At 46.5% G+C, this 57,671-nt stretch carries 46 protein-coding genes and 1 pseudogene (1 of these 47 cut by a window edge); 34 read left to right on the top strand and 13 right to left on the bottom strand.

The features are described 5' to 3' along the window. A protein-coding gene (locus ACESLK_RS13625) for an efflux RND transporter permease subunit (protein ID WP_373230038.1) crosses the window boundary here: on the top strand, positions 1-1,589 show its 3' portion. The gene continues 1,540 nt to the left of window position 1, outside the view; only the last 1,589 of its 3,129 coding nucleotides appear in the window; its start codon lies beyond the left edge, outside the window; it ends in the stop codon at positions 1,587-1,589. Positions 1,590-2,198: 609 nt separating this feature from the next. On the opposite strand, the gene ACESLK_RS13620 is transcribed toward ACESLK_RS13625, so the two are convergent. Genes ACESLK_RS13620 through ACESLK_RS13605 form a run of 4 tightly spaced genes read right to left on the bottom strand, consistent with a single transcriptional unit; the run spans position 2,199 to position 5,462 of the window. Then, entirely contained in the window at positions 2,199-3,053 is an 855-nt protein-coding gene (locus ACESLK_RS13620) for an SDR family oxidoreductase (protein ID WP_373230037.1), read from the bottom strand. Between the two features lie 3 nt (positions 3,054-3,056). Then, positions 3,057-4,037, bottom strand: a complete 981-nt coding sequence (locus ACESLK_RS13615) for an electron transfer flavoprotein subunit alpha/FixB family protein (RefSeq protein WP_373230036.1) — start codon at positions 4,035-4,037, stop codon at positions 3,057-3,059. 32 nt (positions 4,038-4,069) lie between these two features. Beyond that, complete coding sequence (locus tag ACESLK_RS13610) at positions 4,070-4,837, bottom strand: electron transfer flavoprotein subunit beta/FixA family protein (protein WP_373230035.1); 768 nt, start codon at positions 4,835-4,837, stop codon at positions 4,070-4,072. Positions 4,838-4,877: 40 nt separating this feature from the next. Continuing rightward, entirely contained in the window at positions 4,878-5,462 is a 585-nt protein-coding gene (locus tag ACESLK_RS13605; RefSeq protein ID WP_373230034.1) for a fatty acid metabolism transcriptional regulator FadR, read from the bottom strand. A 159-nt stretch (positions 5,463-5,621) separates the two neighbouring features. On the opposite strand from ACESLK_RS13605, the gene ACESLK_RS13600 reads away from it, so the two are divergent. From ACESLK_RS13600 to ACESLK_RS13570, 7 genes are all read left to right on the top strand, one after another. After that, positions 5,622-7,787 (top strand): heterodisulfide reductase-related iron-sulfur binding cluster, encoded by a 2,166-nt coding sequence (locus tag ACESLK_RS13600; RefSeq protein ID WP_373230033.1) that lies wholly within the window; start codon positions 5,622-5,624, stop codon positions 7,785-7,787. A 13-nt stretch (positions 7,788-7,800) separates the two neighbouring features. Beyond that, positions 7,801-10,209, top strand: a complete 2,409-nt coding sequence (locus ACESLK_RS13595) for a 3-hydroxyacyl-CoA dehydrogenase/enoyl-CoA hydratase family protein (protein WP_373230032.1) — start codon at positions 7,801-7,803, stop codon at positions 10,207-10,209. Positions 10,210-10,234: 25 nt separating this feature from the next. Then, positions 10,235-11,419, top strand: coding sequence for an acetyl-CoA C-acyltransferase (locus tag ACESLK_RS13590; RefSeq protein ID WP_373230031.1), 1,185 nt, complete (start codon positions 10,235-10,237; stop codon positions 11,417-11,419). 19 nt (positions 11,420-11,438) lie between these two features. Next, a complete protein-coding gene (locus tag ACESLK_RS13585; protein ID WP_373230030.1) occupies positions 11,439-13,220 on the top strand; it encodes an acyl-CoA dehydrogenase family protein in 1,782 nt (593 codons plus the stop codon). Between the two features lie 84 nt (positions 13,221-13,304). Beyond that, on the top strand, positions 13,305-13,727 hold the full coding sequence (locus tag ACESLK_RS13580; RefSeq protein WP_373230029.1) for a PaaI family thioesterase: 423 nt from the start codon (positions 13,305-13,307) through the stop codon (positions 13,725-13,727). A gap of 50 nt (positions 13,728-13,777) precedes the next feature. Then, complete coding sequence (locus ACESLK_RS13575; RefSeq protein WP_373230028.1) at positions 13,778-14,383, top strand: Uma2 family endonuclease; 606 nt, start codon at positions 13,778-13,780, stop codon at positions 14,381-14,383. 407 nt (positions 14,384-14,790) lie between these two features. Further along, complete coding sequence (locus tag ACESLK_RS13570; RefSeq protein ID WP_373230027.1) at positions 14,791-15,174, top strand: hypothetical protein; 384 nt, start codon at positions 14,791-14,793, stop codon at positions 15,172-15,174. 404 nt (positions 15,175-15,578) lie between these two features. On the opposite strand, the gene ACESLK_RS13565 is transcribed toward ACESLK_RS13570, so the two are convergent. The 3 genes from ACESLK_RS13565 to ACESLK_RS13555 all read right to left on the bottom strand — a co-directional run bounded on the left by ACESLK_RS13565 (position 15,579) and on the right by ACESLK_RS13555 (position 18,716). After that, positions 15,579-16,307 carry a C40 family peptidase gene (locus tag ACESLK_RS13565; protein ID WP_373230026.1) on the bottom strand — a complete coding sequence of 243 codons (729 nt, stop codon included), beginning with the start codon at positions 16,305-16,307 and terminating at the stop codon, positions 15,579-15,581. Between the two features lie 274 nt (positions 16,308-16,581). Then, positions 16,582-17,715, bottom strand: a complete 1,134-nt coding sequence (locus ACESLK_RS13560) for a THUMP domain-containing class I SAM-dependent RNA methyltransferase (RefSeq protein WP_373230025.1) — start codon at positions 17,713-17,715, stop codon at positions 16,582-16,584. A 71-nt stretch (positions 17,716-17,786) separates the two neighbouring features. Beyond that, positions 17,787-18,716: a DMT family transporter gene (locus ACESLK_RS13555; RefSeq protein ID WP_373230024.1), complete on the bottom strand. Its 930-nt coding sequence runs from the start codon at positions 18,714-18,716 to the stop codon at positions 17,787-17,789. Positions 18,717-18,825: 109 nt separating this feature from the next. Here ACESLK_RS13555 and ACESLK_RS13550 point away from each other — a divergent pair, with 109 nt between their 5' ends. Together ACESLK_RS13550 and ACESLK_RS13545 are read left to right on the top strand one after the other, a co-directional pair. Beyond that, entirely contained in the window at positions 18,826-20,265 is a 1,440-nt protein-coding gene (locus ACESLK_RS13550) for an aminotransferase-like domain-containing protein (RefSeq protein ID WP_373230023.1), read from the top strand. A 69-nt stretch (positions 20,266-20,334) separates the two neighbouring features. Next, the gene (locus tag ACESLK_RS13545; RefSeq protein ID WP_373230022.1) at positions 20,335-21,600 is read left to right on the top strand and encodes an erythromycin esterase family protein; all 1,266 of its coding nucleotides are present in this window, start codon (positions 20,335-20,337) and stop codon (positions 21,598-21,600) included. 50 nt (positions 21,601-21,650) lie between these two features. Here ACESLK_RS13545 and ACESLK_RS13540 read toward each other — a convergent pair whose 3' ends face one another. Beyond that, positions 21,651-22,505 (bottom strand): metal-dependent hydrolase, encoded by an 855-nt coding sequence (locus ACESLK_RS13540; protein WP_373230080.1) that lies wholly within the window; start codon positions 22,503-22,505, stop codon positions 21,651-21,653. 197 nt (positions 22,506-22,702) lie between these two features. On the opposite strand from ACESLK_RS13540, the pseudogene ACESLK_RS13535 reads away from it, so the two are divergent. The 8 genes and pseudogenes from ACESLK_RS13535 to ACESLK_RS13500 form a co-directional block, all read left to right on the top strand. Further along, positions 22,703-22,948, top strand: a pseudogene (locus ACESLK_RS13535) (YiaA/YiaB family inner membrane protein); the annotation flags it as partial. Then, a complete protein-coding gene (locus tag ACESLK_RS13530; protein ID WP_373230079.1) occupies positions 22,940-23,233 on the top strand; it encodes a YiaA/YiaB family inner membrane protein in 294 nt (97 codons plus the stop codon). The pseudogene ACESLK_RS13535 and the gene ACESLK_RS13530, both read left to right, overlap by 9 nt. A gap of 179 nt (positions 23,234-23,412) precedes the next feature. Beyond that, complete coding sequence (locus ACESLK_RS13525) at positions 23,413-25,140, top strand: cache domain-containing sensor histidine kinase (RefSeq protein ID WP_373230021.1); 1,728 nt, start codon at positions 23,413-23,415, stop codon at positions 25,138-25,140. After that, entirely contained in the window at positions 25,137-26,726 is a 1,590-nt protein-coding gene (locus ACESLK_RS13520) for a response regulator (protein WP_373230020.1), read from the top strand. Before ACESLK_RS13525 ends, ACESLK_RS13520 begins: the two co-directional genes overlap by 4 nt. Before the next feature lie 182 nt (positions 26,727-26,908). Further along, positions 26,909-28,231: an ABC transporter substrate-binding protein gene (locus ACESLK_RS13515; RefSeq protein ID WP_373230019.1), complete on the top strand. Its 1,323-nt coding sequence runs from the start codon at positions 26,909-26,911 to the stop codon at positions 28,229-28,231. A gap of 86 nt (positions 28,232-28,317) precedes the next feature. Continuing rightward, positions 28,318-29,235 (top strand): carbohydrate ABC transporter permease, encoded by a 918-nt coding sequence (locus tag ACESLK_RS13510; RefSeq protein ID WP_373230018.1) that lies wholly within the window; start codon positions 28,318-28,320, stop codon positions 29,233-29,235. 14 nt (positions 29,236-29,249) lie between these two features. Further along, positions 29,250-30,071: a carbohydrate ABC transporter permease gene (locus tag ACESLK_RS13505; protein ID WP_373230017.1), complete on the top strand. Its 822-nt coding sequence runs from the start codon at positions 29,250-29,252 to the stop codon at positions 30,069-30,071. A 174-nt stretch (positions 30,072-30,245) separates the two neighbouring features. After that, positions 30,246-32,618: an EAL domain-containing protein gene (locus ACESLK_RS13500; protein ID WP_373230015.1), complete on the top strand. Its 2,373-nt coding sequence runs from the start codon at positions 30,246-30,248 to the stop codon at positions 32,616-32,618. Positions 32,619-32,685: 67 nt separating this feature from the next. On the opposite strand, the gene ACESLK_RS13495 is transcribed toward ACESLK_RS13500, so the two are convergent. Genes ACESLK_RS13495 through ACESLK_RS13485 form a run of 3 tightly spaced genes read right to left on the bottom strand, consistent with a single transcriptional unit; the run spans position 32,686 to position 37,107 of the window. Then, entirely contained in the window at positions 32,686-33,678 is a 993-nt protein-coding gene (locus ACESLK_RS13495; protein ID WP_373230014.1) for a sugar ABC transporter substrate-binding protein, read from the bottom strand. Between the two features lies 1 nt (position 33,679). Further along, entirely contained in the window at positions 33,680-35,299 is a 1,620-nt protein-coding gene (locus ACESLK_RS13490) for a response regulator (protein ID WP_373230013.1), read from the bottom strand. Further along, entirely contained in the window at positions 35,296-37,107 is a 1,812-nt protein-coding gene (locus ACESLK_RS13485) for a cache domain-containing sensor histidine kinase (protein ID WP_373230012.1), read from the bottom strand. The genes ACESLK_RS13490 and ACESLK_RS13485 overlap by 4 nt, the downstream gene beginning before the upstream one ends. 285 nt (positions 37,108-37,392) lie before the next feature. Between ACESLK_RS13485 and ACESLK_RS13480 the strand changes: the two genes are divergently transcribed. The 5 genes from ACESLK_RS13480 (at position 37,393) to ACESLK_RS13460 (ending at position 43,163) form a co-directional block, all read left to right on the top strand. Then, positions 37,393-38,451 carry an ABC transporter substrate-binding protein gene (locus ACESLK_RS13480; RefSeq protein ID WP_373230011.1) on the top strand — a complete coding sequence of 353 codons (1,059 nt, stop codon included), beginning with the start codon at positions 37,393-37,395 and terminating at the stop codon, positions 38,449-38,451. Between the two features lie 89 nt (positions 38,452-38,540). Next, positions 38,541-40,052 carry a sugar ABC transporter ATP-binding protein gene (locus tag ACESLK_RS13475; RefSeq protein ID WP_373230010.1) on the top strand — a complete coding sequence of 504 codons (1,512 nt, stop codon included), beginning with the start codon at positions 38,541-38,543 and terminating at the stop codon, positions 40,050-40,052. Positions 40,053-40,057: 5 nt separating this feature from the next. After that, positions 40,058-41,095: an ABC transporter permease gene (locus ACESLK_RS13470; RefSeq protein ID WP_373230009.1), complete on the top strand. Its 1,038-nt coding sequence runs from the start codon at positions 40,058-40,060 to the stop codon at positions 41,093-41,095. Continuing rightward, positions 41,088-42,056: a galactofuranose ABC transporter, permease protein YjfF gene (yjfF, locus tag ACESLK_RS13465; protein WP_373230008.1), complete on the top strand. Its 969-nt coding sequence runs from the start codon at positions 41,088-41,090 to the stop codon at positions 42,054-42,056. The genes ACESLK_RS13470 and yjfF overlap by 8 nt, the downstream gene beginning before the upstream one ends. Before the next feature lie 54 nt (positions 42,057-42,110). After that, the gene (locus ACESLK_RS13460; RefSeq protein WP_373230007.1) at positions 42,111-43,163 is read left to right on the top strand and encodes an ABC transporter substrate-binding protein; all 1,053 of its coding nucleotides are present in this window, start codon (positions 42,111-42,113) and stop codon (positions 43,161-43,163) included. Positions 43,164-43,887: 724 nt separating this feature from the next. Here the strand turns inward: ACESLK_RS13460 and ACESLK_RS13455 are convergent. Both ACESLK_RS13455 and ACESLK_RS13450 read right to left on the bottom strand, forming a co-directional pair. Further along, the gene (locus ACESLK_RS13455) at positions 43,888-44,271 is read right to left on the bottom strand and encodes a c-type cytochrome (RefSeq protein ID WP_373230006.1); all 384 of its coding nucleotides are present in this window, start codon (positions 44,269-44,271) and stop codon (positions 43,888-43,890) included. A 102-nt stretch (positions 44,272-44,373) separates the two neighbouring features. Then, on the bottom strand, positions 44,374-46,173 hold the full coding sequence (locus ACESLK_RS13450) for an LTA synthase family protein (RefSeq protein WP_373230005.1): 1,800 nt from the start codon (positions 46,171-46,173) through the stop codon (positions 44,374-44,376). 210 nt (positions 46,174-46,383) lie between these two features. On the opposite strand from ACESLK_RS13450, the gene ACESLK_RS13445 reads away from it, so the two are divergent. From ACESLK_RS13445 to ACESLK_RS13395, 11 genes are all read left to right on the top strand, one after another. Further along, positions 46,384-48,081: a DUF6044 family protein gene (locus ACESLK_RS13445; RefSeq protein ID WP_373230004.1), complete on the top strand. Its 1,698-nt coding sequence runs from the start codon at positions 46,384-46,386 to the stop codon at positions 48,079-48,081. Between the two features lie 109 nt (positions 48,082-48,190). Next, positions 48,191-48,775: a thymidine kinase gene (locus ACESLK_RS13440; protein ID WP_373230003.1), complete on the top strand. Its 585-nt coding sequence runs from the start codon at positions 48,191-48,193 to the stop codon at positions 48,773-48,775. 41 nt (positions 48,776-48,816) lie between these two features. Beyond that, entirely contained in the window at positions 48,817-49,623 is an 807-nt protein-coding gene (locus tag ACESLK_RS13435) for an alpha/beta hydrolase (protein ID WP_373230078.1), read from the top strand. Positions 49,624-49,638: 15 nt separating this feature from the next. After that, positions 49,639-51,042, top strand: a complete 1,404-nt coding sequence (locus ACESLK_RS13430) for a sensor histidine kinase (protein WP_373230002.1) — start codon at positions 49,639-49,641, stop codon at positions 51,040-51,042. Beyond that, positions 51,035-51,694 carry a response regulator transcription factor gene (locus tag ACESLK_RS13425; protein ID WP_373230001.1) on the top strand — a complete coding sequence of 220 codons (660 nt, stop codon included), beginning with the start codon at positions 51,035-51,037 and terminating at the stop codon, positions 51,692-51,694. The genes ACESLK_RS13430 and ACESLK_RS13425 overlap by 8 nt, the downstream gene beginning before the upstream one ends. A gap of 116 nt (positions 51,695-51,810) precedes the next feature. Beyond that, on the top strand, positions 51,811-52,524 hold the full coding sequence (locus ACESLK_RS13420; protein ID WP_373230000.1) for a YwaF family protein: 714 nt from the start codon (positions 51,811-51,813) through the stop codon (positions 52,522-52,524). 218 nt (positions 52,525-52,742) lie between these two features. Continuing rightward, complete coding sequence (gene nikA / locus ACESLK_RS13415) at positions 52,743-54,275, top strand: nickel ABC transporter substrate-binding protein (RefSeq protein WP_373229999.1); 1,533 nt, start codon at positions 52,743-52,745, stop codon at positions 54,273-54,275. Next, a complete protein-coding gene (nikB, locus tag ACESLK_RS13410) occupies positions 54,276-55,220 on the top strand; it encodes a nickel ABC transporter permease (RefSeq protein WP_373229998.1) in 945 nt (314 codons plus the stop codon). Continuing rightward, positions 55,220-56,068 (top strand): nickel transporter permease, encoded by an 849-nt coding sequence (nikC, locus tag ACESLK_RS13405; RefSeq protein WP_373229997.1) that lies wholly within the window; start codon positions 55,220-55,222, stop codon positions 56,066-56,068. Before nikB ends, nikC begins: the two co-directional genes overlap by 1 nt. Continuing rightward, positions 56,065-56,865: an ABC transporter ATP-binding protein gene (locus tag ACESLK_RS13400; protein ID WP_373229996.1), complete on the top strand. Its 801-nt coding sequence runs from the start codon at positions 56,065-56,067 to the stop codon at positions 56,863-56,865. The genes nikC and ACESLK_RS13400 overlap by 4 nt, the downstream gene beginning before the upstream one ends. After that, complete coding sequence (locus tag ACESLK_RS13395; RefSeq protein WP_373229995.1) at positions 56,862-57,626, top strand: ABC transporter ATP-binding protein; 765 nt, start codon at positions 56,862-56,864, stop codon at positions 57,624-57,626. Before ACESLK_RS13400 ends, ACESLK_RS13395 begins: the two co-directional genes overlap by 4 nt. Positions 57,627-57,671 lie beyond the last annotated feature (45 nt).

Raw genomic sequence — 57,671 nt, 5'->3', positions numbered from 1 at the left:
TTTTCAAAAAGGTTAAGCATCATGAGAAGGAAAGCTCTCTTACACGCAGTTTTGAGAAGCTGCTTCGCGGAGCACTGAAAAGAAAAGTGCTATCGATCAGTATCGCAGTAGTTCTCTTGATTGGTTCACTTGCCACTATTCCATTGCTTGGCGTCACTTTCCTGCCAACGACAGCGGCTCCGACAGCTCAATTGAACCTTGCCTTGCCTGCAAAGAGTGGGTTGGATCAAACAGCCGAACTTAGTCAGGAAATAGAAAACTACGTCAAGGATCTGCCGGGAATCGTGGATTATAAGGTTTCTATCGGAGGAGCTAGTGCAGACAACCCATTCGACCAATCGTCTCACAGCAATAAAGCAACGTTCAGCCTTACTTTTACTGAAGAAACCGACATTGAGATCATGTTGAGTCAAATGAATGAAAAGCTGCAACCGATGGTTACTGCAGCAATGCCTGAGTCCACGATAGAGGTTAAAGAAGGTGTGCAGGATGCGGGGCCGCCGTCCGGTAACGGAATCGATGTGAGCTTATATTCGAGCAATCCTAACGATTTGGCAGCTGCCTCTAAACAAGTAGAACAGTTAATGAAGCAGAATACCGAACTGAAAGATATTACGAACAATCTCAATGACGTAACACCGAAGTGGGTACTAAGTCTTACTCAAGCAGGCTTGGACGCGAATTTATCCTCCTTTCAAGTGATGCAAGCCGTTAACGAACAATTGAGACCTATTCATGTAGGAACTTACACGCTGGATGGCAAAGAGCTAGCTATTAACATGTCCTACAAGCAGCAAATCGCATCCAAAGATCAGCTTGAGAACATTACAATTCCAACTGCTGCTGGGATGAAGAAGCTGAAGGAAATTGCTGACTTGACAGAATCTACAGCACCTAATAGCGTCAACCATGAAAATGGCAAAGCTTACGCGCAAATAAGCGCACAGGTTAAAGGGTCGAATACCGCCGTGGTTTCGGGAGAAGTCCAGACGGATATCGAGAGCTTGGCGCTTCCAAGCGGTGTCGAAGTGAAATTCGGCGGCGGACTTGAGATGATTAATGAGGGATTTGCAAGCATTGGAATAGCTATTGGTGCAGCAATTGGGTTGGTTTTCCTCGTCATGAGCATGACGTTCGGGGGCCTTCTAACACCGCTAATTATTTTATCCTCACTGCTGTTTGTACCCGTAGGAGCTTTAGGCGGTCTGCTCATTACAGGTCAATCCTTGTCCATGAGTGTGATGATCGGTGTGTTGATGCTGGTTGGAATCGTTGTGACTAATGCGGTCGTGCTTCTAGATCGTGTTGAGAAAAATCGTAAAACCGGAATCGATCTAACCGAAGCGATTGTGGAAGCTTCCAAAACAAGGCTGAGACCGATTCTGATGACGGCATGCGCAACTATTCTAGCGCTTGTTCCTCTAGCCTTATCTGAGTCTGCTTCATCAAGCTTGATCTCAAGCGGATTAGCCATAACGGTTATCGGTGGATTGACAACATCAACGCTGCTCACATTGGTGGTGCTGCCTGTTATTTATCTCATTACGGGTAAGTTCCGGAAGGTAAAGGAAGTAGAAGTATTCGAATAATGGAAAGATTAAGATTCCTATTTGCTTCTCTTGACGGGTTATAAGCAACTTGAGGTAAATGTGCTACTAATTTCATGGGTCCAACCGATAATTCTTATTTACTTGCTTTCTTACCACTATTATGTCTTCAAACCCCTGTTTCGTTGAAAATGGAGGTTGATAGCAGTACTATTGTTATTAGTTGACCCACAATGAGATATTAGAGATGATATAGTAGTAGTTTTGCCGCTATTTTCATAACGGTGGTAGCCTGAAGCAATAAGGGACTGTCCCATAAGAGTAATCTTATGGGACAGTCCCTATTTTTGATTGAAATGGGATTTGCTTTGCTTTCCCGCCAGCAACACGCTCCCAGCGTCTTAATCCACCTAAACAAGCTGCTTTCGCTCCTGCAACACGCTCCCAGCGTCTTAATCCACCTAAACAAGCTGCTTTCGCTCCTGCAACACGCTCCCAGCGTCTTAATCCACCCAACCAATCTAGCTACTTATGCGCCTGTATTAGACCACCTGAACTACCTACTTTCCCACCTGTAGCACGTTCCTTGCGTATTAACCCAACTCAACTAGCACTTTCATACCTCTAACACGCCCGCTAGGGTGGTTTTACTCATTTCCCTTTCCGAGTGATCTCCGCCAACGCATCCCATTGTTGCCCGGTCACCTCGGTCAGGTCGTTAAACTGACCGGCACCTTGAAGCCATTCTCCGCCGTCAATGGTAACGACCTCGCCATTCATATAACCGGCGTAATCAGAGACCAGGAAGGCTGCTAAATTTGCTAGCTCTTCTTTATCCCCGACTCGCTTCATAGGGACGCGGTTGATCATTTTCGCCTGCAGTTCGGGTGTGGGTGAAAGTCTCGACCATGCTCCTTCCGTCGGGAAGGGTCCAGGCGCTATGGCAATATGGCGAATGCCATACCTGGCCCACTCTACTGCGAGAGAACGGGTTAGAGCTAACACTCCTGCCTTGGCGGCAGCGGATGGAACGACGAAACCGGAGCCGGAGGAAGCGTAGGTCGTAACGATATTCAGCATGGTACCGCTCTGCCCTTGCTCTATCCAACGCTTCCCGACCTCGAGCGTCGTATAGAAGGTTCCATGCAGAACAATATTCAGCACCGCGTCCACCGCTCGAGGAGATAGGCGTTCCGTTGGGCTGATGAAGTTTCCTGCCGCATTGTTGACGAGAATATCAATCCGCCCGAATCGCATATAGACTGCCTCCACAAGCTCATGGATCTGGGCGGGATCTCTTACGTCGCAGCTTTTATAGAAAATATCATTTCCATTGGCATTCATTTCTTGTGAAGCTTGCTTTAATATCTCTTCACGTCTGCCTGTTATCGCTAGCTTAGCTCCTAACTCGAGAAACTTTTCTCCCATGGCTCGGCCCAAGCCGGTAGCGCCGCCAGTAATAAGAACGACTTTATCCTTTAATAGATCGTTCGCGAAGGGTCCCATCTGCTAGGCCAATGCCTTTCGGAATTCTTGAGTCAGAAGGGGAACAACCTCGAACAAATCGCCCACAATCCCGTAATCGGCAACCTTGAAGATAGGTGCCTCTCGATCTTTATTGATGGCTATAATGATTCGCGATTGGCTCATGCCCGCCAAGTGCTGGATGGCACCGCTTATTCCGCATGCGATATAGATTTCAGGGGTGACCACTTTGCCGGTTTGCCCGATTTGAAGTGCATAATTGCAGTAGCCTGAATCGCAAGCGCCCCGAGAAGCACCCACCGCACCCCCCAGCAGATTCGCCAGCTCCTCCAAAGGCTTGAAGCCATCTGCGCTTTTAACGCCCCGACCGCCGGAAATAATGATTTTTGCTTCCGTTAAATCCACCTTGCCGGTTGTTTTCCGAACAACGTCTTTGACTATCGTACGAAGATAGGCAGGAGGAGCATAGTCCTCTATGATGATCTGAGCTTGCTGACCAGAGGATGAAGGCTCGATAATGGGAAAATTGTTCGGTCTAACGGTAACGACCCACGGGAAACTCTGGAATTGCTTCTTCTCGAATGCTTTTCCTGCGTAGACAGGTCTAGTGAAAACCGTCTCTTCTCCTGAGCCCTCAAGAGAAATGACATCCGACAGCTGGCCAGCGTGAAGCTTCGCCGCGAGTGCGGGTGCAAGGTCGCGGCCCAAAGCGGTATGTCCTGTGAATACCGCGTCGGGACGTAAGGAATTAAGAAGGGGAGTTAGAGCAGCCATATAGGCTTCCGGATTATAGTGCTTTAAGCTGTCATGATCGATGAGGCGGATTTCGGATATAGGATAGCTTAATAGCTGGATTATTATGGAATCAAGTTCGCTGCCGATGAGTACGACCGAGATTCGGTCACCGTCCTTTGATGCAGTACGAGCTGCTTGAAGCGCTTCCAAAGTAACTTGACGAACTTTTCCATCGCGGTGCTCCGATACAATAAGAAATAATTTGCCCATGAGTGGATTCCTCCTTAGCTCTATCACCGGATTTAGATCGCTTTGGACTTCGTGCGCAGCAGATTCACGAGTTGGGCCGCTTGTGACGGGAGATCGCCTTGGAGAATATGTCCTGCTGCTCTTGCAGGGGGCAGGTTAAGCTCGGTTTGCGCTGTTTTGGCCCGCAACTGATCCGGCGTTATGTTGAGTTCATTAAGCCGGATGTGCCGGAAGGGCTTCTTCTTAGCTTTCATTATGCCAGGCAGCGATGGATAACGGGGTTCGTTCAAGCCTTGCTGGGCAGTAAACAGAGAGGGGAGTGAGATTTCCATTTGCTCCAAGTCACCTTCTGCGTCACGCTCCACGCTTGCTTTCCCATCCAATAACTCGAGCTTTGTGATGGATGAAACATGAGGGATGCCTAAGAGTTCCGATAAACGGATGGCCACTTGGCCCGCGCCGTTATCGACGGAGAAATTACCACCGAGTATGAGATCATAGGATTTGTCAGCGAGGTAAGAAGCAAGCACAACTGATAGGGAGTATTCATCGGAAGGAATGCCCTCGTTAGAGAGAAGAACCGCTTCATCGGCACCCATGGCAAGTGCCGTTCGCAGCGCCTCGGCGCTTCGCTCAGGTCCGATAGAGAGGACCACGACATGGCCGCCAGCCTGCTCCTTAATACGGATTGCTTCTTCCACCGCATATTCATCATAGGGATTAATGACAAATTTAACGCCGTCTTCGGAAACTTGACCATTCTGGATCTTAATTTTCTCCTCGGTATCGAAGGTTTGCTTCAGAATCACGTACACGTTCATTTCGCATGCTCCTCTCAAAACTTACGAATGGGTGTGTCAATCAAGGTTTAAGAGCTCTTAGATAAAACTCCACGGTGTTATCGATCTGTGCACTTAGAGAATATTTGCGGCCGGAAATCAGCCAAGAGGTCACGACTTCATCAATCCCGCCAAAAATCAGAAGACGAGCAAGCTTAACATCCAGTCCTTGACGAAAGATTCCTTCCTCTATGCCTTGAACCAGTACTTCCTCGATCAATTGAATATATGGCTTGAGGGCTTGGCCTATGGCTTTGCGAAGCTCGAAAGAGCTCTGACGGAGTTCAATCTGTGTGACATAGGCCAGCTCCGGACTTCGTTCCAGCTCGGTAAAATGCAGTTCGCAAATTTTACGAATCGCTCCATCTGCCGTAGTTGAGGACTCAACGCTTGCTTTGAATTTAGCGACAAGCTCGCCGAGACGCACGCGGAAGAGGGATACAAGAATATCCTCTTTGCTCTTGAAGTATAAATATATGGTTCCGTCTGCTACCCCGGCTTCTCGGGCGATCTTAGATACCTGCGAGCCGTGATAGCCGGTTTTAGCGAACACCTTAACGGCGGCATCAATGATTCTTTCGAATTTATCTGATTTTTTACTTATCATGCGATCACCCCGGTGTTAATTTTTCAGAGAAACTGAATGAATGGTCATTCATTTCCTACATTCACTTTTTGTAATCCTTAAGTCGATGTCGGCGAAGCCGATTTACTTGACGCTGTCAATATAAGGTATACATGAATCTATGCGAAAGGACAGGTGCTCATGTTCTGGTCGTGGATGCATTACTTCTTATTCCTGCTGGTGGTTGGATATGCACTTATGTTATTTTACAAAGCTGTGTACCATCGATACCTTTACGTGAAGCTGGGGCAAGCCGAGGAAAGACCATTTGATTGGAAAAAAAGAGTAAGGGAGCTTGTGTCACAGGGCTTAGGTCACCGGAAGCTCCTGAAGGATCGCAAGAGCGGAGTCATGCACCTTGTCATCTTCTACGGCTTCATCATCCTGCAATTTGGTGCGCTTGATCTCATCTATACGGGCTTATCAGGGGGAGCACCGCTTCCCATTCCCGGGTATGCGGCTTTCGGGCTCTCGCAGGAAATAACGGTTCTTCTTATTCTGCTGGCGACAGGTTATGCGGCTTACCGCAGATACGGGGAGAAGCTGAAGCGTCTGAAGAGGGATTGGAAGCCTAGCATCGTAATATTCCTTATCTTCTTCCTAATGCTGACCGTTCTACTCTCCCTTGGCTTACATCGTGTCTGGATGGGCCATGAATCATCGGCTTACGCGCCGGTATCTTCTATCGTTGCTGCTATTTTCTCCTTCCTATCTGAAGGGGGAGCGAAAGCTGTCTTCTACACCTTCTGGTGGGCACATCTCCTCATTCTACTAACATTCCTTGTCTATATTCCTCAATCTAAGCATTTTCATATCATTACAGCACCTATTAATATTTTTCTCGGCCAAAGTAGGACGGCGGGACGACTTCGCAAGCTTGATTTGGAAAATGAGGAGGCAGAATCGTTCGGCGTTGGCAAGATCGAAGATTTCAACCAGAAGCAAATGCTGGACTTCTACGCTTGCGTGGAGTGCGGACGCTGCACGAATGTGTGCCCGGCTTCGAACACAGGCAAGCTGCTGTCGCCGATGCATCTAATCATGAAGCTTCGTGACCACCTCACGGAAAAAGGCGCGGTGATTACCTCGAAGTCACCTTGGATGCCTGCCTTGGTTTTCCCGATAGGAAATGCACACAGTGTAGTGAACGGACACACACAGTTGCAGCATCGGTATACCGGAAGTTTATCCGAGTTTAGCGCGATAACCGATATTGCCCCTACCATGGCCTGGCAGAAAGAAACCTGGCTTCCGTCGGATAAGAAGGCGGAAGAAATGGCGCTCATCGGCGATGTGATGACGGCGGAAGAGATCTGGGCATGCACGACATGCCGCAACTGCGAGGATCAATGTCCGGTAGCCAATGAGCATGTCGATAAAATCATCGATCTCCGTCGTCATCTCGTGCTCATGGAGGGCAGCATCCCGCAAGAAGGGCAGCGGGCGATGCAGAACATCGAACGTCAGGGAAATCCATGGGGAATCAGTCGTAATGACCGGAGCAAATGGGCGGAGGAGATTGGCGGCATTCCCGTGCCGACCGTCAAGGATAATCCGGAGTTCGACATCCTGTTCTTCGTCGGATCGATGGGCTCCTATGATAATCGTTCCCGCAAAATATCGCGTGCGCTCGTTCGTTTGATGAACGAAGCCGGAATCAGCTTCGCCATTCTCGGCAATGAGGAGAAGAATTCAGGAGATACACCTCGCAGGATGGGGAATGAGCTGCTCTTTCAGCAGTTGTGCCAAGACAATATTGCGACCTTCAAGAAATACGGAGTGAAACGGATCGTGACTGCCTGTCCGCACACCTTTAATACGCTCAAGAACGAGTATCCTGCATTCGGGCTGGATGGGGTCGAAGTGCTGCACCATACGCAGCTGCTCGAAGAGTTGATTCGCAAGAAGAAGTTGATTCCAAAGTATACCGTGAACGAACGCATAACCTACCACGATTCGTGTTATCTGGGACGCTACAACAATGTGTATGATCAGCCTCGGAATATTCTGCGGGTGATTCCAGGCGTGGAGCTTGTCGAGATGGAGCGTTCACGAGAAAACGGAATGTGCTGCGGAGCTGGCGGCGGGATGATGTGGATGGAGGAATCGTCAGGCAAACGCGTGAATGTGGCTCGAGTAGAGCAAGCGTTATTAACCAAACCAACGATGATTAGCAGCGCCTGTCCATTCTGCCTCACCATGCTGGAAGACGGCACTAAGCAGAAGGAAGTAGAAGAACAAGTGAAGGCACGGGATATCGCGGAAATTTTGGAGCAAGCCGTATTCGGCCCAGTCTCTCTAAATTAGGAGGTAGAAAGTTATGGCAGCGAAAATCACCAAAGCAGCCGTGATCGGCTCAGGCGTTATGGGCGCAAGCATCGCGGCACATCTTGCGAATGTCGGTATACCAAGTTTATTGTTGGATATCGTGCCTACAGTCCTTACTCCGGTTGAAGCAGCCAAAGGACTGACGCTTGAGCATTCGGCTGTTCGTAATCGGTTGGCGATGGACGCGCTGAGTAAGCTTCCTAAGCTTAAGCCTACTCCACTTTACGATGATTCCTTCGTGAGCCGGATTACCCCCGGGAACATCGAGGATCATCTTAGTCAAATCCAGAACGTGGATTGGGTCATCGAGGTTGTCGTTGAGAACCTTTCGGTTAAACAGGAGCTGCTGCGCAAAATTGAAGAACATTGGAAGCCGGGAATAATCGTCAGCTCCAACACGTCGGGGATTTCCATTAATGAGATGGCGGAAGGCTGCGGGGAGTCTTTCAAGACTCATTTTCTCGGTACGCATTTCTTTAACCCCCCGCGTTACATGAAGCTGATGGAGATCATTCCAGGTAAGACCACACATCCGGAAATCGTAAAGCAGATGGGGGTATTTAGCGAGAAGACACTTGGTAAAGGAGTCGTTATCGCAAATGACACACCGAATTTTATAGCTAACAGAATCGGAACTTACGGTTTGCTTGTTACTCTGCAGGCGATGGTAGACAAGGGCTTCAGTGTGGAGGAGGTAGATGCCGTTACCGGTCCGGCGATGGGCAGACCGAAGAGCGCAACCTTCAGGACGCTGGATCTGGTGGGGCTGGACACCTTCGTGCATGTGGCGAATAACGTATTCGAGAAGATTGATAACGGAGAGGAGAAAATGGTTTTCGAACCGCCCCAGGTATTAAGGGAAATGGTATCGCGCGGCTGGATTGGGGAGAAAGCCGGGCAGGGCTTCTATAAGAAGATCAAAGGCGAGCAGGGCAGCGAAATTCTATCGTTTGATCTGACGACAATGGAGTATGGCAGGAGCAAGAAGCCTGCTTCGGCCTCCCTAGAGGCCGCGAAAACGGCTAAAGGCGCGAGTGGCAAGACGAAGGCATTGCTCGGAGCTAACGACCGATATTCACAGCTGGCTTGGGAGGTTTTGAAGAAGACGCTTCTATATTCCGCGGATATGGTTGGAGAGAAAGTCGGTTCGATTGCGGGTTCAATTCTGGATATCGATAAAGCGATGAAATGGGGCTTCAATTGGGAGCTTGGCCCCTTCGAGCTGTGGGATGCTATCGGTCTAGCGAACTCGGTTGAACGAATGGAATTAGAGGGAGAGGCTGTCCCAGCTTGGGTGAAGGAATGGGTTGCAGCCGGATACAGCTCGTTTTATCGGAAAGAGAACGGAATCAGCTTTTATGTCGGCGGCGGAAGATACCTCAAGGTGGAGCAGAATCCGCAGATCATATCACTTGCCAGCCTAAAGGAACAAAACAAGGTAATTCGCGGAAATAGCGGAGCTAGTCTAATTGATGTGGGTGACGGCGTAGCCTGTCTGGAATTTCATTCGCCGAACAATGCGATCGGCTCCGATATTCTAATAATGACCCAGCAGAGCGTGGAAGAGGTTCGCCGGAACTACGACGCTCTGATTATCGCTAACGAAGGACGTCACTTCTGCGTTGGGGCTAATATCATGCTGCTTCTTATGGAAGCGCAGGATGAAGAATGGGATGAGGTCGACCATATTATCCGGCTGTTCCAGAACACCATGATGAAGCTTAAGCATTTCGAGAAGCCTGTCGTTGCCGCGCCGCACCACATGACGCTCGGGGGAGGGGTGGAGGTATGCCTTCCAGCTGACGAGGTGTGCGCGTATGCGGAATCGTATTACGGCCTGGTCGAGGTTGGCGTTGGGCTTATCCCCGCCGGCGGCGGCTGCAAGGAAATGGCATTGCGTATTAGCAAGGCGAATCCGAATCCGGATATCGACCTGCAGCCCTTCATCAACGAAATGTTCATGAATATCGGAATGGCCAAGGTTTCAACCAGTGCCCATGACGCGAAGAAGCTAGGTTACTTCCGCTCATCTGACCGTATTGTCGCCAATCGGGATTATCTGATCCAAGAAGCCAAGCAATCAGCCCTGAGATTGGTTCAATCAGGCTATGAGGCTGCGCAGGCGGAGAAAATCAGAGTGGTTGGCGCCGATGGCAAAGCAGTTCTGAAGCTGGGTGCTCTTGCGATGAAACAAAGCGGATATATAAGCGATCATGATTTGCTTATTGCAGGTAAACTGGCACATGTCATCGCTGGTGGAGATGTACCCGCGGGGACGATGGTGACGGAGCAATATATGCTTGATCTGGAGCGTGAAGCATTCCTTAGCCTATGCGGCGAAAGGAAGACGCAGGAGAGGATGCAATATATGCTCTCAAAAGGAAAAGCGCTTCGCAATTAATCCATTAGGGAAGAGGTGAATAGCTATGAGAGAAGCCGTTATCGTTTCCGCGGTTCGCACACCGGCAGGGAAGGCGAGGAAGGGGAGCCTCATTCATACTCGAGCCGAAGATTTGGGGAAGCTCGTATTGCAGGCCGTGATTGATCGCGCTCCAGGGGTTGCTAAAGAGGACGTGGAGGATATCATCATCGGCTGTGCCATGCCGGAAGGAGAGCAAGGTCTGAATTTCGCCCGAATCATGTCGCTGTATGCGGGGTTTCCTACGACTGTTCCAGCCTTGACCATAAACCGATTCTGCTCCTCTGGGTTGCAGTCCATTGCCTTTGCCGCGGAACGGATCCTGGCAGGGAGCGCGGATATTATTATCGCCGGCGGCGTGGAAAGCATGAGCCATGTTCCCATGACAGGCTTCAAGCCGTCTCCGCATCCGACAATCGTAGGGGAGATGCCTGAAGTTTATATCGGCATGGGACATACCGCGGAGAATGTCGCGGACCGATTCGGAATTTCCAGAGAAGATCAGGACAGGTTCGCGGCTTCAAGCCATCAGAAAGCGGCAATTGCGTTGCATAATGACATTTTCCGAGATGAGATAGTGCCTGTAACGACTTCGCTTAAAGGCTGCGGCGATGACGGAAAGCTTTGGGTGAAGCCAGTTGTTCTAGAGAAGGACGAAGGGGTAAGAGCGGACACAACAGTAGAGGGCTTAGCGAGGCTGAAGCCTGCTTTCAAGGCTGGCGGGTCGGTCACAGCTGGCAATACCTCTCAGATGAGCGACGGTGCGGCAGCGGTACTGGTGATGAGTAGAGAAAAAGCAGAGGAGCTTGGCCTTAAACCGTTAGCGAGCTTTAAGTCTTATGCACTTGCCGGGGTAGACCCGGAAATCATGGGCGTCGGGCCGGTAGAAGCGATTCCGAAAGCCCTTCTGCGGGCAGGGCTCAGCTTCGCTGACATCGGATTGTTCGAAATCAATGAAGCCTTCGCCTCCCAATGCTTACACATTATTAGGCAGTTAGAGCTGGATGAGAGCAAGGTCAATGTAAATGGCGGCGCGATCGCGCTTGGGCATCCCCTCGGATGCACGGGCACCAAGCTCACGACTAGCTTGATTTACGAGTTGCGTCGACGCGGAGGCGGCTATGGCGTCGTGTCCATGTGCATCGGCGGAGGAATGGGCGCGGCTGGCGTGTTCGAAGTATATCCCGAATAAGATTGAGGAGATGAGCAGGGTGGATAAAACGGCGGATAAAGTAGCAGGCGGAAGCTTTATTATCGACGATATCGATTTTCTCTCGATCGTTACCCCGGATGAGTTGACGGAAGAGCAGCGGATGATCGCAGAGATGACGGCGGATTTTGTAGAAGGGGAAATTGGTCCTGTCGACGAGGAGCTTGAGAAGCTGGACTACGAGCTTACGGTTAAGCTGATGAGAAAAGCCGGAGAGCTTGGATTACTCGGAGCGGATGTGCCGGAAGCTTATGAGGGCCTCGGATTAGACAAGGTGAGCTCTACGCTGATCAGCGAAAAATTGTCCAAAGCCTCCTCGTTTGCGCTTTCCATCGGCGCCCACGCAGGCATCGGCACCCTGCCAATCGTTTATTTCGGAACAGCAGAGCAGAAGAAGAAGTATTTGCCCGATCTGTCCGTCGGCAAGAAAATTGCCGCTTATTGCTTAACGGAGCCGTCATCCGGCTCGGATGCGCTTGGCGCCAAGACGTCTGCAATTCTGTCGGAGGACGGCAAGCATTACGTACTGAACGGTGCGAAGCAGTTTATTACGAACGCGGGCTTTGCGGATATCTTTATCGTCTACGCGAAGGTCGATGGCAAAGAATTCAGCACCTTCATCGTTGAGAGAATGATGGAAGGCGTCAGTTTCGGTCCCGAAGAGAAGAAGATGGGTATAAAAGGGTCTTCGACCCGTCCGCTGATTCTTGAGGATGTGAGAGTACCGGTGGAGAACCTCCTCTGGCAGGTCGGAAAAGGACATTTGATCGCATTCAACATCTTGAATATCGGTCGATTCAAGCTTGCTTCGGGCTGCCTGGGTGCATCAAAGCAAGCCATTGAGATAAGCGCCGTATATGCCAATCAACGTACGCAATTCGGTAAGCCTATCTCCTCTTTCCCGCTTGTCGGCAAGAAGCTCGCTGAAATGAATATTCGTACTTATGTACTTGAAAGCATGGTTTACCGAACCGCAGGCTTAATGGACGCGGGGCTCAGCCATATCGATCACGACAGTCCGGAATCCGGCGTCCAGTCAGCCAAAGCGATTGCGGAGTATGCGATTGAATGCTCCATTAACAAGGTATTCGGTTCTGAAGCGTTGGATTTCGTTGCGGATGAAGGAGTACAGATTCACGGCGGTTATGGCTTTATTCAGGAATATACCATTGAACGCATTTATCGGGATTCACGCATTAACCGCATTTTCGAAGGGACGAATGAGATCAATCGGCTGCTTATCCCGGGAACGCTGATCAAGCGCGCCATGAAAGGCGAGCTTCCATTGCTGCAGAAAGCAAAAGCGCTTCAGTCGGAGCTGTTGCAGTTTATGCCAGGGCAATTGTTCGAAGGCGTTCTGGAGGAAGAGGCGCATCTGGTTGCGACGGCTAAAAGGATTTTCCTGATGGCAGGAGGAGCAGCTGTTCAGAAATATCAAATGATGCTTGAGCAAGAGCAGGAGGTGCTCAGCCATCTGGCGGATATCATGATTCAAATCTTTGCCATGGAAAGCGCGCTGCTCCGGACTCAGAAACGGATGAATAAGCAAGGTGAACAGAAAGCGTCCACCGCTATCGAGATGACCCGGATTTTTGTTCATGAAGCTTTCGAGCAGATCGAGACCTTCGCCAAAAATATATTGTCAGCTATCGAGGAGGGTGATAGTCTCCGGACACAGCTCTCGGTACTCAAGAAGCTGACCCGCCATACTGCATGGAATACCATACAAGCCAAACGCCGGATCGCGGCTCAGGTCATTCAGGCTGAGAAGTTCGTGAACTAACTCGAGTCCAATCCATTCGTATCCTAAGACAAATCTGGCGGATCCTGATTCAGTCGGTTGCTAATTATAGTAAGGAGGAACAGAATGGATACGACAAACGGACGCAGCCAGATGGAGCACCTATCGGAACTCGCGCGAAAAACCTTCTGGGGTTACGTCGGATGCGAGCTGGAATATATGGATGAATCAAAAGTGATTGTATCGCTTGAAGTGCAGGAGCACCACCTTAATCTGATAGGTATCCTGCACGGCGGCGTTCATACGACTCTGCTAGATTCGGCTATGGGGATCATGGCAATGTCTGCGAGGCTAGGGGAGGATGTGGTAACTTCGAACATGAATATCCACTTCACCTCCCCGGTTAGATTAGGGAAAGTCACAGTTGTGGCTGAGATTCTGCATAAATCTGGGAGAATGATTACGACGCAGGGCTCGCTTAGAAACGAAAATGATACACTCTGTTCCTTGGCAACCGCCTCGTTCAGGGTGATTGAGCAGAATTCGTAAGGATTCTATGCTAAACTGAGACTAAAAGCTGGATTGGCGGTGTTACTTCAGTGTCTAACAATCGTAAACTAGAGGATCATAGCGATGGGAATAACCGAATTAAGGAACAGTCGGAGTCTTATGGGGATAGCGACTCTGAATTTCTTGGGATGGAAGAGCCTCGCTATGAGATTGTGGAAGGAATTCGTTACGAATTGAAGCCTACGCCGACAGTTACTCATCAGCAAATCTCGGGATCTTTGCACATTATGCTGTACCAAACTTGTCATGCCATTGGTACGATTCTATATTCTCCTATTGATGTTTTCTTGGATAAGGACAACCAGTTTCAACCTGATCTCGTTTATATCCTTCACGAGAATGCGGAGATCATTAAGGAAAAGAGAATCGAAGGCGCTCCGGATCTCGTCGTAGAAATTTTGTCGCCATCCACAAGCCACAACGACAAGATTCGCAAGAAACGTCAATTCGAACGCCATGGTGTGAAGGAGTATTGGATTGTAGATCCGGTTCACCGGACAGTTGATCAATTCATTCTGAATAAAGGCAAGTTTGATCTATTTGAAACTTACAGCATATCTGGACGAATGACCTCACCTGTATTTTCTTGTATCGATATCGATATGAGTCGTTTGTTTCCCGCTTCTTTCACTTAGAGATCCAAGATAGGCTAATTACAATGATAGGTTTACAGAGAAAAAGGGCTGCCCCATAATCGATGATTTTGGCGTTACAATCATTTATGGTAGAATACGAGAGAGACGAAGAACGTCCTGATCCACCGTACAACACGGGGGTTGGGGCGTTTTTCATTTTTATCCGGAGGAGGAATGTGAATGAGATTTGAAGAAGCGCATGCCGCATTTATTCGGTGCCATCTAGATCTTCGGGCAGGAGAGCGCAAGGGTCGTTTGGAAAGGGGGCACGGTCATGGAGAAAAGCTCTTTTGTCAAAATATTTGGTGGGAGTTAAAGGGGAATTTTGAAGGGCTTCATCCGGAATACGAGGTAACGGATTGGCGTGGGAAGTCCTACTTTGCGGATTTTGCCTATAAAATCCCTGGATGGAAAGGTGCAGGCGAGAGCTCTATCTCGAGGCATTGGGCTTTCGTGTCATTTCCATCGCATATGACGATGTGGAGAGCAACCCTGGGCTTATCGTCGCCCTTATGCGCATGCTTTTGAGTCAGTATGAAACGAGCCAAACGACAGTCAAGCGGGCCGTTTTTGAGGAGAACGAAGTGATCCGTCTGGCTGCCAGCCTAGCTCGGCCAATCCGTCCGAAAGATGTGGGGGATCACTTTGAGATCAATCACCGTACGGCAGTCAGGTTATTGAGATCTCTTTGCGAGAAAGGATGGATGGCCCCCGTTGCGAGAGGAGCGGGAGAGCGAATCGTCCAGTATGAGTTGACGAGAGGGGGATTGGAGTCGATGTGGAGAAAATAACTGTAAAACAAACAGTAATTATCAATCAATCGCATGCCATTTTCAGTTTTACTGCAAAAGGTACAGGTAAAATAGCTTATTTCCCGGTATGAGGACAGAAACAGTTAAATTAGATGTATGTTGTGCAGGCAGATGATTTTGTTCAACATAATATAACTAAATTAACGGTATGTTTTACAGTTCACGGTTCTGAAGAGAGTTTGTTAGGACAAATGGGGAACGATAGAGAGGTTCGGCGTTTGGCCACCAGTAACCAAATAAGAAACGGGACGGAGAAGAATGCAGATCTGCTCCGTCCCGTTTTTGTCAATTCCATGCTTTTTAACTAAAAGCGATCTGTCCCTGAAGTAAGCTTACTTACTTTCGGGACAGCTCCTTTTCTGAATTGTTATTCGTTTATCGTTTTACAAAACTCTTCGCGCGCTTACGTAATGCCTAGACCACCAACCGGAGCTCAAGCTGCTAACGGTTATCCCATCTACTGAAGGCGTATTGTGAACGAAATGGCCATTACCTTTATAGATACCGACATGATTAATGACTTTGTTGTTGCTTCCTATCGTATCGAAAAATACCAAATCGCCCTTTCTAAGGTTGCTCTTGCTAACATAATCGCCTTGATACTTCTGTTGCCTAGTGCCCCACTTCAATTCAACGCCTACCTTGCGAAAGATGAATTGAGTAAAGGAAGAGCAGTCAAAGATAAGGCGACTCGGATTTCTTGTGCCATAATCGTAGCTAACTCGACCTTTATAACTTTCAGCCAGTTCTATTACTCGGTCAGACTTAGCAGTGCCATTTACAGAGTCACTTTTTTTGCTGCTAAAGCTGGTGTATTTAGAGCTGCTGGATATGTAGCCCGTACGGCCATTTTTATCTTTGATCTTGAGCCAATAGGAATTGACCTTTGAGATTACATGGATTTGCTCGCCTCTCGGAAGAAGTCTAATCTTAGATGCGCTTGTACTGGGGCTTACTCTAAAGTTAACACCGTAATTGACTTTCGTTTCATAAGACGTTGCAGCTGAGGCAGTAGGGATAAGGGGGGCATGTCCAACACCCATCGCTGTGAAACCAATGGTTGCGCAAAGGCTCACGCCGATGACTTTTTTGATCAATTTTTTGGATAACAATTCGTGTATACCTCCTTCTAAGTTGTCATGGGTTACTATAACAGACTTGAAACGCTCCAAGATATTCCACGAAGAAAGAGAATCCCGGAGTAATACGGATAGATTGTCTTTATTAGAAAAGAATGAAATTCGGTTAATCTATTAATTCTGCTGAATTAAATATTCCTCCCAACCAAAGAAAAAAACACCGCGAAGGTGTTTTTTTCTTTTCTATACAGTATTTCGATGTTTGTGAGGTTAGAAATCTACAAGAACTTGTCTCTTTACAGCAGCATCATCTTGGCGGTAGTGGTCCGAAATATTGATAATACGTACATTCGATTTGTCCGTTGAAGAGCTTTCGTCTCTTATCGGCCTTCCGTCCGAATGTCGTTTCAAAGGTTTTATCTGGAGTGATGATAAAATGGGACCAGTTGGCCAATTGTTTGGCAAGTCGCCCGAGTTCTTTAGTTAACTTTTCTATTTCCGGCATTGTCCCGATTCGTTCACCGTACGGCGGATTGGTGATGATACAGCCATAATCGCCTTCCGGGCGTATGTCCGAAATAGGCATTACGTTCACCTTGATGTCCTTACTCATTCCAGCGCTTCTCAGGTTCTTCAGAGCGCTTTGAATCGCATCACGATCGATATCTGAGCCGACGATATTCAAGGGTGCGTCGTCCTTCAATAAATCATACGCTTCCTCTTTGGCTTCACTCCACATTGACTGAGTTACATTAGGCCATTCTTCCGCGTTGAATCTGCGTCTGAGTCCCGGTGCGATATTCCAACCGATTAAGGCTGCTTCGATTAATATCGTCCCCGATCCGCAGAACGGGTCGTACAACGGACGCTCCGGACGCCATCGGCTAAGCAAGATCATCGCCGCCGCGAGCGACTCCCGTAAAGGAGCTTCCGTCGTTTCCATTCGATAACCGCGTTTATGTAGTCCTGCACCGGTCGTGTCGAGCGTCAAAGTTGCTATATCATTAAGCAGCGTCACCTCAGCCACGAAGCGGGCCCCCGTCTCCGGGAACCACTCTGTGTTATGGCGCTGCTTCATTTTCTCTACGATAGCTTTCTTGACGATGCCTTGACAAGCGGGCACGCTGCTCAGCTGCGATTTATGGGAGCGGCCGTCCACTGGGAATTCAGCGTCCTTCGGTATCCAATCCGGCCAGGCAAGAGCTTTGGTCCCTTCGAATAGCTCGTCGAAGGTTCGCGCTTCGAATTCGCCCATCTTGACGAGAATGCGACCCGCCGTTCTGAGCCACAAATTAGTGATACATATATCTTTCTCCGTGCCGTAGAAGGTAACGCGCCCGTTCTCTACAAGCTGATCTTCGTAACCTAAGCTTTTCAGCTCTCTGGAGAGCACGGCCTCAAGGCCCATTGGAGTAGTTGCAATTAATTCAATCTTAGTCATGGTCAGGATCACTCGTTTCTAAAAGATGAGAATAGCTTATCATAACTTCACTATGTAAGCCGAATTTATTATCACGCAGGTTTTTGCAACTTTGTGACTTCGGTCTTCGATCTTGGGATCAATTGTGCTAAGTTCTTCAGATTGGTAAGAACTGTGCCTGCAATAATCGTAATGACCCCGATTCCAGTAATCCAAGTAAGTGTCTCACGATAGAACAATACACCGAATGCGAGAGCGATTAGAGGCGAGATGTAGAGCCAAGTGGAGGGAAAGACGGGATTCGTCTTGGCGACAAGCCAATAGAAGAGACTATGTCCGATCATCGATCCAATGACGATTAAGTATAGAAGTGATCCGATTGCTTGGGTCGTTAGCATGCTCTTGATGTGAATATCTTCCGTTAATACGGATAGTAAAAGCATTAATAATCCCCCGTGCATCATTTGGGCAGCATTAAGCGTAATGGGGGAAAACTCTTGGAATTTCTGAATGACTTGTTTGGAATATAATGCTCCTGAGGAATAGAAAAGCTCGCCAATCAGAATCACGACGCAGCCCATGAGAAACCAGGTTCCACCTGAAATTGAAAGGCTTGGAAGCAGTAATAAAATGACTCCTGCAAATCCGATAATACAGCCTAAAACGGAGAAGAAGGATGTCTTATGGCGCATTACAATCACCTGAAGCAATAGGATCATAAGCGGACCCGTAGCCGATAACACGGCAGCAATACCAGAGGAGACATATTGTTCGCCCCAATACAAAGCAGAGAAAGTGCCGAATGTCAGACAGATTCCAGACAGCAGCATTTCTTTGCGCAACAGAAGCTTGAAGCTCGCTTTTCTCTTCCATACCATCCACAGGAAAATGATGAGCCCTGCTAAGAAGAAGCGGATCCCTGCTGAGAAGAACGGCGGCATGGCGGCATCGATCCCTACCTTTATAGCCAGAAAAGTCGTTCCGAAAATGATACATACAATCAAATAGTTGAATATAATCATAGTCTGTCCCCCTATGAAAGTATCATACAAGAGATGAACTAGAACAGAATGGTCATAATAGAACAGTTAGAGAGATCTTAGTGTACAATGAACCAAAAGGAGTGAAGTCATGGGGAAAAAGCTGACGGCCGCTGACGGTTCCAAGCCCCTTTTTTTACAGGTATACGATTATGTTATAACCCATATCGAACGGGGTGAGTGGAAGGCTCATGACAAGCTCCCATCCATTCGGATTCTTGCTCAGCAATTTGAGATCAATCGCTTAACTGTGTTTCGTGCTTATCAGCTGCTGAAGCAGGAAGGGAAAACTTATGTGAAGGAGAAGTCAGGTTATTACGTTGGCTCGGGTAATTCTGTGGCGGCATTTCAAGTACACAAGCATAGCCAGGATATTGCCGTGTCTAGCTCATTGAAGAACGAGATGAATGAAATTCAGCAACTACCCGTGCTTTATCAATTTTCCCAAGCGTTAATTGATCCGAACTTGCTGCCCAATCTTTATCTCTCCGATTACGTGAAGAAGGTATTCGACATTTATCCTAAATTAATGGGTACATATTCAACGCCGCAAGGAGATGAGGAGCTGCGTGAAGTTCTTTGCCGCTATATGATTGGGGACCTTCGTGTTCAATTGAATGTACAAGAGCTGCTTATTGCCTCGGGGGCGCAGCAGGCTATTGACTTAATTTCCCGTACATTCGTCAGACCAATGGATTATGTATTGATAGAGAGGCCGACTTACAGCGCTGCAATTGATATTTTCCGCCAACAAGGCGCACGGTTTCTTCCTGTTGACATTAATCCGGGGGGGTATGATCTGGAAATAGTCGAAAGAATGATGAAGGAATATAAGCCTCGGGTTTTCTACATGAATCCTACTTTTCATAATCCGACGGGGTATACGGTTCCCCCCTTACAGCGCAAGCAGCTCGTAGAGTTAGCTGAGAAATACCGATGTTTGCTTATCGAAGACGATGCTTTTCACGATATGTATTTCGAGGGTCCCCCTCCGCAGCCTTTGTTCACTTACGATACAGAGGGCTGGGTTGTTTATATTCGGAGCTTTAGCAAATACGTAGCGCCAGGCTTACGGATATGCACAGTTATAGGGAGAAGATCCATAATCGAACCGCTGATCATTGCCAAATCTTTAGCCGATAACGGCACGCCGCTCGTGACTCAGAAAATATTCCTCCATTATTTCGAGTCCGAACGGATGAGGAAACACGTAGGGAAGCTGCGTACAGCTCTCCAATTGAGGAGAGATATTATGGAGGGGGAATTGGCGGATAGCGGTTGGAGTTGGGTCAGTCCGAAAGGCGGTCTAAATCTATGGATCAAGCTCCCGAATGAGCTTTCAGCCGAAGCGCTTCTCAGTGAAAGCATTCGGCAATCCGTCTCGTTCGTACCGGGCAGGATATGTGATCCGCTCGGAGAGATGAATTCTTGGATCCGTTTGAGCTATTCCTTCGTTAAGGAAGGACAGTTGCGGGATGGAGTAAAACGTTTAATGGATATTTCTCAACAATTAATGAAGTCTAGATGCTAGGAATGAAGAAAAACCCTCCCGGGGAAGATACTAGAACTGCCCTTTTCCATTACGGGAGGTTATTCGAGAGTGAATAGCGAGAAAATCGTAAATAACATCAGGAAGTATTCGATAAAGCTCAAAACAGTGGACGATCTTAATGAGATCGTACACGCTATTGGCGACGCCGATTATGTATTGTTGGGGGAGGCTTCTCACGGAACGTCTGAATTCTATACGCTGCGGTCTGAATTATCCAAGCGACTAATTCGCGAGAAGGGCTTTTCCTTCATAGCCGTGGAAGGAGACTGGCCAGCTTGCTACTCGTTAAATCGCTTCGTTAAACACGATCCAGGCGCTGCTGATAACACGAGAGAAGCGCTTCGCGATTTCAATCGCTGGCCTGCATGGATGTGGGCGAATCGAGAAGTCATGGCATTGGCTGATTGGCTGCGCGAATATAATCAGCCTGGCTTAAGGGAGCAACGCATTGGTTTTTATGGTCTCGACGTATATAGCTTATGGGAATCCATGGATGCGATACTTACCCATCTGGAGAAGACGGGATCGCCGGAGCTGGAGATGGCAAGGAAAGCTTTTGCCTGCTTCGACCCCCACAGTCGGGATCTGCAGAAATATGGGGTTGCAGCCGCTTTTCTATCTGAGAGCTGTGAAGACGAGGTTGTTAAGCTGCTTACTGAATTACAAGCTAGAAGGAAGAGCGAAGCAGGTGACAGTGAAGCAGCACTTAGTGATGAGCTCAATGCGCTGGTCACCGTAAATGCGGAGCGTTATTACCGTTCAATGGTAAGAGGAGGTCCCGATTCCTGGAATGTTCGGGATCGACACATGGTTGAGGCGCTTAATCGGATTATGGCCTTTCATGGTACAGGTGCCAAAGCGATCGTGTGGGAGCATAACACACATATAGGTGATGCCAGAGCAACTGACATGGCTGCTGAGGGAATGGTGAATGTCGGACAATTAGTTCGTGAGGAGCAAGGTCTAGAGAGGGTTTACGCCGTAGGCTTCGGAACCTACCGCGGAACCGTCATTGCTTCCGATCAATGGGGCGGAGATATCCAGCGCATGGAAGTACTCGAAGCACAGCCGGACAGCTGGGAGGAACTTATGCATCAAGCAGGAGCACATGACCAAATACTCCTATTCGATCAGGATACAGAACTGTTCCACGAGACAATAGGTCATCGAGCAATCGGAGTCGTGTACAATCCTCGATACGAACGCCATGGAAATTATGTACCGTCTAGTATTGCTCAGCGATACGACGCTTTTGTCTATGTAGACGAATCCAAGGCGCTCGAGCCTCTGAAACAAGAGGTTTTACACGTTTAGATAGAAAAAAAGCTGATCCCTTAGGCCGTAATGGGGATCAGCTTTAATGATTAATTCACTTTGGGAATCTGGATATCCAGCATCGCGATTCTTCCGGAAAACCGGGGGTCGAACAATCGAATGTGATCTCCCAAATCCTGCGTGACCACGAACGGGGCGAAGAGGATGATATCTCTTGCAGAGCGATTCTCCTTAAGCTCTTCTAAATCCACGTGGTCAATGGGATAGTTCTGAGTAACTTCGCGCTCACCTCCCAGCTCATATCCACCCTCGACGACCACGTTATCATTCAACGCAAAATACGTAAGGCCGCCGGGATAACGATCCGCGCGAAAAGATACTTGCTTGTATCCTTCCGCTTTCAGCTCGAAATAGATATAAGCGCTAAAAGCGATCTGGAAGCTGGCATATATCGCCGATAGGAACCAGAATGTTCGGAAAATACGCAGTCTGTATTCCTTCCTCCGAAACAGAAGGAGCAGCAGGGCCACAACGATTGCGATTGCCCAGAAGATATGTCCTTCATTGGGTATAACGCCGATTGAATATCTGCGTGACGTAAACGGCTCAAGCAGTCCGGTACCCCAAGCATTCGTCCAGTCGCTAATAATATGGAGAAGTACGCCTGCGAATGCTGTCGTAAATATTCGTCGGTCTTTCACTCGGAAAATGATATAGCTCAGAACGTAGAAGAGGGCTGCCCAGACCGGAACCATGAAGAAGGAGTGAGTGATTCCTCTATGTGACATGAGATACTTCGCGCTTGAGCTTGCCCATTGAAGGTCAATATCCGGAATGACACTTGATCCGACGGAGGCAGCAAGAAAGGCAAGCTTCGTTTTGTTGTCCATTTTTATTTTATTAAGAGCACCATAGATGGCGAATCCGAATAGCGTATGTGTCATATAATCCACGTGCTTCTGTGGCCTCCTCATTTATCCATCTATCTCTATACTATCGTTTAAATGCTTTATTTAAACAAATTTTGTGTGAAAAGTTGGTCTTGTTAGTACTATAAAAAGATGAGTCTATTGTCATTTGCCATTTCCTGCTATGATTACTTCAACGACATTATATCCCCAATATTGCAGGAGGAATTCCTATGGAAGACAATAACAATAATTCAATCAACCTTAATGACAACAAAATCCCTATCGCTAAACGCACTAACAACTTTTACCGCAGAAGAAATACTCCGACTTACACCTTTATGGCTTGGTCGGCATTCGTGCTGGCCTGCGGCTTCGAATTTGGCGGTATCTATACGCTTAAGCAACCGTTATCCGTACAAGGCTTCTATGCAGCAGTAGGAGTCCTTATAATCATTACCTCATTCGTCCTGCAGAAGGTAGTCCGGGACAACGACGAGGATAATTTCCTTCGGGAGCAGAATCCTAATCATCGCAGAAGGAATACCTCGGCATTTACCTTTCTCTCTTGGGCAGGCTTCCTGCTTGCCGTACTGTTTCAATTCGTTGGATTATCAACGTTGGAGGAGCCTTTATATGTTGTTGGGTATTACGCGATCGCATCCGTATTCCTAATTGTGTCTTGCTTAGTACTGCAGAAGACGATTCGGGATAATGAAGAAGACAATTTGAATAATAGCTCTTTTTCTAACGAGTCTAATTAAGGGAAAAAGAAGTCGGCTGTCCATAAGACCACTTATGGGCAGTTCTTTGTTTTTACTGATTGGCATTATACAAATCCATTGTCGGTGGTGGAGAGATGATCAAACGGTTCCGATTTATCAGCATTAAGACAAAAATGATTGTCCTCTTTCTTGTCGTTATAATTATCCCTATACTAATAATGTCTATAAATTCCTATCAATCCTCTCAGAAGCTTCTCGAGAATAAATATACGGATCTCTTAATAGATATCTCTAAGCAGTCGAACATTCGCATCGAAGAGTTTCTGAACGAAATGGAGAAAATCTCGCTCGTTTCCAGCTATGGAATCAATAGTTATGTATCCGCGACCTCACAAGAAAACTACCCGATCCAGAATTATCTTAGAGAGAGTAATACGCTCCATGAGAATCAGGCTTCACGCCTTCTAATGAACTATATCACCATGAAAGATCGCGCCTTTTCCGCTTTTATATATAATCTAAATGGAGGCAAGGATTTATATATCAGCTCCGATAAACCGATCGATTATAACTATAACCCTAGGGGCGAACTATGGTTTGAGAACTTTCTGAAATCAGAGGCCATTGTGATCAACGTTCCTACACGGTTGGAAATGCAAACCAAAAGCAAGGACAATTGGGCCATCTTAAACGTCCGCAAAATATTCGATCTAAAGGATGGCAGGCTTCTTGGCGTAATGGTAATAAGTGTTGATCTTGATTTTATTAATAGAGTGAATGAGCATCATCAAGAAGGCCGCAGCTCCGCTTTTACGATTGTCGATGAGAACGGATTGGTCATTTACAATAGTAAATACGAATGGATAGGGAAACCCTTTACTGAAGTGCTTCCGCTAGATTCGGATCTACAAGATTTAACCTCTGGAGGGCAGATTGTACAGGCCGGGGGCAAGGATTATATTCTTATTCATAACCCTTTCGAAGAGGAGAAGTGGACGACCTATCTGTATATGCCGCTTGAGGAATTGTCTGTTGAAGGGGATATATTGAAGCGGAACCTTCTATTCATCGCTTTGATGCTGATCTTTTTTGCGATTATCAGCTCTTATTATTTATCGAATATCATTACTCGACCGATTAAGAAGCTGATGAGAAATATGACCTTGGTGGAAAAAGGGAAGTTCGATAATCTCCCTGCCGTTCAGTCTAATGATGAGATCGGTCTGCTGGCCAACCGATTTGAACTCATGTCATCGGAATTAAAGCAGCTTGTTGAGCGAATTTATAAGGAAGAAGAGGAGAAATCCGAGGCTGAAATGAGAGCGCTTCAAGCCCAAATTAACCCGCACTTCCTCTATAATACGTTAAATTCCGTCAAGTGGATTGCATCCATGCAGGGCTCCGAGAAGATTGTGGATATGACGGAAGCACTGATCTCTATGCTAAGATATACGACTAGTCATGTGGATGCTCTCGTCACGATTCGGGAAGAGATGGAAAATATTGAACACTATGTAACCATTCAGAAGGTCCGTTACTTTAATCGGATCAATGTGGCCTACGAGGTTGACGAGACAACGTTGAACGCTAAAATATTAAAATTATCGATTCAACCGATTATAGAAAATGCGATCTTTCATGGCATTGCCGAACATGAAGAAGAAGGAACGATCACCATTCGAATCTACCGGAAAGATCGCGAAATCGTGATAGCCATTCATGATAATGGGAAGGGAATGGACGAGGAAACCATTGAACATCTGAAGAGGGACGTTCTCGGCACCAAAGGTAAATTTAACGGGATTGGGATTAGTAATGTCCATAGCCGAATTCAACGTATTTTCGGCTTGAAATACGGTATCCATTTTGTCAGCGAGCAAGATAAGGGGACGACCTTTTTTATTCGGATTCCGGAAATGGTGAGCGATGAGAGGGAGATCATATGATCAATGTATTGATTGCAGACGATGAGTTGCTTATGCGCATTGGTCTTAAGTCCATGATTAATTGGGAGGAACAGGGCTTCCAAATTATTGGAGAAGCAGCCAACGGTAAAGAAGCGCTTGAGATAGCCCGCGAACAAAAGCCCGATCTTATCATTACCGATATTAAAATGCCCGTCATGGACGGTTTGGAATTGATCCGGGAGGCTTCGGGATTTCTGGATTCGTGCGAATACGTCATTTTAAGCTGTATGGATGATTTTCAGTATGTGAAGGAAGCTCTGAAATTAGGGGCCGCTGATTACCTTATTAAAAGCGATATAAAGCAGCAACAGCTAGTTGAAGTATTGGATACGATAAAGAGAAAAGTAGAGATATCTTCCCGTAAAGACAACATGGAGCCTTACAAACGTGGCGTTAACTACTTGAAGGAAACTCTCTTCAAGGAAATGTTGAGCGGCTTCCGCAAGGAAGAGGACTTCGTCAATCAACTCCAGACGCTAAACATTCGAGTGAGACAGGAAGATATGATGCTCTTAAAGCTGAAAGTGGATCATTTCGAAATCATTCGCAAGAAATATGTGGAAAAGGACGAACAATTACTCCGATATGCAGTGATTAATATATTAGAGGAGATTATTCCTAGAAAATGGAGCAAGGAAATCATTGTAGAAAATTCGGCGGAATATCTAATCGTGATGAACATTCATGAAGCAAGCGGAGGCAAGCTGCACAAGGATGAATTGGGCAGGCTGTTCGAGAAGCTTTTTATAGCGATGAGGGATTTTCTGAATATATCCTTTTCCATAGGTGTAAGTTCGATTGTCCCAAGCTTCAAATATTTGAAGGCGGCCTATCACGAAGCGGATATCGCATTAAAAAGCCATTTTTACAACGAGAACGGTAAAGTCATCACTTACGAAGAAATCGCAGCTGATGCTGCCATTGACCGTCAGGATTTTGTACTCGGCAGAGAAGGAGAGAAAGCTTTCAAGCTAGCTCTGGAAAGCCATAATTATGAACAATTTAGCCTTCAGATGGAGCAATTAAAAAATCAGTTGCATGCGAACCTTGCCAGCGAACAAGCGATTCGTAAAACCTATATTCGGATAATGGAGTGGATGAGTTCCCATTTCCCAAGCATGCCCGATCTTGTATCCGATAACAGATCCACGTACGAACGATTATTAGGACAAGAAACCTTTGACGACATTCATCAATGGGTAATGGATTATTTCCATCAATCCATTCACTATAAACGAACATTAAGCGGCGAACCCAAAAGCTATGCCGACTTGGCTATCCAGATTATTATGAAGCATTACGCAGAGGAAATATCTCTTCAAACCGTGGCGAATCAGATTAATGTTAACTCTTCTTATTTAAGCCGTATCTTCAAGCAAGAGACAGGCGAGAACTTCATTAATTTCTTGACGAAAGTGAGAATCGATACGGCCAAATATTATTTGGAATCGAGAAGCTTAAAGGTTTATGAAGTCGCGGACAAAGTCGGATATCCCAACACGACCTATTTCAGCAAAATTTTCAAGAAAGTCGTTGGGGTTACCCCGGATGAATACCGAGGCTAAGTCAAAAAAAGAATGGATAGAGTAAAGGAAGTGCATGACAGTCTATGCGCTTTTTTTATGGACAATTACAAAGGTAAAGAAAGTGGATGTGAACGTAAAGAACGTTGATTTAGGTAAAGGAATGATTTACGTATAATCAAGATTGTAAAGAAAAGGTTACCAGAGAGGGGATATAAGAAAACATGGTTAAAACAAAAGGATTATTGGCGCTTCTGGCATTGGTGATTGTCATCTCATTGACAGCTTGCGGCGGGAATAAGGATTCGAATTCATCTGAAAAACCAACAACCAGCTCAGCAGCGGAAAGCTCTCCTAGCGCCGAACCCAGCAAGGAAGCATCATCAGGCGAGCAAGTGACGCTTCGTTACTCCAGTTATCAACTCGATACAGCACAAGCAGGTAATGCTTACTATGAAGCGATCAAACAATTTGAAGCTGCAAATCCGGGAATCAAAATCGAAACCGATTTTATCCAGAACGCTAACTATACGGCAGGGATCAAAACCCGTCTGCTCGGCGGAGAGAAAATGGACGTATTCGATACTTGGTCCCCCAGCCTCTTCGCTGAATTCAAAGCTCTGGATGACAATGTATATCTAGATCTGACAGGGTCCGAATTCCTGAGTGCTTTCCTGCCGAGCTCCCTTGCGCCGGTAACCATTGATGGGAAAGTATATGGCGCTCCCGAGCTTATGCACAGCGACGGATTGCTGTACAACAAAACGTTGTTCGAAGCAAATGGGTTAAAAGTTCCACAAACGTGGGATGAATTCATCGCAGTTTGTGAAGCATTGAAACAAAAAGGCATTACTCCGATTGCCATGGACTCCGAATGGTGGGTTCCGCAATTCTTCTGGGGCTCCCTCATGTCTAACAATGGCGCGAATGCAGATTGGACGAAAAAGCTGGAAAGCGGCGAAGTCAAAATTACGGATCCGATCTTCGTCGATGCGATTAGTAAACATAAAGAGCTTATTGATAAAGGATACGTGCCGAAAGATTGGACCGGGATGAAGCATGAGCAATCCAAAGACCTGGTAGGTCAAGGTAAAGCGGCTATGATTATAACGGGTACATGGGATATATCCAGCATTATAGAACGTAATCCCGACAATGACATTGATTTCATGATGGTCCCAGGCAAAGACAAAACTGTGCCGAATATTAATGTCGGAACTTACCGCGTCATTAACGCGAACACCAAGCATCCGGAAGAGGCAAAGAAATTCCTTGCCTTCATGAACAGTAAAGCAAATCAAGAGAAAATGGCGGTCGGCGCTCTCGCGGTTCCATCCGTTGCCGATGCGAAAGTGGATAACGCAATCGTCAACAAAGTCGCGTCTGTCGTAACTCGCGAAGATGCTACCTTATACTGGCCTCATACGGTTTCTACCGAGTCTTTGCAAGTGAAAATTCTAGAAGGCGTAAATAAATATTTAGCCGGTTTGGCTTTGGACGAAGCACTTGCAGAAATCCAAAAAGCCATTGATGATGCTAAAAAATAAGAAATAAATTAATAAACCCCACATAAGGTTCAAGATCGCCAAAAGCATCTTGAACCTTATGAATTCATTGGATAAAAGGTGGTAAGATGAAGGCAAAATCCGTTCGTAACAATGCCGGTCGCCGGAAGAGAGATATCATACTGCTCCTATTTACAGTTCCAGCATTAATCATTTACACCCTTTTTTTTATGCTGCCAATTCTCGGGGATGTCTATTTAAGCTTCTATGAATGGAACGGCGGTAAAAATTCGGCCATGACCTTTGTCGGTTTCGACAACTTTATTCGGTTAATTACGGATGATAAGGAATTCAACGGGGCGTTATGGCACAACATGGTTTATATGGTTATCGTCGTTGTAATTCAGTTGACATTGGCTCTTGTATTCGCTTTGATTCTGGTCAAGAAGATTAGAGGAAGCAATGTCTTCAAGACCGTATTCCTGCTGCCGGTCGTTCTCTCTAACGTGACGTTGGCCTTGGTTTGGTCTTACATGTTCGACCCGCTGAACGGTTTTGTGAACTCCTTCTTGGGAGCTGTCGGTCTCGATTCTTTATCGCATAACTGGCTTGGAGATCGTTCGACTGCTCTGTTCTCGATCGCGTTTATTAACGCATGGCAGTACGTAGGGTATTCCATGGTTATTTTTATCGCCGGTCTGCTTACAATTCCGAATTCTTTGTACGAGGCAGCCGAAATAGACGGAGCGGGCAGATTCAGCAAATTCAAGAACATCACATTACCCTTGCTGATGCCGGCCATTATGATGAACGTTGTACTCTCCACGACGGGGAGTTTGAAGGTTTTTGATTTAATTTATATTATGACGCCGCCTGGCGGGCCGGTCAGCGATTACACGGTTGTGCTTGGAACCCTGATTTATAAGACCGGTTTCACCTATGGCGAAATGGGCTATGCTTCCGCGATGTCGTTAATCCTGTTGTTAATCATTATGGTTGTGGGATTCGTACAAATTCGATTATTCCGTGCTCAGGAACTAGATTGAGAGGAGGGTTCAGAATGAAAGACAAGCTGCTGCCATTACAATATGTGCTTTTGTTCCTCTTTGCTTTAGCGATCTTAACACCGCTTGCTATTGTATTTTTCGGTGCCTTTAAGACTTCAAGCGAACTGTTCAACAACCCTTACTCGGTTCCGAGCGAGCCGGTGTTCCGTAATTTCTATGAAGCGTTGATTCAAGGGAATATGCTTGTGTACTTCAAGAACACGGCATACATTTCATTTGTTTCAATAGTGGTTGCTTTAATGCTCAGTACTTTAACGGCTTATGCGATTACGAGGCAAGGATTTAAATGGGGTAATAAAATTTATATTTATTTCGTATTTGGGATCATTGTACCCGCTCAAGCGGTCATGATTCCTACGTATATCATGATGGCGAGGCTGGGGCTGGTTAATACGAGATCATCTGTTATTATCATCTACATTGCCTCAACTTTAGGCTTTTCTATCTTTATATTAAGCGGATTTTTCCGTACGATCCCGCGTGAGCTTGATGAAGCGGCGATCATCGATGGATGTACAGAATTTCAGGCATTCTCGAGGGTCATCTTACCTCTTTGCAAGCCAGCTATCAGTACCGTGCTCATACTGAATCTGCTCACCATTTGGAATGATTTTTATAACCCTTTGTTATACATCCGCAGTGAAGAGCTTAAGACGATCTCCTTAGGTTTGTCTAAATACATGGGTCGATATTTAACGAATTATCCGATCATGTTCGCTGCAGTGGTCTTGGCATCCCTGCCTGTTATCGCGGTATTCGTCGGTTTGCAGAAGCAGTTCGTAAGCGGAATTACGGCTGGGTCCGTGAAAGGATAGACTGAGAAGTAAAAGCTGTCGCAGTTTGCGGCAGTTTTTTTTCGTATGGCCATTAATGCCCGCAAGTCAGAAGGGATTTTGCCGATCCACGTCGAATTGGAAATGTAAGCGTAGGCAATTATGATAGCGTTGCAATTATACAACAAGTCGAATTCATCAGGAGTAGATTCTGACATGTCGTTGAAGCTGAAAATTATGATATACGTAGGTTTGACTACCTTTTGCATGCTTACGCTGCTGTATCTGATTTCCGAGAGAGCGTTGCTGCGCAATTACGAAACGATGGAACTGAACAATTCGCGTGAGGGCATGAAGCGGGTTCTTCTTGCTTATTATGACGAATATAGAAATCTTGGATCGATCACCATCAATTATGGGGGATGGGACGATACCTATCATTTTGTGGAAAGGCCTAAGATCCCGGACCCGAATGATCTTTATTTAACGGTGAATTACCCCGATTCTTTGTTTGAATCCAGTCGACTGAATGTTACCCTCCTCATGAATAACCAAGAGGAGATTTATTTCGGCAAAGCATACGATTACGTAAACAATCGACTGTTTCCCTATCCCCAAGCCTTTATCGATGCATTAGTGATTGATCATCCTGCTTTGCTTAACCATCAAGACGAGAATTCCCGCAATGAAGGACTCATCGTAGTGGATAACCAACCGATTATGCTTGCTTCGTATCCAATTCTAACCAGCGATAATAAAGGGCCCGTTCACGGGACCCTCGTTTTCGCGCGTTATCTGGATGACAACTACATCCAATACATTTCCGAGAAAGCGGATATGAAGCTTTCGTACGAGCTGGCGAGTCCGTCCTTTTCTCTGCCAAGCCATTCGGAAACCTTAATCGGTACAGGTAAAGAAGCTCTTCCGTTTTGGACGGTTACCGATAAGACGTCGATTACCTCCTATGCGCTTTTGTCCGACTATGAGCATAAACCTGCAATGATCCTGAAATTTTCGCAATCGCGAGAACTATTTGATCAGGCGCAGAAGAACACATGGTTTTATTTAATCTATTTCACTCTTTCCGGTTTCTCGTTTTTTCTCTTGATCATATATGTCTTTCGGCGAACGATTTTTAAACGGTTGAAACGGGCGATTGTCAGAATGAGTGAGATCGAGAGTACACAGGGATTCTCCTTGCGCGTCCAAGAATCCGGTAAAGACGAAATTACGCAGCTGGAAAAATCATTTAACCGAATGATGGTGTCTCTTGAGCATGCGCAATCCGCGATTCAATACCAAGCCGATCATGACGTTCTGACCGGTCTTCCGAATCGTAAAGCCTTTTTCAAGCATTTGGAGAAAAGTATCGGATATCACTCACATTTTGCTATCCTATTCATTGATTTGGACCGCTTTAAACGGATAAACGATACATGGGGACATGAAAAGGGAGATTTACTTTTAATGCAAATAGCCCATCGCCTTAAGCAGTGTCTGAAGAGGGGAGATTTTCTCTGTCGGCTGGGTGGGGACGAATTTTGTCTGCTGTCTGAGCAGCCCGCCATCTCCGTTCAAGTCGAACAATTGGCGATAAAAATCAAAGAAACGCTTGGGCAGCCTTATGAGCTTGACGGCCAGAAAGTGACGATTTCCGTGAGTATCGGCATCAGCCTTTATCCGGAGCACGGAACTGAACCCAGCCAACTTCTGAAGTCCTCCGATGCCGCCATGCTGGACGTGAAAGAAAGCGGCAGAAATAATATCCAGTGGTATTCGGAATCGATTGAATCGTTGCGGAGCCGAAGATTGCTTGTTGAACATTCGCTGCAGAACGCTGCAGGGAATGGGGAATTAACACTGCATTATCAGCCGAAATGGGATGTCAAACGAAGATGCATGGTCGGTGTGGAAGCGCTGCTGCGTTGGACTCATCCGAAGCTCGGACAAGTATCGCCCTCCGAGTTTATTCCGATCGCGGAATCAACTGGTCTGATCCGCGATATCGGCGAATGGGTCATAAGATCCGCCTGCCAGCAGGTCAACGCTTGGCATAAACAGGCGGCGGACTTGCCTATGATTGTCGCTGTTAACATCTCCGGCGTCCAGCTTATGCAGCCCGATTTTGTAGAACGCGTTCATCGGATTTTCTCTGAGGAGAAAGTCGATCCCCGGTGCTTCGAGTTAGAAATTACGGAAAGCACAGCGATCGAGAAGTTCGAGAAAGTCGTCGATTCACTAGTCAAACTAAGAAGTATGGGTTTCATGATTTCCGTTGACGATTTTGGAGCAGGATACTCTTCCATGAAATATCTTAGCCAATTGCCGATTCAGTGCATCAAGCTTGACAAAACGCTGATCGACCAGCTGGAAAACAACGAACGGAGCCAGGTCGTGGTCTCGGCCTTGATCGAAATGGCTAACCGATTGCAGATCATTACGGTTGCGGAGGGCGTCGAAACGCTAGAGCAATTCCGTTATCTGCGCGACAATTCCTGCGATCAGATTCAAGGCTACCTGTTAAGCAAACCGGTCTCGGCCGAAAGAATTCCCGGCTTGGTCAAAGCCGAGTTCCCGGTCAAGGAATGACTATCGCATTTCCGATATTATATCGGCTCGCTGGTTCGTAAAATGCTGGAGAAGAGTTATCGTCCTTTTACTGGAGATCAAGGCTTTCCACATTATTTATTGTGATTTCAACCGTTCCCGTGTCATCGTACACGGGAATCTTCGTGCCTTGGGAAGCTTGATATAGCAGGTCCACGATCCGACTGCCCCATTTCTGCTCGTTCTGGGAGACGGCTGACGTAATCTGTCCGTTTTGAATTGCCTCTTTGATTTCGGGCATCATTCCGTAGGTGATCGCATAGCGGTTTAAACCTTTGGCCTTCCATACGAGAATAGAGGTCGAACCAGAGACGAAATCAAGGGCTACAAAAGCGTCGAAGTGGGGGTGGGCATCGATCATTGTTTCTAGATCGCTTAGGGCCTGTGTATCATTGCCTTCATTATAACGAACTTCCAGTACCTGGATAGCTGTTTGTGTATTGATGTAGTCCAGCATTCCTTCTAAACGCTCACTTAAGCTTTTCATCTTGGACATGCCAGTCTCTACGAGGATCATTCCCCTGCCATTTAACAATTCATCAATAACCTTGCCCATTCTTGCCCCGGCTTGAATATTGTTCGTCCCAATGAAGGCCAGCCGATTGCTCTGGGGTGAATCCGATTCGAAGCAAACGACAGGAATACCCGCTTGGACAGCCTTATTGATAACAGGGGAAAGAGCATCCGCATCAACGGGGTCAATCGCGATTCCGTCGACTCCTTGTTTGATCATGGTTTCCATAATTCGAATTTGCTGTTCCAGATTGGCTTCGTCTGGAGCTTTGACAATAAGCTGTACCGGATAAGCCTTGGCGGCTTCCTCCGCAAATCGGGTAATCATCTCATAGAAGGGATGCGCCATCGGATAGATAATCCCTAAAGTTCGAATAGGTGCATCCTGTTTTACTGTAGTTGGTGTAATAGTTTTGGATGGAGGCGTCGAGTTTGTCTCCCATATACATCCAGCCATACAGAATAGCAGGAACATCGATAACAGGGGAAATACAATGGCCTTAACGCCAGACTGAATCCTTGTTGTCATGCTATTCTCCTTCTCCTGTATCGGATTCTCCACTGACTTGCCCTTGTTTTCGAAACTCCGTGGTCGTCATCCCCGTCACCTTCTTGAATAAATTAGAGAAATAGTGAGCGTCGTTGTACCCGACTTGATGAGCGATCTCATAAGATTTGTGGTTCGTGGATTGAAGGAGCTCCATCGCTTTGCGTATTCTTGTATTCGTCAAGTAGTTCATGAAGGTTTGACCCGTTTCCTGACTAAAGACTTTGCTAAGGTGGCTTGGACTGACCCGAACATGCTTGGCCGCTTCCTGAAGTGATAAATAATCCTTGTCGAAGTTAAGATGAAGATAATCCTTCACCTGGGAGATCATTTCAGCGTACCGATCCGAGGAGCCCGAGCGCCACAGCCAGAAATGCTCCGCAAGCTTAGCCAGATAATCACAAGCTTCCTCTTGGGAGCGAATTTTCCCAATCCTTTGCTGACACTTAAGCAGAGTTTCTTCAGAGATTTCCACCGAACGATACATTTCTTTGGCTGCTCGGAACACTTCCAAGGTTAAATCATTCAGAATGTAGTAGCCATACAAAGACGACTGCCATTGAACAGCTTGCAGCTTGTCGGTAAACGGATGGAGGAACGATTCCAGCTGAGATGCTGAGCCTAGCGTCAAGAATTCAAGGAATCGGTTACGATCCAGGAATGCAGAATGATCCAAGGACATCCCAATGGCCTCACTGAATGCGCGGCTGTTCAGCAAGGATTGACGGCGCCAATGCTTATCTTCCTCGGCATCGAGAAAGGAAAGGTGAATGCCTTGAAGACGATCTTGAATGCTCCCGATGCCAATGGCAATTGTACAAGCCATACGGTTCTCAACTGTAACTTTATATTCGTTTTGCAGCTGATTTAAAGTGATTTGCAGCTGCTCCTTAGAGTCGCCTTTGAAGATCCATACCTTTTCTGTGCGGTTTCTTTTGTAGACTAGGGGACTTACGAGCTCACCTAATTGCTCATAGAGTAGATTCTCCACCTTATGAACAAGGTCGGCTACGATGGATGTTGTGTTCTCTAAACACCGAATATCCGAAAGTGCAACCGCATAATAACGGGCTATAAGGTTAAACGAGAGAGAGGAAGCAGAGTGAATCGCTTCTGTCGTAGTGATCAATCCGGAACATAGGTCATCTAGCAGCTTTTCTTGCGACAGAGAGATCTGATCACTTTCGTTCTTTTTTAACCTCTCAATTCGCTCCAGCTCCAACCGCTCTTGATCTATCTTGTCGCTTACGGTGTGGAGTAACTGAATAATGTCCGTAGAAGTCACAGGCTTCAGGCAGTATTCTTCAACTCCGATCCGCAAGGCAGACCTTGCGTATTCGAACTCATCGTGCCCGCTTAAGATAATAATCTTGGTTCTCGGCATTCTCTGACGCACAATGGTACATAATTCCAATCCGTTCATGAATGGCATCTTGATATCGGTAATAAGAATGTCCGGCATAAGTTGTTCAATCATCGGCAGGGCGACTTCACCGTCGGAAGCATCTCCGCAATAAATAAAGCCTTCCTTCTCCCAATCCACACAATCCCGGATATTTTCGCGGATGAGGATTTCATCGTCCACTAGCATAACTTTCTTCATGACGGCATGCCCCCCTTTACCGGAATTCGAATGGTGATCGTAGTGCCAACTTGGTCAACGCTATCTATTTGTACACCATAACGGTCTCCATAATAGAGCCGAATTCTTTGGTGAACGTTGTGCAGACCGAAACCGCCGGATACTTCATCACCCGTTTCATTCGGCAACCGTTCCTTATTCAACTGTTCTCTTAATTGCTCCAGCTTTTCATTACTCATCCCGATGCCATTATCCTTGATGAGGAGCACCATATGATCCTCTTCAATTGCGTGCCCAGTAATTCGAATGAGCCCTTTGCCCCGTTTGTTCTTAATTCCATGGTATAAAGCATTTTCCACAATAGGCTGCAAAGTCATCTTCAGAATGTAGAGCGTAGATAGGCTCGGTTCAACTTCCAGCTCGTAATGGAGAATATCGCGGTAACGCATCTGCTGAATGACGAGATAGCTCCGAACATGATCCAACTCTTGCTCTAAACGAATCCAATCTCGTCCTTTATTTAAGCTGGTACGGAAAAATTTCGAGAGCGCCTGTACAAGCTGAATCACGTCCTTGTTCTTACCGGCTTCCGCTGTCCAGATAATAGAGTCAAGCGTATTGTAAAGGAAATGGGGATTAATCTGAGCTTGGAGCGTCCGCAGCTCCGCTTTCTGAATATGCTCCTGCTCTTCGATACTTTGCTGGAGCAGCATTTTTATTTTCTCTAGCATGATGTTAAAGCTGTTCCCGAGGTCGGCGATTTCATCTTGGCCTGACGGTTTCACCTTTGCTTCCAGGTAGCCTGATGCGGCCTGACGCATTTTGTTCTTCAATAGCTGTACCGGATAGGTGAGCCGTCTCGTGATAAAGAAATACGCGGTAATGGTAAACAAAATGCTAAGCGCAACGCTAACGATAATGAGCTGGCGAATTTCGTTCGCCTCTGCGACGATTTCTTGAAGGGGGACAAGCCCGACGATTTTCCAACCGGTCGCTTCGGATGTGGTATACACAACGAAATGTGTCTTATCTACAGATCGGTCCACAAATCCACCGCGCGGCTCAGAGGACCTATGCGTTAGATCGAAGGGTTGAAGCGTCTGTCCAGACCTTTGTATGCGGGATGGTGTGAAAATCGGATCCCCAGCTGGATTGACCACATAGAAAAAGCCGGTTTTACCAATGGAAACCGTATCAATAAATTGCTCAACGACGGAATCATCCAAATCGATAATGATGAATCCGATAACTTCATGGGTTATCCGCTGTTTGACTGTAGCCATAAGTGAGATGACGTTCTTTTCCGGGTATTGAAATTGGTCCACTCGATCAAGCGGCGAAGCCTCCGAAGGTGGAATATTCAATACCGCATTAGGATGATTGACCAAATGGAGGAAATGCGGGTTGCGCAGGGGGTTTTTGTCGAGCTGAAACACTCCTTTGCGCTCGCTGATCCCTCTGCCATAGAGATTGACCATCGTAATATTGAGAACGCTGTCATATTTGTAGGTTTCTCGGTACAAATCGAACGTTTTCAATATTTCCTTGGCATCCTCATAGGTATCGACTTGGGAAAATAAATAGTGAAGAACAGAGGGATTCTTCTCAAGCTCCAGCAGCTTGCCGGTGTCTTGGAACAAAACGTCTATATCACGGCCAAGCTGGTCTGCAACGAGCATGGTTGCTGCTTTGCTATGACCAGACACAGTATTGAAGGACTTCTGATAAGAAACCAAGCCGATTGTTACTAACGGGATTGTAGTCAAGATAACGAACAAGGTAAGCAGCTTGGCTCGCAAGCTGGAGAATATCCATCTCATAAGCTTCATGGGCGATTTAAGACCTTTCGATGGAAGTTGTGAAGCCGTCCCAATTTCAAGATATTTTATGTTACTTCACTATAGCAAATAAGGGAAGACGATTCTATGAAAACGCAACCACAACGATAAAAGTGTAACTTCCAAACAAAAAAACAAACCAAAGTTTAGACAAGAATCGAAAATAGCCAAAAAATCAAATCGAACTCCCATAGAACTCCGTATCCTGCCATTATGAAAGCGTTCTATAATGACCTCACACCAGCAACTGGTGATACAAGGGGAGGAATGAAAACAATGATTCAAGTAAGAAAATCGGGGTATATGCTTGCCATTCTCGTTATCCTTATGCTTATTGTCACTGCTTGCGGAGGCAATAACAGCAACAACAACGCAAGCCCATCATCGAGTGCGGCTGCACCAGCTCAAGGCGAGAAAGCGAGTCCAAGCGAATCCGCTGCAGCTCCTGCAGCAGACAAGAAAGTTACACTAGGCTTTGCTCAAGTCGGCGCGGAGAGCGGCTGGAGATCCGCCAATACGAAATCTGTTCAAGAATCCGCGGCGGAAGCGGGCTTTGACCTGAAATTTTCTGATGCTCAACAAAAACAAGAGAACCAAATCAAAGCGATACGTTCATATATTCAACAAAAAGTTGACGTCATTTCGTTTTCTCCAGTCGTTGAATCCGGTTGGGACACAGTGCTGAAGGAAGCGAAGGATGCGGGTATCCCGGTTATTCTGACCGACCGTGCCGTTGATTCCAAAGACACATCGTTGTATGTCACCTTCATCGGCTCGGACTTCGTGGAAGAAGGACGCCGTGCAGGTAAATGGCTAGTGGACAAATTCAAGGATGAGAAGGGTGACGTGAACATTGTTGAGCTGCAGGGCACAACAGGCTCAGCACCGGCGATTGACCGCAAAGCAGGCTTCGAGGAAACGATCAAGAGCAGCGCGAATCTGAAGGTTATTGCATCGCAAACGGCGGAATTCACGCGTGCTAAAGGCAAAGAGGTCATGCAAGCGTTCTTGAAGGCGAACAAGGATATTGATGTGTTATATGCGCACAACGATGATATGGCGCTAGGAGCGATACAAGCGATTGAAGCCGCAGGTTTGAAGCCGGGCGAAGACATTATTATCATCTCCATCGACGGAGTTAAAGATGGATTCGTTGCTGCAAGCGAAGGAAAGATCAATTTTATCGTCGAATGTAACCCGTTGCTTGGACCTCAATTGATGCAAGCGGTCAACGATGTGCTGGCAGGTAAAGAAATTCCGAAACGGATCGTGACTGAAGAAGGCGTATTTACTTCGGAAGATGCGAAGAGAGAGCTGCCGAACCGCCAGTACTAATACCTATATTCATGTAAGGAGATTAAACCACTCCACCAGCCGATGTGCCTTCGGGGTGGTTTTTTCTCTTCAATGGGGGAGAGGATTAAATGAGGGAGAGTCAGCCGATCTTGCAAATGACGAATATTCACAAGCGATTTCCAGGGGTCAAGGCGCTATCCGGAGTAAACTTCCGTTTGTACGCGGGCGAAGTACATGCCTTGATGGGAGAGAACGGGGCAGGCAAATCAACCCTTATTAAAGTATTGACTGGCGTCTACGTCATCGATCAAGGAAATATCGAGCTTGAAAATCAGAAAATTACGGTTCATAGTCCACAAGAAGCTCAGGCGATCGGCATTAGTACCGTATACCAGGAAGTTAACTTGTGCCCGAACTTGTCCGTTGCGGAGAACATCTTCATCGGGCGTGAGCCCCGTCGTTTCGGTCGAATTCTATGGAAAGAAATGAACAGCCGAGCGCAGCGATTATTGTGGGATCGGCTTCAGCTTCAGATTGATGTCACGCTTCCGTTACAATCCTATTCCGTAGCGATTCAGCAATTGGTTGCCATTGCTAGAGCGCTTAATACGTCAGCTAAAGTGCTCATTCTCGATGAACCGACCTCAAGCTTGGATCGCAACGAGGTTCAGCAGCTATTCGGAGTCATGAACAAGCTGAAGAGCGAAGGGTTAGCGATTCTATTCGTTACGCATTTCCTGGACCAGGTGTATGAAATTTCTGATCGAATAACCATTCTCCGCAATGGAGAGTTTGTCGGGGAGTATCTTGCAGATGAGCTCCCCCGGATAGAATTGGTTTCAAAAATGATAGGGAAAGCCCTTCATATGCTAGAAGAGCTGCCTAAGACGGAAGGGAAGAGCCGTTCGATAACAGGGGAGGTCATGGTTGAGGCCAGTGCTCTCGGTCGCAAGGGTGCAATAGCTCCTTTTGATCTGACCATTCAAAAAGGGGAGGTTATCGGGCTTGCTGGACTGCTTGGCTCGGGACGGACTGAGCTCGCAAGGCTTCTATTCGGTGCAGATCGTGCAGATCAAGGAAAGCTTCAAATCGGGGATTCCGCTAAGGGTGTGCATTCGCCTAGGCAGGCTATAGATAATGGAGTCGCTTTCTGTCCGGAGAATAGGAAGACGGAGGGAATCATCGATGAGCTCTCCGTGCGCGAGAACATTATTCTTGCATTGCAAGCGACTCAGGGCTGGTTCCGAACTTTATCGCGGAAGCGTCAAGACGAGATGACGGATGAGTATATCAAGGCACTTAACATCAATCCTCCTAATCCGGAGCAATTGATTAAGAATCTAAGCGGGGGCAATCAGCAGAAGGTTATTCTTGCAAGGTGGCTGCTCACTGATCCTAAGCTGCTCATTCTAGATGAACCTACAAGAGGAATCGATGTAGGAGCCAAAGCCGAAATACAGAAGCTGGTGCTTGCCCTATCGACGAAGGGGATGTCTGTTCTGTTTATTTCCTCAGAACTGGAAGAGGTGCTTCGCGTCAGCGATCGGATTGCGGTATTGCGCGATCGCAGAAAAGTGAAAGAAATGGCCGAAGAGCAAATGAGCCAGCAAGATGTCATGCAAGCAATAGCAGGAGGATGAAGACGATGAATCGTATACTGAACCATCATTTGTTCTGGCCGCTATCTATGCTGGCCGCGTTACTATTGTTTAATCTATTCTATTCCCCGGATTTCTTCGCCATACAAATGAGGGGCGGTCATCTCTATGGAAGCTTGATTGATATTCTGAACTTCGGATCGCCATTGATTCTTGTCGCGATTGGCATGACATTGGTCATTGCAACGAAAGGTATCGACTTATCCGTAGGCTCTATTGTGGCGATTGCAGGGGCAATGGCATGTCTCTCGATTAGCAGGAGCTCCGATCAAAGCGCTCTCGGAGCCGTGCTTCTGGCAGTAGGTATATCATTGGTTTTGTCTCTTGTGCTCGGACTTTGGAATGGCTTATTGGTAGCTGGAGCAGGCATTCAGCCGATTATCGCTACACTTATTCTCATGGTTGCAGGCCGGGGTATCGCGCAACTGATCACTGGGGGTCAAATCATTACCGTTAATAGCTCTTCCTATAACTATATCGGGTCGGGAGCGCTTGCGACTCTGCCCTTCTCCATCTTCGTAGTTGCGGCGGTATTCCTTATTGCCACGCTCCTGACTCGGAGAACTGCGCTCGGTCTTTTTATCGAATCTGTAGGCTGCAACCCGATTGCGAGTCGTTTAGCAGGGATAAGATCCAGGGTCGTTATCATTGCAGTTTATATATTTTGCGGTTTCTGTGCGGGTATCGCAGGGTTGATCTTAAGCTCCAACGTTTCCAGTGCGGACGGCAACAACGCCGGCATGTGGTACGAGCTTGACGCGATACTGGCCGTGGTCATCGGGGGAACCTCCCTTAATGGCGGCCGATTTTATCTAACCGGCACCCTGATCGGAGCATTGATTATTCAAACGCTGACCACAACGATTTATATGACGGGAGTGCCGCCGGAAATTATTCTAGTTGTTAAAGCGTTCGTTGTCATGCTCGTCTGCTTGATCCAGTCCGAGACGTTTCGTCAAACCTTGGTTAGACGCTGGAAAACGCGCAACTATCCAGGTGAGCAGGAGGTAACGCACCATGCTTAAGCGGAAATATGTTCCTATCCTCGTAACAATCGGTTTATTTGCCCTAATGTTCGCCGCAGGTTCATTCCGCTACACTGGATTTTTCTCGCTGCAGGTTCTGTTCAACTTGCTGATAGACAATTCCTTCTTGCTTATCGCGGCGGTAGGGATGACGTTCGTCATCGTCTCGGGAGGTATCGATCTGTCTGTTGGTTCGATGATTGCCCTGACAACGATGATTTCCGCAAGCCTAGTCCAAGAGCATGGATGGCCGCCGGCTGTCGTTATTCCTTTGGTGCTGATTTTTGGATCTCTCTTTGGCTGGATCATGGGAGCGCTTATCTATTACTTTAAGATTCAGCCGTTTATCGTTACTCTGGCGGGAATGTTCTTGGCCCGGGGACTCTGTTACGTGATCAATATCAATACCATTACAATCGATAACGCATTCTATACCAAGGTCGCGCAGACGAAGGTTTCTCTCCCCGGAGGCAACTTTGTTTCCATCAGCGTCCTCATCGCATTAGTTGTCGTTGCCATCGCTATCTATATCGCCCATTACACCCGGTTCGGCCGTAATACTTACGCCCTCGGGGGCAGCGAGCAATCCGCTCTGCTGATGGGGCTTCCTGTCGGAAGGACGAAAATAGCGGTTTATATGTTCAGCGGTTTCTGTTCCGCGCTTGCCGGCGTCGTATTCACATTCTACATGCTTTCGGGTTACGGCCTGCATGCGGTCGGATTGGAGCTGGATGCGATCGCGGCTGTTGTAATCGGCGGTACCCTTCTGACCGGCGGCGTCGGGTATATTGTCGGTACTTTATTCGGAGTATTGATACAAGGGGTTATCCAGACCATTATCAGCTTCGAAGGTACGCTGAGCTCCTGGTGGACCAAAATCGTTATCGGCTTACTCCTGTTCCTGTTTATTTTGCTGCAAAGATTGCTTAGTGCTAGGCGATCCACAGTCCGAAGCAAATAATAGAGAGCAACGATGTCCCGTTTTCAGGTATAATGGAGGTCGAGGAGGGGTCATATGAATAACAAACGGTCCAACCCCTTAACATTCATTGCTTTGGTTTTTATGATCGTATTGACCGGCTGCCAGTCGCCGGCTTCAATAGGAACAGGACCGCATTCTACGAGTGTTAACTCTGGTGATGGTTGGGAGACAGCTAGTCCAACAGCCGAAAGCTTGCCTTCCGACAAACAGATTGTGCTCGGGTTTTCGCAGCTTGGCTCGGAGAGCGACTGGCGCAAAGCTAACACGTTGTCGATCCACGCAGCAGCTGAAGAAGCGGGTATCGATCTAGTTTTCGCGAATGCTGAACAATCTCAAGCCAAACAATTTGATGCTATTCATTCTTTTATTGACCAGAAAGTGGATGTAATAGCCATCGCTCCGGTTATTCAATACGGTTGGGAACCCATATTAAAGGAAGTTAAGCAGGCAGGCATTCCTGTTATTCTGTTTGACCGTTCCGTTGAAGTTAGCGACACTTCACTGTTCGTTACATTGATCGGCAGTGACTTCTATGAAGAAGGACGCAAAGCAGGCAAATACTTGCTAGACAAAATGAGAGATCGAACAGAGCCCGCAGGTATTGTAGAGCTGCAGGGAACGGTTGGATCGGCACCGTCTGTAGAGCGGGGCAAAGGTTTTCATGAAGTAGTCAAGGAACGAGAGCCGTTAATCATGCTTGGCAGCGAGCCCGCCAACTTCACCAAGGAGGAAGGCAAGAAAGTGATGAGCTCCTTCTTAAAGGAGCATGGGAAGGATATTCACGTTCTGTTCTCCCACAATGATGATATGGCGCTTGGGGCTATCGAAGCCATTGAAGAATACGGGCTCGAAGCAGGGAAAGATATCATAATCATCTCCGTTGACGGAACGAAACAAGCTTTCGAGAAAATGGCGGAAGGTAAAATCAATTGCATTGTTGAGTGTAATCCGCTGCTTGGCCCGCATCTCATGCAAGCTGTCAAAGAGTTGATGGAGGGCAGAACGTTACCGAAACGAATCGTACCTACCGAAAGCGTATTTACTGAAGAAATGGCAAAGAAAGAGGTGGGCAATCGAAAGTACTAAACTGTGACCCGAAAGATCGGCACTTTGAAAAGAAGTGACCTCTCTCGGGTCTTTTTGCGTTTATAATCAGATGTATTGGAAAATCGGCAAGCGCCGCGGATCCATAACCAGATCGACATGAGCCGTGTGTTTGGTTTTGAATTAGATATACTTATGTAACATTCTAATTCTGTATGAAATTTCATACAGAATAGCTCCCGCTACGACATTCTGCTTAATTCTGTATGAAATTTCATACACAATAGCCTCTGTTATTACATACTACTTAATTCTGTACGAAATTTCAGACACAATAGCCGTTAATTCCACTTATACTTTTTGTTCATAATTTGATAACTGAGCCTAAAATACCAAAGAAAAAGTCTCCGTATCTAGAAGACCTAAGTAGTAACCCTCTCAGGTCCTTAATCGGTGAAAGTCAGGTCTAGTTTACTTGAGGAGCTTCCTTGTAGGACCGACAACTTTACTTTTGATTCGTGAATCTCGGAACGTTCTTATTATCGCAAGGTCTTAATCGTTTGAAGGTTTGATCTGGCTTTGAGGGTTTGATCTGGCCATGTAGTGTTAGATTTTGTTTTACAGCTACGGATAGGCCAAGTGAAGAGAATCGTTTCTCCTGGAGAGTTTACGCGCCGCCTTTGAACTCCACTTGTTTCCTTTTAGAGGAATCAAAACAAGTGGAGTTCACCAGCGGCCGGAAGGAGAAATGATTATCGCAACGGTCTTAGGATTTCGAGGCTAACCACTGTGTCAATATTTGAATTTGATCGTCTGTCAATTTCCCTTCAAAGGCCGGCATTCCGCCTCTGCCTTCAGAGATACGGTTGTGGATTTCATCGATTGACAAGTTGGCACCGGTACGCTGTAGATTAGGGCCTGCCCCGCCGCCCAAATCAACAGCATGACAACCGATACAGTTTTTCTTGTAGAGAGCTTCGGCTTCTGCAGCATTTACGGTATCTGCAGCGGGACTGTCGGCAGCCGGCGGGGTTGGTGCAACCTGTGTATCAGGAGCGACCGGTGTCGTATTTTCGTTGGTATTACCCCCACCACAGCCTGTCATTGCTATAACAAGAATCAGGCTTAGTAGTGTTGCTATCCGTTTCATTATCATAAAAACCCCCTGAAATCGAATCATTAGCAGATTGTTGCTTATGTTAGCTTTCCCGTTTGTAACACCGTTATCCAGAAGGACATCTCTCGGGTTTATTTATAGCTTCTTAGCCTGGTTCGTAAATCGCAACAGGTCCCCATACACAATATGATCCGAATAAGCCAGCCGATTGGCGACATCCTTCTTAAAAGGTTCGCACTCTGCTTTATCGGTAACTTCGCCTGATGTTTTATCGTAACAACGATTTTTAGTGAACAAGATCCGATCCGTTATAAAGCTTCCATCCCGCAATATCGCTAATTCCCTCCGATTCATAGCAAACAGATCCTGCCCGAAATTCGGTTGACCAGCCGTTCTTATCCCAAGCAAATGCAAGAGAGTAGGCTTCAGATCGATCTGTCCAGAGATCGTATCCATTTGTTTCCCCTTCTGTCCTGGAATGTGAATGATAAGAGGAACTCTTTGCAGCTGCGCATGGTCATACCAATTCAGTTTCTCTTTCCCGAGCAGTTGGGCCATCGCTTTCTTGTGCTTGTGCGAAATACCGTAATGATCTCCGTACAGAATAAAGATCGATCGTTCATAAAGCCCCGCCTTTTTCACTTCCTCAAAAAATACTTTTAACGCCTCATCCATATATCTCACGTTGGGAATGTATCGATTCAGCGTACTGGAATTAGATACGTATTTCGGAATTAGCTGGTCTTTCTCGTCTAAATCAAACGGATAGTGGTTGGTCAGGGTAATGAACTTGCTGTAAAAAGGCTGAGGCAGTTCTTTTAATTTCTCGATAGATTGCTTAAAAAACGAAATATCGTTTAATCCCCACCCAATGGTGTTGTCTTCCGTAATTTTGTAATCGGATGAAGAGAAAAACCGTTCATATCCCATCGTCTTGTACATGTTCCCGCGGTTCCAGAATGATCGGTTATTGGCGTGAAACGCGATAGGGTAATAACCGATCTTCTTCAGAATGTTCGGCGTGGAGTCATATGCGTTCTGAGCGTGAGAGAAATAAACAGCTCCGCTGGGCAAGGGGAAGAGAGACGTGTCTATAGTGAATTCGGCGTCTGACGTTTTGCCTTGTCCGGTTTGGTGGTAGAAGTTATCGAAATAATAGCTTTCTTTAATCAACCGGTTCAGGTAAGGAGTAACCTCTTGTCCGTCAATACGCCGGCCGATTACAAAGCTTTGCAACGACTCCATCGATACCAAGAAAACATTATAGCCTTTGGCAGCCCCAAACAGCTTCTTATTGTACTCTTCTTTGGGTAACTGCTTAAGAAACGATTCGACGGTCAACAGATCATCGTTGGTGGCAGCTGCTTTTTTTAATCCGCTCTTTGCGCTCGTAATGATGTCGTACAGATGGTAATTGTAGGCTCCAATGCTTTTGACAACAATTTGACGATCAAACGTTCGAACTAGCAGCTCCGGGTGACCTTTCTCGACCATGACAAAATTGAGATATAAAAGCAATATAGCGAGCATAATAGTCGCAGTCAGATGACGAAAGCTCCAAGCAGTCCTTTGAATCGATTTTCTATTCATCATGATAACCAAGATGAAGGTATCAAGGAAAAGGAGCAGATCAGAAGGGCGCAGGAGCGTGAATAAGCTGCCCCAGACAACACTCATATTATCGGCTAGAAACAATACTGGGATCGTGATAAAGTCGTTAAAGAAACGGTAGTAAACAAGATCGGACAATAACAGTATCGAGGATAAGAAGCTTAACGCCACAATTGGAATATGTATTCTTTTTCGAAACCCTAACATAGCGAAGTTAAACAGGATAAGAATGGAACTGCAAGTGCTAATAAGTAAAATGAGTTCCTGATAGAAGCCTTTTACCGGCAATTCAAAGCAATAACGATGGACCAAATAATTCTTCAAACATATGCAAAATAACGATGAGTACGTGAAAGTATGTTTATTATAATTTCGTTGGACGTATGAACGTAAGCTCAAGTTTTTCCCTCCAATAATAAAAAATAATACTTGTATCGTTTTCCAAAGGAAACCAATCTATTCGCCCCTTATGGATAACGAGAGCCTGTTATGGAACATTAAAGTAATCTTCCTAACACGGCTGGAGGGAATAAATTGCTTCATTCAAGCAAAGAAAGAAGATTGCTTTGGATAAGCGGAGCCTTACTGGCGCTATATCTCTCCCCTCTGTATATATTGGGCGAGGAAGCTCATATCCGCGTTCATGACAATCTGGATTCGAATATCGCTTGGTATAAAATTTTGGTAAGCAGCGGTGAGTGGTTCGGTAGCTATTCTGCCGTCATTCCGCAAGTGATTAACGGACTTACGAGAAATGCATTCGGTACTGAATTTAGCGGTAATGTTCTTTTACATGCTCTTTTCCCGTCTATGACGGCGTATGCGCTCAGCCTGACGATTACTAGGGTGTTTGCTTTTCTTGGCATGTATTTCCTTCTGAGAGATCACTTTATCCAAGGGCGGAATTATGCATTCGTTCGAGTCGGGGTGGCGCTGGCTTTTGCGCTGACACCGTTCTGGCCTTCGGGCATGCTTAGCACGTTGGGACAGCCGCTGGCACTCTGGGCATTTCTGCACATAAGGGAAGGGCGGAGCGCATTTAAGTATTGGTTTACGCTGATTCTGCTTCCATTTTATTCTAGCCTCGTTTTAGGTTTTTTCTTTTTCCTCATAGCGGTTGGACTGTTGTGGGTATGGGATTTGGTAGTGAAAAAGCAAACGAATTTACGGTTTCTCGCAAGCATCGTGCTAATGGGAGTTCTCTATTTAGCGATTGATTACCGCCTTTTATTGTCCCTTGTTTTGTCTGGCGAACCGACGAGCCGCGACGAGTTCATTTCATCGCGATTGGACTTCTGGCACTGCATCCGGCTTGGTATTAAGAACTTCATATATGGACACAATCACGTGCTGACTCTTCATACAATTGTCATTTTACCGGTTATGTTAACTGTATTATTGTATTTGCTCCTAGGCCGTGCTAAATGGAAGGGTACTCGAACAGGGAACCTATTTATGTTTCTCATGGCGCTTAATTTGGCGTTATCTTTTTGGTATTCGTTCTGGTTCTACAAGGGATGGCAGCTGCTTAAACAACAATACTCTCTGCTGAATACTTTTAATTTTGCGCGATTTCATTTTTTGCGCCCGCTCGTTATATATTTAGGGTTTGCTCTGGCTTTGCGGCTGCTCATTTTTATTTGGGGGAAAAAGGGGCGTTGGATAGCCCAAACGGCGTTGATCGCGCAAGTGGTGATTCTGCTGGCAAGCAACGATGAATTTGTATATCGGAGTAAGGGTACGCCGTCATTTCGCGAGTTTTACGCCGTTGAGCAGTTCCGGGAAATCGAGCGGTTTATCGGACTTCCTAAGGATTCGTACCGGGTAGCGAGCATTGGATTGCATCCATCAATCGCGCAGTACAACGGGTTTTATACGTTGGATACGTACAATAATTTTTATTCTCTGCAATACAAGCATGCGTTTCGGCGCATTATCAAGAAGGAACTCGCTAAACAGAAAAAGCTTCGGAAATACTTCGATACTTGGGGCGGGCGATGTTATCTATTCGTTGCTGAATTAGGAGGGAAATACGATTACCGAAAGACGTCGGGCAAAAAAATCCGTAATCTGGAGTTAAACATCAATGCGTTTAAGGGACTGGGCGGGCAGTTTATTTTTTCTGCGGTTCCGATTGTAAACGAAGAAGAGAATGGGCTGACGCTTCGGAAAGTGTTTAACAATCCGCGATCTGCTTGGAAAATTTATGTGTATGAAACGAAATTGCGATAGCTAATCATGCAGGATTTGTCGTCTACTCCATCTGTACAATGTCATGTATAATAATGGCTAACACCAACGGCATAGACGATCAGATGGTTTTTACTATGGAGGGAATACATTGGCACAGCTATATTTTAAATACGGTACAATGAACAGCGGTAAATCGTTTGAAATCATCAAGGTGGCGCATAACTACGAGGAGCAAGGCAAACCGGTTCTAATCTTTACTCCTTCTATAGATACGAGAAATGGTTCTAATCAAGTCGGCACTCGTGCAGGCTTTACAAGGCAAGCGATTCCCGTAGACGACCAGACTGACCTTTATGAGTCCGTGAAAACACAGCTTTCGGGCTCCGGACGATTTTTCTGCGTGTTGGTTGACGAAGCCCAATGGCTGAAGAAGAAGCATATCTTGGAGCTCACCCGTGTGGTGGACGAGTTAAATGTTCCTGTTATGGCATTTGGCTTGAAGAATGATTTTCAGAATGAATTGTTCGAGGGCAGCTATAATCTGCTTATATACGCCGATAAAATCGAAGAAATCAAAACGATTTGTTGGTATTGTGATAAAAAAGCGACAATGGTTGTACGTCTCAAGGATGGCGTTCCCGTAAATGTAGGAGAACAAATCCAGGTTGGCGGCAGCGAGGACTATAAGCCGGTATGCCGGCGCTGTTATAACAAGGCATTCGAAAAAAAGTGAGGGATTATCAAAGGTTTCATTTGAGAGGCGAGGGACGAATGATGGCGGATATAAATAGAAAATGGATCGAGCTTTGGCCGGAGGGTGCTCCGAGGGCGGAAGGAAATAACGATGAGGATATTCCCGCACTTACAGCTTATCCGGTTGATGGTGATGGTAGAGGAGCGGTCATTGTCTGTCCAGGCGGCGGATATGGCGCACGAGCAAATCATGAAGGCGAGCCGATTGCGCTGTGGTTGAACAGTATCGGGATCCATGCTTTTGTTTTGCGATACCGTGTCGCGCCATACCGGTATCCCTGCGCTCTAACGGACGTGCAAAGAGCAGTTCGTTATGTGAGGCACAATGCGGCGGATTATGGTATCAATAAGAATAAGATCGGCGTGCTCGGCTTCTCGGCAGGGGGACATTTGACAGCCTCGATTGGCACTCAATATGACTCGGGGAATCCTGAAGCGAAAGATGAGATAGACAGACAGTCTTGTCGTCCCGACGCGATTATTCTTTGTTATCCGGTCATTACAATGAAGCCTCCTTATTATCATCAAGGCTCGATGCTCAATTTGCTTGGTCCTGCTCCTGATCAGGAGCTGGTAGAACGAATGAGCTGCGAGGGACAAGTTACTGCGGATACGCCGCCAACCTTTCTGTGGCATACTTCGGATGATGGAGCCGTTCCTGTGGAGAATAGCATGCTTTTTGCGAGCGCTCTCCGGCGAGCGGGAGTTCCCTTCGATCTGCACGTTTATGAGAAGGGACGTCATGGACTTGGCATGGCTGAGGAAGATGAGCATGTCGCCTCTTGGACATCCGTATGCGGACTGTGGCTCAAGCGATATCAATTTTAAGTCAGGAGCTGCGGCATGCTTTTTGTTTGGATTGCATTATGGGCGGTTGCGCTCATCCTTCTCTTATCGGACACTAGATCATCGATTAACCGACGTCTGAGTGCCGTTGCCTTATGCGGTGGCGCGGGAGCTTTAGCTGCTGTATTGGATATTACCTTTATCCCCTATATCAACGCGACGTACCCAAACGAAGGATTGGAGAACGCTTTATACCACATACAAGCAAGCTCTTCTTTGGTTTCATATTATGGGCTTCCCTATTCCTTTCTCTTATTTGCCCTTGCATACCGTCCGGTTCTTATGAACCGGACCATGGAGAGACTTACGTTGCTTGTCCTGCTGCTTCCGATTATCGGGTGCCTGCTATTCACTTCTGGATATAACGAGGTATACCCCATAACCTTCACTGTGGTGGTGTGGTGGGCGGTTCCTTATTTCGCAGCCGGAACCGTGATCGTGCTCCTGAAGAAGTCGGGCCATTATTCTCCTTCCCACACCCATTGGATGATCTGCCTGGCGGTTCTTCCTCCGGTTATTTTCGCCATGCTGATGAGTTATTTGCTGCCAAGCCTCGGACTGCTCAGGATGTGGAAATACAATACGTGGTTCGTCAGCATAGGAATTGCGGTTTTCGTTATGGGTCTTTTCACTTATGGATTCTTGGGCGTAAGAGTGCTGATCGATCGTCGGAGACTCGATTCTACGCTGCGTGCAGTAACCTCGGGAACGGCTATCCTGCATCATGCAATCAAGAACGACGTTGGCAAAATGAGACTGTTCACAGAGAAGATGAAAGCTTATGCGGAATCAACGGACCAACTGGAATTACTGGAGGATATAAAGGTTGTTCAGAGTGCTTCCAATCATATTCAGGATATGATTTCCCGTGTTCATCGTCGTACGGAGGATCTGGAGGTACAGCCGGCAGAGGTGGATATAGGCGAGCTTATCCGTCATACGCTAAAGCCTCATGAACCCTTGCTTCAGAGCATCAAGCTGCATGTGAATGTATCAGGCGGCTGGCTGTGCAGGTTAGATCCCGCTCAGGTTGGAGAAGCGCTCAACAATCTGATTGCTAATGCGATTGATGCGATGGAAGGTACAGGGCATTTGTTCCTTTCGTTACGGGAGAGTAAGAGAGAGCTGATTGTGGAAGTGCGGGATACTGGTCCAGGGATGGATAGGGGACAAACCTCCAAAGCTCTCGAACCGTTCTATACGACGAAAAGCAGTAAAGAAGCAAATTTCGGGCTAGGGCTTCCTTATGCGTATTATGTCATGCGTAAGCATGGCGGGTCACTGCAGATTAGGAGTAAGCTTGGCGTCGGTACGCGTGTCTATTTGACTTTTCCGAAGAGCAGAATTAAGGCCATGCAGCAAGGGCAAATGACCGCAAAAGGGAGAGATGCCCATGAATAATATACGAATATGGATTATAGAGGATGACAAGGACTGGCTTCGCGGCTTAAAAGCTTACTTAAACGGTCAGCAGGGTTTAGAGATTACCTTCACTGCGGATAACCCGGATGCCGTAAGGGAGGAGCTAGCTAAAATAACGAATACAGCAGACGTTGTCTTGATGGATATCATGCTTGACGGAGATCCAGCAGGAATTGCGTTAGCGGAGGAAGTGTCTATTTCCACAGGCGCTCGCGTCATTATGCTGACCTCGATGGAAGAGAAGGAGCTCATCTTCCGCTCATTCCAAGCAGGAGCAATCGATTATCAGATCAAATCGGATTTCGAAGGATTACCGAATGCGATCCAGGCGGCTGCGCGCAAGGAATCTCCGATCAGCTCGGCAGCTGCGGAGAAAATGCGGGAGGAATTCCGCCGATTGAAGCAAATGGAGCGGGAATTCGAAACGAAAACCATGCAAGACAAAATAACACCCTCCGAACTGCAGCTTCTCAAGCTTATCGATAAGGGGTACTCCCAATCGGAGATCGCAAGCAAGTTAGTCGTATCGATCCGCACCGTCAAAAATCACATCAATCATATCTTAAAGAAGCTAGGAGCCAAAGGCTCTAAGGAAGCAGCGAAGGAAGCTAAGGATAAGGGATTGTTTTAACCCAGAAACGTTAACCCTAAGTAGTACCACACAAAGTTGGTACTATTTTTTTGCGCGTATTTTCTAGAATGAAGGTATAAAGCTATCAACCTAAATAGGAGAAAAGGGGAAGTAATATGGGGTTCGTAATTTTCTCGCTGGCGCACGGGATAGGAATCGCGATGGCTGTCCTATTCATCATATTGATCATAAGCTTCCGAAGGAAGCTAAGGAATCCCGCGGCTAACCGGCGAATGAGGTTCGGAATGATTGCCATACTCGCGGGTTGTGAAATTTCTCTTCAGGTTTGGTACGCCGTAACGGACAACTTCGGTTTACATTCATTTCCCTTCCAGTTATGCAGCATCATGATGTGGTTATCTGCAGCGGTTCTTCTGACCCGGAATCGTAAACTATGCGACATTACCTTTTTCCTCGGGATAATGGGTGCGATGCAGGCACTGCTAACACCAAATTTGGATGCGACTTTTCCGGAATATCGCTATTTCCACTTCTTTATCGCCCATGGGGCGATTATAGGAGCGAGTGTATTTCTAACTGTCGTGGATGGATATCGGCCACAGGTCACTTCCGTATTCAAAGCAATCGGATGGCTGCATATACTAGCTATTCCAGCTGCAATCGCCAACACGATTACCGGGAGTAACTTCATGTTCCTAGCGCGCAAACCTGCTACGGCTTCTTTGCTAGACCTCCTTGCACCTTGGCCGTGGTATCTGCTTCAGTTGGAGCTAGTGGCACTAATACTATGCTTCTTGCTGCTCGGTGTCGTGAAGGGCTTGGATCGTTTGTTACATATAGAAGCTAAATTTCTTAAAGATTATAAGTAGTTATCGCGAGGGATTGACGAGCAGAAAAGCGATTGCTATACTACTATACGTAAACGTTACGAATAAAATATTTTTTCTTTTACATCGGTAATTTATATGTATTACATGATAATACAAAGGGTACATAGCCGGACTTAACGTCCGGCTTATGTATGGAGTTTTATCCGTAATGATTACACATTATGCAAACTTAATCATTTATAGTGGAGGAATTAATTATGTCTAATCGGTATAAATCATTGTTGGTTTTACTTCTTTCGGTTATTTTTTTGGCGGCTTGCACTTCAAACGCTGCTGATAACCAAAGTGAGGAGAAAAAACACGTAAACCTGCTCTTTAATTTTGCAGCAAGCTCGCTTGATCCGAATGTGGATTCAAGTTATTTACCACTTCGCGCAGGAATAACGGAAACATTGGTACGCCTCAATGATACGAAGTTGGCAATCGAGCCGTGGCTTGCAGAAAGCTGGGATAGTAAAGACGCCCAGTTATGGACGATTGAGCTTAGAGACGGGGTAACTTTTCACAACGGCAAACCTATGGATGGCGCAGCTGTAAAAGCCTCACTGGAGCGGGCAATAAAAGATAGTCGTGCAGTAAAGAACGCCCTGCGCATTGAAACCATACAAGCAAATGCAAATACGTTAACGATTAAGACAGCAGTTCCTTTTCCCGAATTCCCGTCAGAACTGGTTCATCCAAACACATCGATTATCGACGTGACGGAAACGGATTTTATTAATAAACCGATAGGAACAGGCCCCTTTGCCGTGTCAGCATTTACGCCGGGTACCGCAGTGGACCTGATCCGTTATGATGGTTACTGGAGCGGACCCGCAAAACTGGATTCAGCAAGATTTTCGTTTAATGAAGATGCGAATGCTCGCTCACTTGCCCTACAATCAGGAGTCGCTGATATTGTCTTCCGTCCTGAAGTAGAAACCCTTGCTAATTTGGAAGCTGTACAAGGTGTGACCATCGACTCCACTTCCACTTTCCGAGTGCATCAATTGATAATGAATATGGGACGGAAGCCCCTTCAAGATGTCAATGTTCGCAAGGCAGTAGATGTATTGATTGATCGTAAAGCTATTGTGGAGACTATTTTAAAGGGACATGCAGAAGTTGCTGCAGGACCATTCCCATCTAGCTTTTCATTTGCACCAGACTATCCTGAGAAAAAGAGTGGTCTGGAGGCTGCTAGAGCATATCTCAAAGAAGCAGGATATACAGAAGCTAATGGCGTTATGCAAAAAAACGGCGAACCGCTCACACTTAAACTCCTGACTTACAGTGCGCGTGCTGACTTACCCTTAATCGCACAAGTATTTCAATCAGATGCTGGCAAGCTGGGAATTGACGTGGAAATCCAACTGATCGAAAAGCCGGAAGAGTATATGACTGCCAATGGAGATTGGGATTTGGCAACCTACAGTTATTTAACTGCACCTCGCGGTGATGCCGGTTACTTTTTAAATGCAACGTTTCATCCAAAGGGCGCTTTGAACTTCAGCGGTACGGATGACGATAAATTAACATCTCTCATCGACGAGTTAAACGTGGCCGTTGGACAGGAAGAGCGTTCGGTTATAGCGAAACAAATTGCAATATATGTAGATGAACAGGCTTATAATTCGTTTGTTTTGTATCCGAACACACTAGTCGCTTATAAGTCAGATAAAGTTATAAACTGGACGACATCCCGAAGTGAATACTATATGCTGACGAATGAATTGGATGTGAAGAAGTAAATGCTTCAGATTCTAGGCCGGCGATTAATCGAGGTCCTGATCTTTCTTCTGGCCATTACGTTTATCAGCTTTCTCTTTCTGCGTCTAGCTCCGGGTGATCCGGTTCTATCCATTCTTAGAGTCGATGATTTGTCGGTCACGAATGAACAAGTCGAAGCTTTGCGCGAAGAATTAGGGTTTAATGACCCTCTTTTAGTCCAGTATGGCCGCTGGTTTGCTGACTTTTTAAAATTGGATTTCGGGAATTCATATATTACGAATCAGCCTGTGATGGATATGATTTTAAGCGGGCTGCCCGCAACAATTGAATTGACAATGGGTTCGCTTATTGTCATGCTCGTTGTTGCTATTCCGCTTGGTTCACTCGGTGCCCTTTATCGCGGAAGTTGGATTGACCAGATAAGCCGGGGAGTGTCGCTGCTTGGCGCAGCAATACCTAGTTTTTGGCTGGCATTGATCTTCATTGATTTATTTGCAGTACGATGGGGGATTCTCCCTCCAATGGGAAGGGACGGACTTATTTCTGCTGTCCTTCCTTCCATTACTTTAGGACTTGCCATCACAAGTGTTTACGTTCGGTTATTGCGTTCGAGCTTACTCGACTCTCTCAGCAATGAATTTATAAGGGCAGCACGTTCCAGAGGATTATCGGAAATGCGAATTTTTTTCGCCCATGCATTTCGTTATAGTCTTCCGCCTGTTATTACCGTATTCGGTGTCAGCCTGGGCAGCTTGATCGGTGGAGTTGTTGTTATTGAAGTTATTTTCGCCTACCCTGGTATCGGTAAGATGGTGGTCGACTCAATCAGATCGCGTGATTACCCCGTGATCCAAGGGTACATTTTGATCATGGCAATTACCGTTTTTCTTGTAAATAGCGCTGTCGATTTATCCTACCGATATTTAAACCCGGAGCTCAGACTAAGGGAAAGGAAGAACAGCTGATGGAGTTAGTGCTTAAAGAGAATAGCAAGAATAGCAAGAAGAGCTGGAAAGCTGCCGTTCTGCTCTTCATGCTGACTTTGTCGCTGGTTATTGTTGCATACACCTTCCTAGTCCTGAAGGTTGACCCGTCTTTGGTCAATCTGGCTGAAAGATTATTGCCGATGAGCTTCGAACATCCGCTTGGGACAGATCATCTAGGGCGTGACGTATTGACACGTCTTCTGCTTGGCTCCCAGCTGACGGTAGGCTACGGTCTCTTGGCACTGCTGATTGCAGTAATGATCGGTGTGCCGTTTGGTGTATGGGCCGGATTTAAAGGAGGTCTATTCGATCGGATTTTTATGCGTATAGCAGACGCCTTCCTGTCGTTTCCGGATACAGTTGTTGCGATCGTGTTGAGTGGTTTGCTTGGTGCGGGTATTGAAAATCTGTTACTCGCAATAGTTGTGGTGAAATGGGTTAATTATGCCCGGCTTGTGCGCAGTACAGTGCTGACTGAACGCCGGAAAGACTATATTATGATTGCCAAAATAAATGGTCTTCGTACTGGCCGAATAATGACCAAACATCTGTTTCCCCATATTATCGGGAACGTACTCGTGCTCGCCAGCCTTGATTTAGGAAAAATCATTCTGCTCATTTCATCTCTTTCGTATATCGGACTCGGTGCGCAGCCTCCGGCACCGGAGTGGGGTGCGATGCTCAATGATGCTCGTCCTTATTTTCAATCCAATCCGTCTTTAATGATTTATCCGGGATTAATGATTGTGTTTGTCGTTCTCCTGTCAAACTTACTCGGCGATTTCTTGCGTGATAAATTTGATGTGAAAAAAGAGGTTGTAAAGTGAGCATTTTAACCGTGAATCATCTGTCCATTGCAGGAAGGCAAAATGGGATCGTTCATGATATTTCATTTGAAATACATGAGGGAGAGTGGTTTGCGCTTGTTGGCCAAAGCGGCAGCGGCAAAAGTATGACTGCATCGGCAATTGGACAGCTGCTGCCAACCAACCTTCAAGCGACAGGCGAAATAGGGTATCAAGACAAAAATTTAATAACTCTCTCCTCCTCCGAAATGCGTCAAATTCGCGGGAAACGTCTGTCTTATATCTTTCAAGATTACCAAGGGTCCTTTACTCCTTTTCTAACGATAGGTCGTCACTTCGAGGAATATCAACGGAGACATCTAACCCTATCCAAAACAGAAAGAATACAGCAAGCCATGTCAGCGCTTGTCTCCGTGGGCCTATCTGAGGAAATCTACACCAGATATCCATTTCAATTAAGCGGCGGACAACTGCAGCGTGTATCCATTGCGATTGCACTCCTGCTTAAACCGGATATACTGATAGCCGACGAGCCTACCACGGCCTTGGACAGCGTATCATCTTTTAGAATTCTGGAACTATTATCCCGGATGCAAGAGGAAACCGGCTGCGCGATTTTGTTCATTACCCATGATCTGCGTCACGTAAAGAAATATGCAGACCGCATTGCGGTTATGAAAGACGGAGTAATCATTGAAACAGGCGATAAAAACGAGGTGCTGAATCATCCGAAGCATGCTTATACCGATTTGCTGATCAAATCATCGCCGCCACTTAGAAGCCTGAACCCACTAACTTCTGCAGGAGTGACACGATGAATCTGTTGGATGTAAATAATGTCTATAAAACATACGATCATGGAGCCGCAGTGCTTCAGGATGTGAATTTTACGTTGGATAAGAAGCAATGTCTCGGTCTTGTGGGCGAGAGCGGGTGCGGTAAAAGCACGCTTGCTCGCTGCCTATTAAACATGGAGTCGATCGATAAGGGGAGTATTCTGCTGGAGGGCACACCTCTTCATAACAAAAATGAACGCAGTTTAAGACCCTATCGAAAAAATATCCAAGCGGTTTTACAAAATCCTTCTGCAGCGTTGAATCCAAAGCTAAAAATAATAGATTCGTTGATGGATCCCTATTTGCAATTGGGCGATCAAGCTAAGATGAAGCATTTTCATTATACGAATAAAAATGACTTTGTCGCACAGCTGTTGGAAGCTGTAGAACTTCCGGCAAGCCTGGCCCATCGTTATCCTCATGAACTGAGCGGCGGACAAAAGCAGCGAGCGACCATTGCTCGAGCTATTAGCATTGAACCCGCAATTATTATTCTAGACGAACCGACTTCGAGTCTTGATGTTCTGACTCAAGCCGCCGTTCTCCGTTTACTGGATGGGCTGCGAGAGCAATTAGGCACTTCGTATCTCTTCATTTCACATGATCTCTCGGCTGTGTACACGATGAGCCAACAAATAATGGTGATGCAGGGCGGTATCATTGTGGACCGATTTGAAAAGGAAGAACTCTTTGCTGCGGATCGTCATCCGTATACACAAGAGCTCATTTCCATGTTTGAATAATGAATACGAATATCACCCTTAAATTACACTCTCACCGGGCATACT

This window comes from Cohnella sp., assembly GCF_041640265.1.
Classification (GTDB): Bacteria; Bacillota; Bacilli; order Paenibacillales; family Paenibacillaceae; genus Cohnella.
This window is presented reverse-complemented; position numbering and strand designations above follow the sequence as displayed.

Excerpts from the sequence above, each read along its gene's own strand:
- ACESLK_RS13395 (WP_373229995.1), top strand. The coding sequence starts at position 56,862 with ATGAATCTGTTGGATGTAAATAATGTCTATAAAACATACGATCATGGA.
- ACESLK_RS13540 (WP_373230080.1), bottom strand. The coding sequence starts at position 22,505 with ATGACACATACGCTATTCGGATTCGCCATCTATGGTGCTCTTAATAAA.
- ACESLK_RS13420 (WP_373230000.1), top strand. The coding sequence starts at position 51,811 with ATGGGGTTCGTAATTTTCTCGCTGGCGCACGGGATAGGAATCGCGATG.
- ACESLK_RS13580 (WP_373230029.1), top strand. The coding sequence starts at position 13,305 with ATGGATACGACAAACGGACGCAGCCAGATGGAGCACCTATCGGAACTC.
- yjfF (WP_373230008.1), top strand. The coding sequence starts at position 41,088 with ATGCTTAAGCGGAAATATGTTCCTATCCTCGTAACAATCGGTTTATTT.
- ACESLK_RS13515 (WP_373230019.1), top strand. The coding sequence starts at position 26,909 with ATGGTTAAAACAAAAGGATTATTGGCGCTTCTGGCATTGGTGATTGTC.
- ACESLK_RS13590 (WP_373230031.1), top strand. The coding sequence starts at position 10,235 with ATGAGAGAAGCCGTTATCGTTTCCGCGGTTCGCACACCGGCAGGGAAG.
- ACESLK_RS13435 (WP_373230078.1), top strand. The coding sequence starts at position 48,817 with ATGGCGGATATAAATAGAAAATGGATCGAGCTTTGGCCGGAGGGTGCT.
- ACESLK_RS13430 (WP_373230002.1), top strand. The coding sequence starts at position 49,639 with ATGCTTTTTGTTTGGATTGCATTATGGGCGGTTGCGCTCATCCTTCTC.
- ACESLK_RS13600 (WP_373230033.1), top strand. The coding sequence starts at position 5,622 with ATGTTCTGGTCGTGGATGCATTACTTCTTATTCCTGCTGGTGGTTGGA.
- nikA (WP_373229999.1), top strand. The coding sequence starts at position 52,743 with ATGTCTAATCGGTATAAATCATTGTTGGTTTTACTTCTTTCGGTTATT.
- ACESLK_RS13610 (WP_373230035.1), bottom strand. The coding sequence starts at position 4,837 with ATGAACGTGTACGTGATTCTGAAGCAAACCTTCGATACCGAGGAGAAA.
- ACESLK_RS13560 (WP_373230025.1), bottom strand. The coding sequence starts at position 17,715 with ATGACTAAGATTGAATTAATTGCAACTACTCCAATGGGCCTTGAGGCC.
- nikB (WP_373229998.1), top strand. The coding sequence starts at position 54,276 with ATGCTTCAGATTCTAGGCCGGCGATTAATCGAGGTCCTGATCTTTCTT.
- ACESLK_RS13620 (WP_373230037.1), bottom strand. The coding sequence starts at position 3,053 with ATGGGACCCTTCGCGAACGATCTATTAAAGGATAAAGTCGTTCTTATT.
- ACESLK_RS13495 (WP_373230014.1), bottom strand. The coding sequence starts at position 33,678 with ATGACAACAAGGATTCAGTCTGGCGTTAAGGCCATTGTATTTCCCCTG.
- ACESLK_RS13500 (WP_373230015.1), top strand. The coding sequence starts at position 30,246 with ATGTCGTTGAAGCTGAAAATTATGATATACGTAGGTTTGACTACCTTT.
- ACESLK_RS13550 (WP_373230023.1), top strand. The coding sequence starts at position 18,826 with ATGGGGAAAAAGCTGACGGCCGCTGACGGTTCCAAGCCCCTTTTTTTA.
- ACESLK_RS13615 (WP_373230036.1), bottom strand. The coding sequence starts at position 4,037 with ATGGGCAAATTATTTCTTATTGTATCGGAGCACCGCGATGGAAAAGTT.
- nikC (WP_373229997.1), top strand. The coding sequence starts at position 55,220 with ATGGAGTTAGTGCTTAAAGAGAATAGCAAGAATAGCAAGAAGAGCTGG.
- ACESLK_RS13525 (WP_373230021.1), top strand. The coding sequence starts at position 23,413 with ATGTCTATAAATTCCTATCAATCCTCTCAGAAGCTTCTCGAGAATAAA.
- ACESLK_RS13505 (WP_373230017.1), top strand. The coding sequence starts at position 29,250 with ATGAAAGACAAGCTGCTGCCATTACAATATGTGCTTTTGTTCCTCTTT.
- ACESLK_RS13455 (WP_373230006.1), bottom strand. The coding sequence starts at position 44,271 with ATGAAACGGATAGCAACACTACTAAGCCTGATTCTTGTTATAGCAATG.
- ACESLK_RS13460 (WP_373230007.1), top strand. The coding sequence starts at position 42,111 with ATGAATAACAAACGGTCCAACCCCTTAACATTCATTGCTTTGGTTTTT.
- ACESLK_RS13520 (WP_373230020.1), top strand. The coding sequence starts at position 25,137 with ATGATCAATGTATTGATTGCAGACGATGAGTTGCTTATGCGCATTGGT.
- ACESLK_RS13490 (WP_373230013.1), bottom strand. The coding sequence starts at position 35,299 with ATGAAGAAAGTTATGCTAGTGGACGATGAAATCCTCATCCGCGAAAAT.
- ACESLK_RS13470 (WP_373230009.1), top strand. The coding sequence starts at position 40,058 with ATGAATCGTATACTGAACCATCATTTGTTCTGGCCGCTATCTATGCTG.
- ACESLK_RS13510 (WP_373230018.1), top strand. The coding sequence starts at position 28,318 with ATGAAGGCAAAATCCGTTCGTAACAATGCCGGTCGCCGGAAGAGAGAT.
- ACESLK_RS13425 (WP_373230001.1), top strand. The coding sequence starts at position 51,035 with ATGAATAATATACGAATATGGATTATAGAGGATGACAAGGACTGGCTT.
- ACESLK_RS13570 (WP_373230027.1), top strand. The coding sequence starts at position 14,791 with ATGGAAAGGTGCAGGCGAGAGCTCTATCTCGAGGCATTGGGCTTTCGT.
- ACESLK_RS13480 (WP_373230011.1), top strand. The coding sequence starts at position 37,393 with ATGATTCAAGTAAGAAAATCGGGGTATATGCTTGCCATTCTCGTTATC.
- ACESLK_RS13485 (WP_373230012.1), bottom strand. The coding sequence starts at position 37,107 with ATGAAGCTTATGAGATGGATATTCTCCAGCTTGCGAGCCAAGCTGCTT.
- ACESLK_RS13555 (WP_373230024.1), bottom strand. The coding sequence starts at position 18,716 with ATGATTATATTCAACTATTTGATTGTATGTATCATTTTCGGAACGACT.
- ACESLK_RS13605 (WP_373230034.1), bottom strand. The coding sequence starts at position 5,462 with ATGATAAGTAAAAAATCAGATAAATTCGAAAGAATCATTGATGCCGCC.
- ACESLK_RS13595 (WP_373230032.1), top strand. The coding sequence starts at position 7,801 with ATGGCAGCGAAAATCACCAAAGCAGCCGTGATCGGCTCAGGCGTTATG.
- ACESLK_RS13475 (WP_373230010.1), top strand. The coding sequence starts at position 38,541 with ATGAGGGAGAGTCAGCCGATCTTGCAAATGACGAATATTCACAAGCGA.